The sequence below is a fragment of the Actinomyces sp. HMT 175 genome, from assembly GCF_016694895.1.
Taxonomy (GTDB): domain Bacteria; phylum Actinomycetota; class Actinomycetes; order Actinomycetales; family Actinomycetaceae; genus Actinomyces; species Actinomyces oris.
The window spans coordinates 1,437,466-1,495,136 of record NZ_CP068012.1 but is presented as its reverse complement, the minus strand read 5'-3'; the positions used below and the strand labels follow the sequence as shown (position 1 = coordinate 1,495,136).

The window sequence follows — 57,671 nt, the reverse complement described above, 5'->3', positions numbered from 1 at the left end:
TGGGATCGAGTAGTGTGCCCAGCGACCTCCTCGTCCCGGCACCATGCGGTGACGGGCCTGCCAGTCGTAGGCTGCTGACAGACTCGCTGTCGTCGGCAGCACCGCGCTGCGGGCCGTCGCGCCCGGTTGGCCGTCTCGATCAGCCATGTGCCGTTCCTTCGTCAAGGATCTGGCGCGCGTGGCGACCGGCCGCCGCTGCGGCGATGAAGGCGGCTGCATCCTCATCCAAACCTCGTCGCATGGTGGACAGCCTGACCCCGGTCTGCGCCTCCGCCTCCCGCAGCAGCTCCAGGAGTCCGTCAGCGGGGACCTCGACGAGTCGGTGCTGCCCGGCACCCGGCCGGGGCGCGCACAGGGTCTCGGCCTCCTGACGCACCTGTGCCCCCAGCGGCCCCTCCAGGTCGGGGACGACGACGTCGGCCCCCGCCAGCGCTACCCGCCCGTAGGCCGTCATCGAGTGGTGGGACACGCCCCGGTGGCGGGCGCGGGCATCGGCCTGGGAGACACGCAGGCAGGCCACCGGATGCCCGCCCAGCGCGGCGACGGCGTTGATGGCGTCCCCGCAGGCCACCCCGGAGAAGCCCCAGGGCGTCTCGGTGCCCAGGTTCCCGGGCCCCTGGATGACGATGGCGGCGTCGGCGCGCAGGACGTGACGGGCCGCCAGGAGCGCGTTGTGAACGCTGACTGCCTCAATGTCACCGCCCCAGGCCTGCCCGGCCGTGATGGTCCCGGTCAGCCACCCGGCCTGGCTCAGGGCGGCAACGACACGTGAGTAGGCCAGGGGCAGGGCCCCGCCGTCGGTCATGATGTAGGCGACTCGTGGCTGCTCCTGGCTGTCGGGGGAGCGCAGCCCGGCGAGCACCGCCGGCAGGCTCGAGTGCAGGTCGGCAACCACCACCGGCATCCCCTCCAGATGGAGGCTGCCGATCGGCTGGGACAGCAGGCCGTGGTGGGCCGTGCCCTGCTCGTCAACGCCGGTGACCATCACCTGGTCCGGCATGTAGCGGGCCTTGACGAGGTGCCCCTCGCGCGGAGGATCGGGGGGCAGGGCGTCCAGGCGAGAGCTGACCATGGCGTGCCCGCCCGTGCCCAGGGCGCGGTCGAGGGCTGAGACCTCCAGCCTCACCCGCTCGGCGGCGCCGGGCAGCCCGGTGAGGGCCTCGTAGGCGACCGCGCGGATCCGCTGGCCGGGCAGCAGGGCATTCGCACCATTCGGGGCTCCGACGATCTCCACGTCCAGCTCGGTGCAGGATCGCCCCGCGGGTCCCCATGCCGTCCTGGTCCCGGTCACTACGCCGTCGCGCCACATCATGGCGGCAGACTATCCGGGCGCGCGCGTCACCAGCCGCAGGCCACCGGTTTCTCCTAGGCTGGGGCACCGTGAGCCAGTCGACCCGTAGCACCGAGGAGCGCCTGGTGAGCCTTTTGCTCACCTTGCGCAACACCACCACCGGTCTCAGTGCCGAGGAGCTCGTGGCCAGTGTGCCGGGATACGGCTTGGCGGACCCCTCCACCAATCCGCTCTCGGCGCGCCGCAAGTTTGAGCGGGACAAGGACACGCTGCGCGAGCTCGGTATCGAGGTGACCACCACCGGGCGCCCCGAGGAGCCCCGGTACCGGGTCATCGAGGAAGACTACACTTTGCCCGCGCTGCACCTGAGCGCCGAGCAGGCCGCCTGCCTGGGCCTGGCTGCATCCGCCTGGCGCGACGGCGATCTTCCCGCCACGGCCCGGCGGGCCCTGACCAAGCTGCGTGCCGTCAGTGAGGGACCGACCGGAAGCAGCTCCGCCGGCCTGCCGGTCCTCACCGCGGACCTGTCCGGTGAGGAGATCCCCGAGGAGCTCCTCACCGCGGTCGACGAGCGCCGCCTGGTCACCTTCGACTATGTCTCGGCCCGCTCGGGCAGCACCCGGGCCCGCACTGTCGAGCCGCACCACCTGCGCCTGGCCGAGGGCGCCTGGTACCTCGACGCCGTCGAGCCAGCAGGCGCCCACCGCCCAGACGCCAGCAGGCAACCGGAGGAAGCGGAAGGAACCGCTGTCAGGCTGCTGACCTTCCGACTGGCTCGCATCGCCGGTTCAGTCACCGTCCATGGGAGCCCCGGAGCCTTCACCCGGCTTCCCGCCAAGTCGCCCAGCCGCCGGCGTGCACTGCTCGCCGCTCTGCCGGGGCGGGCTCTGGGACTGCGTCTGGCCGGGGCCCACCTCGATCCGGCTCAGGCCCTGCAGGCAGAACTGCCTGCTCTGCCCGCGCACCTGGAAGGCCGTGATCTCATCGCTGTCGAGTACGAGGATCCCTTCTCCTTCGCCGGGACCGTGGCCGCTCTTGGCGATGCAGTTGTCGTTCTCGTCCCTGACTCCTTGCGCCAGGCGGTCCTGTCCCACCTGCAAGGCGCGGCTGGGCTCACGGCACCGGAGGGGGAGTGACGATGGCTCGCGTATCCGCCTCCGACCAGCTCACGCGACTGCTGGCGCTGCCCGCCTGGGTTGCGGAGCACCCCGGCGTGACCGTCGCGGAGGCCGCCGAGCACTTCGGCGTTACCCGGGCCGCCATTGAGCGCGACGTCAACACGCTGTGGGTCTCCGGCTTGCCCGGCGGCATGCACGGGGACCTTGTGGACTTCGACGCCGCGGACTTCGAGGCCGGGCGCCTGCGCCTGTCCGAGCCGCTGGGGCTGGACCGCCCGGTTCGGCTCACCCGGCAGGAGGCGATCTCTCTGCTCATGGCGCTCAGGGTGCTCGCCGACCTCCTGGCCGACGACGAGGCCTCCGCACCCGTCATCGCCTCCACCCAGCAGGCGGTGACCGCCCTGCTCAGCTCTAGCGCCTCCTCCGAGGACTCCGACGCGCGCGCCGATCCGGGAACCGTCACCACCGGCCCAGGGCCCGCACACGCAGGACGTTCCAGCCGTACGTCCCGGATCCTGGCCGTTGTGCGCTCCGCCCTGCAGGACAGACGGCGCCTCCACCTGGTCTATGTCTCCGCCACCGACACCCCTTCGGAGCGAGACGTCGATCCCATCACCCTGGAAAGTGATGGATCACATATGACGCTGGTGGGTTGGTGCCTCAGTGCCCAGGCCGAGCGCAGCTTCCGCCTGGACCGGATCACCGCGGCAGAGGCGCTCGACACCCCGTCCGTGCGGCATCGCGCCTCACGCAGGACGAAGCAGGCCGCGGCCGATCACTATGCGGGCAACAAGCCTCGTGCCACGCTGGTTCTCCAACCGACGGGCCGTTGGCTCGCCGAGCAGGTCCCGTGCCTCTCCCAGGAGGAGACCGGGGACGGCAACCTTCAGGTGGTCGTTGAGGGACGCGATCGCTCCTGGCTCATCGGCCTGGTCCTCTCGGCGGGTCGCCATCTCGTGGCGGTGGAGCCCCCGGAGCTCGCCCAAGAGGCGGCAGCAGCAGCTAAACAGGCTCTGACCTCATACGACTGCTGAGCCTTGTCCCGTCCGCCTTGGGGAGAACCGTCAGGACCCTCGTTCTGAGGCTCCCGCCAGGGAGGCTACACTCAGCCCGTATCGATAGCCCCTACCACAAGGAGCAGCGCCGTGAACCTCTTTAAGCCGTCGCACATCATCTTCCTGCTCATCGTCGTCATCCTGCTGTTCGGCTACAAGAAGCTGCCTGACATCGCCCGCAGCGTGGGCCAGTCCATGAAGGTCTTCAAGAAGGAGGTCAAGGAGCTGCGCGACGACGACTCCAAGGACTCCCACGCTCAGATTCAGCAGCCGCAGGAGGGCACCTACTACACCGAGCCCACCCAGTCCGGCCAGACCGCTCAGAGCGCCGAGGGCTCATCCCAGAAGTGATGTCATCCGGCCAGAGCCGGTGACCTGCAGATGAAGGAGGCCGCGGTGCCCAAGCTCCCTCAGATCAAGCGATCGAGGCGCAAGGACAACCCCGAGGCGCGCATGTCCATCGGGGACCACCTGCGCGAGCTGCGCCAGCGTCTCTTCGTCTCCGCCGCGGGCGTCATGGTGATGACGGTCGTCGGTTACCTGGTCTACGAGCGGGCCTTCGCCCTCATTACCCGGCCCATCGAGCAGGCCAATGCCAAGGGCGCGCACCTCACTCTCAACTTCGACACGATCCTGGCCTCCTTCGATATGAAGCTCGAGGTGTCGATCTGGCTGGGAGTTCTGCTGTCCTCACCGTTGTGGATGTACGAGTTCTGGGCCTTCGTGGGACCGGGCATGACCCGCAAGGAGAAGGCATACACCTGGGCCTACGGCACGGCCGGCCTGTTCCTCTTCCTCGCCGGCGCCGGCCTGGGGATCTGGGTGATGCCGCACGCGGTCTCCATCCTCACCAGCTTCATCCCTGACGGCCCCACTGCCGGAGTGATCGGGGCGAATCTCTACCTGTCCTTCGTCATGAGGCTGGTCCTCGTCTTCGGGATCGCCTTCCTCCTGCCCGAGCTCCTCGTCGCCCTCAACATGCTCGGGCTCATGCAGGGAAAGACCATGCTCAAGGGCTGGCGCTGGGCCATCATGGGCATCGTCACCTTTATGGCCATTGCCAACCCGCTGCCGGATCCATGGTCGATGGTCTTCATGTCCGTTCCCATTGCCGGCCTGTACTTCCTGGCCTGCTTCATCTCCATCAGGCATGACAAACGGGTGGAGAAGAAGCGTGCTGAGCTCGATGCCGAGCTCGAGGCCGCCCTGGCCGAGTAGCCGGGTGCTTCACCCCGTCCCTGCCTGACTTGTCCCACCTTTTCCTTCGATGCGTATCGCTCTGCTGTCCAACCCCTCTTCGGGACGAGGACGTCATGCGGCCGCCGACGACGTCGCCCGCCGGATCCTGACCGGGGCCGGCCACGAGGTCCTTCACGTGCGTGGCAGCTCCTACGAGCAGGCGCGTGACGCAGGACGGGCCCTCCTGGGGGACGGGCCGCATCGGAATGTTGAGGCACTGGTGGTCGTCGGCGGGGACGGCATGGTCCACCTGGGGGTGGATATCGTCGCCACGACGGGTGTTCCCCTGGGCATCGTGGCCACCGGCACCGGTAACGACATCGCCCGGCACTTCGGTCTGCCCAGCCGGGACGCGGAGGCCTCCGCCCGCCTCATCAACCAGGCGCTGTCCGGGAAGGGCGCCATCACGGCGGTCGACGCGATCTACGCCTCCCGCCCCGATGGCACTCTGCTCGCCCCGCAGCGTCGCTGGTCCCTGGCCGTGGTCAGTGCCGGGGTGGACGCCGCCGTCAACGCCCGCGCCAACACCCTCTCCTGGCCGGCCGGCGAAGGACGTTACGTGCGCGCCTTCACCGCCGAGCTCGCGACGCTGGCGCCTTACGGTTACCGGGTCACCACCGACGAGGGCACCTGGGAGGGGCCGGCGCTCCTGCTGGCGGTGGCCAACACCCGTTACGTCGGCGGCGGCATGGACCTGGCGCCCCAGGCCGACCCCACCGATGGCCTGCTGGAGGTGCTGCGCCTGGATCCCGTGGGCCGCACCCACCTGCTCGTCCTCTTCCGCCGGCTCTTCCGCGGCACGCACCTGACCGACCCAGTCGTCCACGTCGAGCGCAGCCGCACCGTCACCATTGAGGCGCTCACTGAGCGAACCGGCCGTGATCGGGGCCTGCGCCCACCTCCTCACCCCTTCGCCGACGGCGAGCCGCTGGCCGAGCTGCCCCTGCGCCTTGAGGCCATCCCCGACGCCGTCCGGCTGCTCCTACCGGCTCACGACTGATCCGGCCCGTAAGGTGTTGCCATGAGCTCACCAGCCGAGCGCTATGCCGCATCTCGACGTCGACAGGCCGCCTCCAGCAGTGAGCTCGCCCGTTTTGCCCAGGGCTACGACTTCCCCCTCGATCCCTTCCAGGAGGAGGCCTGCGGCGCCGTCGAGCGGGGAGAGGGCGTGCTGGTCGCGGCTCCGACGGGCGCCGGCAAGACAGTGGTGGGGGAGTTCGCCGTGCACCTGGGCCTGGCCCGGAGGCTCAAGACCTTCTACACCGCCCCCATCAAGGCGCTGAGCAACCAGAAGTATCTGGACCTCGTGGCCCGGCACGGTCAGGAGCGGGTGGGGCTGCTGACCGGTGACACCTCCGTCAACCCTCACGCGGACGTGGTGGTCATGACCACCGAGGTGTTGCGCAACATGCTGTACTCGGGCTCGCGTGACCTGGACCGGCTGGGCTTCGTGGTCATGGACGAGGTCCACTACCTGGCTGACCGCTTCCGCGGGCCGGTGTGGGAGGAGGTCATCATCCATCTGCCCACCGAGGTCCAGGTGATCTCCCTGTCCGCCACGGTCTCCAACGCCGAGGAGTTCGGCGACTGGCTCGGCCAGGTACGCGGCAGGACCGCCGTCGTCGTCTCCGAGGAGCGCCCCGTCCCGCTGACTCAGCACATGATGGTCGGACGCCGGCTGCTGCCGTTGTACTCCCACCCCGCGGAGGTACCTGAGCAGTCCGACCAGCTCGACCAGTCCGAGCAGACTGAGCCAGAGCGGCAGGCGGAGCAGACGGGGCAGCCCCCGCTCAACCCCGAGCTGCTCAAGGCCGTCAAGCAGGCCCGGCGTGCCGCCGCCTCCGGCGGCGCTTCCAAGAACAGCTACCGTGGCCGCGGTGGCGGTTCGGCCCGAGGGCCGCAGCCCTGGAAGCGCTCCGCCCGAGGGGGCCGGGCGCCTCGCCGCGGCGAGGGGGGAGCCCGCACGGCCAGGTTGAAGCCGCCTTCGCGACTTCAGGTGGTCACGGCTCTGGAGGGGGCGCGCCTGCTGCCCGCGATTGTCTTCGTCTTCTCTCGGGCGGGCTGTGAGCAGGCCGTCCACCAGGTGGTCAGCGCCGGGGTGGACCTGACTACCGAGGCCGAGGCGGCCCGAATCCGGGAGGTCATCGAGCGGCGCACCGCTGACATCCCCTCCGGCGACCTGGGGGTCCTCGGTTTCCACTTCTGGGCCCACGCCTTGGAGCGCGGTGTCGCGGCCCATCACGCGGGGCTGCTGCCGGTGTTCAAGGAGACGGTGGAGGAGCTCTTCAGCGCGGGCCTGGTCAAGGTCGTCTACGCCACCGAGACCCTGGCACTGGGGATCAACATGCCCGCCCGCACCGTGGTCCTGGAGTCGCTGCGCAAGTGGAACGGCTCGGCCCACGTCACCCTCAGCCCGGGGGAGTACACCCAGCTGACGGGGCGGGCCGGGCGACGTGGCATCGACGTGGAGGGCCACGCCGTCGTGCTGGCAGCCGACGACGTCGAGCCGGCCACGGTCTCCTCGCTGGCCTCCCGGCGCACCTACCCGCTGGTCTCCGCCTTCCGCCCGACCTACAACATGGCCGTCAACCTGCTTGAGCGCATGCCGCGGATGCGGGTGCGTGAGGTGCTCGAGCAGTCCTTCGCCCAGTTCCAGGCCGACCGTGGCGTCGTGGAGCTGGCCGCTCAGGCTCGCCGCAAGCGCCGCAGCCTGGAGGGCCTGGAGAAGGACATGACGTGCCGTCTGGGCGACTTCCGCGAGTACGCCTCCCTGCGCCAGGCCATTGCCGACGCCGAGGCGGACCTGTCGCGGGACAAGTCCGCGGCGCGCCGCAGCGAGACGGGACGGACCATGAGCTCACTGGGACGCGGAGACGTCATCGTCTTCCGCAAGGGGCGACGCCGCCGCCACGGCATCGTCCTGGAGGTCGGTGCCGACCGGACCGGGACCCCCACCATCACGGTGCTGGGGGAGGATGCGCGAGTCGTCGCCCTGACCCCGGACACGGCACCGGACGGAGTGATCCGCGTGGGCGCGCTGCGGGTGGCGGACTCGGTGGACCCGCACCGGCCCCGGGACCGGGACCGGCTCGTTCAGCGTCTGGTCGACGCACTGCGTGCCGGGGACCTGGAAGGGAGCGGTAAGCGCACACGCACCCGCTCCGGCCGCGCCCAGGCCCGCCGCGACAGCGCGATCGAGAACCTTGAGCGCCTGCGCCACGAGATGCGCTCCCACCCCTGCCACGGTTGCCCCGACCGGGAGGAGCACGCCCGGGTGGGCCGCAAGTGGTCTAGGGCCCGGGCCGAGGCCGAGCGCCTCCAACGGCGCATTGAGACCCGCACCGGCACCATTGCCCGCCTCTTCGATGCCGTCTGCGAGGTGCTGCTCGACCTGGGCTACCTGCGCCCGGTGGACCGGGGCCACCCGGAGCGTGAGCTGCGGGTCACCGGTGCCGGCAAGGTGCTGGCCCGGATCTACGCCGAGCGGGACCTGCTCATCGCCGAGTGCCTGCGCACGGGAGTCTTCGAGGACCTCAGCGCCGCGGAGCTGGCCGGGGCACTGAGCGCCTGCGTCTACGAGCCGCGACTGAGCGCACAGTCGATCGGGCTGCCCGTGGCGCCCGGCTCCAGGCTCGGCCAGTGCCTGCGCGCACAGCTGGGGGTCTCACACCGAATCCACGACCTGGAGTCCCTGGCCCGCATCGAGGCCTCCTCGGGCGCGGAGCCGGCACTGGCAGGGGCCGTCCAGGCCTGGTGCGACGGCGCGCAGCTGGCGGACATCCTGGACGCCACGGAGCTGACGGCGGGGGACTTCGTGCGCTGGTGCAAGCAGCTGCTCGACGTCGTCGGGCAGATCGCGAGCCTCTCACCGCCACCGGATGCCACCCCCGAGCAGGCCAGGGCGGTCACCGACCTGTCGATGCGCGCCGCCGAGGCCTCCCTGGATCTCAATAGGGGAGTGGTGAGCTGGTCGGCCGTGTGACGCGGCGGCTAGTACTCTCGTTCCAGCCGATACTCCGGACGACAGGACTCATGCCCCTATGTCAGGCTTCTTCGCCCTTCTCGACGACATCGCCACGCTCGCCAAGCTGACGCTGTCCACCGTTGACGACACGGCCTCCATGGCCGTCAAGACCTCGGCGAAGGTCTCGGCGGCCGCCGTCGACGACGTCGCCACCACACCCCAGTACGTCACCGGCATCACCCCGGACCGGGAGCTGCCGATCATCAAGAAGATCACACTGGGCTCGCTGCGCAACAAGCTCCTCATCATCCTGCCGATCGGCCTGCTGCTGACGGCCGTGGCGCCGTGGCTCCTGCCGGTGGCGCTCGTCATCGGCGGCGCCTACCTGTGCTTCGAGGGTGGGGAGAAGATCCTGGAGCGCTTCGGCGGCGCTGCTCACGCCAAGGAGGAGACCGGCCCGGTCGACGAGGCCCAGATCATCCGTCAGGCCATCACCACGGACTTCGTCCTGTCCACCGAGATCATGCTGCTGGCCCTGGCCGAGGTGGAGGGGGAGTCCTCCATGCGGCGCATCATCGTGCTAGTCCTCATCGCCCTGCTCATCACCTTCGCCGTCTACGGCCTGGTGGCGGCTCTCATCAAGCTCGACGACGCCGGCGCGCACCTGGCCGGACAGGGCCGCACCGGCGCCATCCGCTCGATGGGCCGCGCGATCGTGAGGTCTGCGCCGCTCCTCTTCCACGGCATCGGAATCATCGGGACCGTGGCGATGCTGTGGGTCGGCGGTCATATCCTGGCGGCCAACCTCGCCAAGGTCGGTTTCCACCCGCTGCACCACGCCATCGAGTGGGCCGAGGAACTCACCCACAACCCGGTCCTGTCCTGGATCACCGGAACAGCCATGTCCTGCCTCATCGGAGCCGTCATCGGCACCGTGCTGGCCCTGGCCTGGCAGCCCGTGCATCACGCTCTGGCCCGCCGTCACAAAGGTTAACTATCAACATAGCCGTATGCTTCACCGCGTGACAGTGCCCTCTCGGATGCCCTCCCGGATGCTCTCTCGGTCCCCCGGCTGGCTTCGCCGATCAACCCCGGCGGTGGTGGCGCTGCTGGCGGGGCTGGCCACCTACACCGCCTTCCCCCCGATGAACCTGTGGTGGTCGGCCCTCATCGGGGTCGGGACCTTCATGCTCCTCATCCGCGGACGCCGCTTCTGGGCGGGCACCGGTCTGGGACTGCTCTACGGCTTCGGCCTGTTCACTCCTCTGCTGCACTTCACGATGGTGGGCATGGGCAACCCGATCGGCTGGATCGCGCTGACGCTCTTCGAGTCCCTCTACCTGGCCGCACTCGGCGGGGCCTGGTCCCTGGTGAGCCGCCTGCCACTGCTCCAGGGGACTGCCCGGCAAAGTCGGTTCACGCGGCATGTGCCGGCCGGAGCGGCCAGTGTGCTCTGCTTCGCCGTGCTGTGGTCCGGGATGGAGGAGCTGCGCTCGGTGTGGCCGCTGGGAGGTTTCCCCTTCGGGCGCCTGGCATTCGCCATGGCGGATGCCCCCGTCCTGCCGGCGGCGGCCTATCTTGGCAGCGCCGGGGTGGGGCTGCTGGTGGCACTGGCGGCCGCATGCCTCGCCCATGCAGCTCGCTCCATCTATGAGCGCCGCGCGATGCCGGTCCTCGTCTGCGCAGCAATTGCAGCGGCTGTGCTCATTGCGCCGCGGACGCTGCCACTGGAGACGCGCGCTGAAAACGGCACCGTCCGAGTCGGAGCCGTCCAGGGCAATGTGGCCACCGACTTCGAGGACGCCTTCAACCGGGCCCTGGAGGTGACCGGTAACCACGCCAAGGCGACCAAGCAGCTGGCCGCCGACGTGGGCCCCGGCAGCCTCGACATGGTCATCTGGCCGGAGAACTCCGCGGACCTGGACCCTCGCGACTACCCGGCCTCGGCGAGCATTGTCGATGAGGCCGCCCAGGCGGTCCAGGCGCCGGTGCTCGTGGGCGCGGTTCCTGTTGTCGGCGACATCCGCTACAACGACGTCCTCATCTGGAATCCCGGAGACGTCTCTGGCAAGACGGCTCATCCCTACTACCGCAAGCACCGGCCCGTGCCCTTCGCGGAGTACATCCCCTCCCGTTCTCTGGTACGGCGCCTGACCACCCAGGTCGACCGGGTCGGCATCGACATGCTGCCCGGCACCGGTCCCAGCACCCTGACGGTTCCGGCCGTTACCCAGGGCCGGGACGTCACCTTCGCCATGGGCATCTGCTTCGAGGTCGCCTACGACGACGCCCTGCGCACCGGCGTCGAACAGGGCGGGCAGGCGATCATCATCCCGACGAACAACGCCTCCTTCCTCGACTCCGGGGAGGCCGCCCAGCAGCTCGCCCAGGGCCGTGTCCAGGCGGTGGTCCATGGCCGCAGCGTCATCCAGGCCTCCACCGTCGGCTATACCGCGATCATCAACCCCCGCGGTGAGGTCGAGCAGGTCACCCGGCCCTACACCCAGGCGAGCCTCGTGGCCAATGTTCCGCTGCGCAGCTCGCAAACCGTCGCCGACCGGCTCGGTGCCGCCCCCGGCATCATCCTCCTCGCGAGTGCAGGGCTACTGGTGGGAGCCGGTATCCTGAGCCGGCTGCGCTCAGGGCGGAAGGCAGCGGCTGCCGCCGGGGATCGCCGGCGTCGTCGCTGATCTCAGATAATCTCAGGGCGCCGCCACTAGCCTCGGCGCCACACGACCCCAACCTTGGAGACAGAAGTGAAGGCACTCGTCGTCATCCCCACCTACAACGAGATCGAGTCCCTGCCCACGGCACTGGACCGGGTCCGCGAGCACGCTCCTGAGGCGGACATTCTCGTCGTCGACGACGGTTCTCCCGACGGCACCGGCGACTACGCCGATACCCGTGCCGACGAGGACTCCCACATCCATGTCCTGCACCGCTCGGAGAAGAACGGGCTGGGCCCGGCCTACCTCGCCGGGTTCTCCTGGGCACTGGCCGCCAGCTACGAGCTCATCGTGGAGATGGATGCCGACGGCTCCCACCGCGCCGAGGACCTGGCCCTGCTCATCCAGCGCGCCGAGATGGCCGACGAGCCGGACCTCGTCATCGGCTCGCGGTGGGTCTCCGGCGGCGCCACCGAGGGCTGGGACGCCAAGCGCGTGGCCCTGTCCAAGGCCGGGAACCTCTACATCAACGCCATGCTGGGGCTGCGCGTCAAGGACGCCACCGCGGGCTTCCGGGTCTTCCGTGCCTCGATCCTGCGCCGCATGGACCTCGGGAAGGTCGAGGCTCTCGGCTACGGGTTCCAGGTCAACATGACCAAGCTGGTTGACGAGATCGGCGGACGCATCGTGGAGATGCCGATCACCTTCCTGGAGCGGGAGGCCGGGCAGTCCAAGCTCTCGGGGGGCATCTTCACCGAGGAGCTGTCCCTGGTGACCCGCTGGGGTGTGGCCAAGCGCTCCGGCCAGCTGCTCGATGCGGCCAAGGTCGCCGGGAGCAGGCTGCGCGCCGCCCGCGACAAGCGCCGTCGGGCCGCTGCCGGGTACCAGCAGCAGCGCCCGACGAGCTCATCGCGACCGAAGCGCTCCTGACGGCTTTTTCAGCCGCTGACCCGCTCGCGGTAGACCTCGCCGCTGCGCAGCGCCTCGAGGCGCTCGTTGAGGAGAACTTCGAGCTCGTCGACCTTGCGGCGCTCCAGGAGCATGTCCCAGTGGGTGCGCGGGGTCTTCTTGGGCTCGTCGGGCTCGGGCTCGTCCTCGCCGCGCCGGGCGGCGAGCTGGCCGCACTCGGGGCACTCCCAGGTAGGAGGCACCTCGGCCTCGGTGGACATCGGGATCCTGGTGACGTGCGCCATCGGGCACTCGTAGCTGACGATCATCCGCTCGGCGAACTCGACGCCGTCCTCCGACTCCATCGACTTCGCGCCAATGGTCATGCCTCGCAGTGCGCGGTCTGCCATGCTTGTGGTCTCCTTGTGGCTCGTCTCTCGTCGTGTCCCGGTTCTGACGGAGCATGCGGCTACCGCGCAACCTCCAGGGCACCGGTGCGTCAACGCCGAAGGAAGGTGCAGTGTTCCCGTTGGGTTCCCACTGGGTTCCCCGTCATCGACGCGATCAGGGTAATGATGATACCGGTTGGCGTCTAACGCGGCGTCGTCGATCCGTTTCAGTTAGCGCCTGTGCGGACCAGCAGGGACCGGCATACTTGGCTTCATGGCTCAGCGCATCGGCATTCTCACGGCGGGCGGCGACGCCCCGGGACTCAACGCGGCGATCCGAGGTTTCGGAAAGGCGGCGATCCAGCAGCACGGCTGGGAGCTCATCGGCTTCCGGGACGGCATGCGCGGCCTGGCCGAGAACCGCTTCACTGAGCTCGACCCCGCCGCCCTGTCCGGGATCCTCACTACCGGCGGAACCATGCTGGGAACCAGCCGGGACAAGGTACATCGGATGATGGTGGACGGCGAGCCCCGGGACATGGTGCCCACCATCGTGGACAACTGCGAGAAGGACGGGATCGACGCCCTCGTCTGCCTCGGCGGGGGCGGGACCGCGAAGAACGCCAAACGCCTCATGGATGCGGGTCTCAACGTCATCCACCTGCCCAAGACCATCGACAACGACATCGTCCACACCGACTCCTCCTTCGGCTTCGCCACGGCTTTGGAGATCGCCACCCAGGCCGTGGACCGCCTGCACTCGACGGCGCACTCCCACCACCGCATCATCCTCACCGAGATCATGGGGCACCGAGCCGGCTGGCTGGCCCTGGGCGCCGGCATCGCAGGTGGGGCGGATGTCATTCTGCTGCCGGAGATTCCGTACTCGGTGGACGCGATCGCGGACAAGATTGAGCGGCGCCGCTCCCACGGGTCGTCCTTCTCCGTGGTGGCCGTGGCCGAGGGGGCGCTGTCAGTGACGGATCACGCCGAGCTGGAGCACGCCCGCGCCCTGGTCAAGGACGCATCAAGTCCCGAGCGCAAGGCGATGGCCAAGCGTGGCGTCAAACGCCTGGAGGCCTCCCACCGCGCCAACACCTTCACCCTGGCCGAGCAGCTGGAGAGCCTGACCGGGCTGGAGGCGCGCGTGTCCATCCTGGGATACGTCCAGCGCGGCGGCTCGCCCTGCGGAGCGGATCGTCTCCTGGGCACGCGCCTGGGCGTGGCCGGAGCCAACGCGATTGCGGAGGGCCACTTCGGAGTCATGGTCGCCGACCGCGGTCACGGCACGGAGCTGGTGCCGCTCAAGGAGGTGGCCGGACGTACCAAGTTCGTTCCGGCCAACCACGAGTGGATCCAGGCCGCTCGCGCCGTGGGGACCGCGCTGGGGGACTGACGGCCCCGCCCTGAGCGGCGAAGAGTCGGGCTTCAGCCGGCCAGGAGCGGCCCCGGAGTCCAGGCGATCTCTCCTGGGCTTACACCGGTGGGGGCGTCACCGGAGACGATGACGTCTGCGCGCCGCCAGGGACGGTCCTTGGCGAAGAAGAGGCGCTCGCCGGCCATCCACCAGTGCCAGAAACGCACCGACTCCTCGGCGTCGCCGTTGACTCCCTCAGCGATGTCCCGCTTGATGCCGCGGCGCTCGGCCACGTCGTCACCGGTCTGAACCCATACGTGCGCGTCAATGAGGCTGCGCACTGCGGCCAGACCCGCCCCGGTCCCCTCGACGAGGACCAGGGGAGAGCCGGCTGGGATCCGGATGGAGCCCTCACGGCCGTGCTCGCGCCACTTGTCCGGGACCAGGTCGAGGCTGCCGGCCCGACGCAGCTGAGTCAGGGTGTCGACGTACAGCTGGTCCCAGTCATAGAGCGGCTCGTTCCAGATGAGGTCGTCCAGGTGAAAGGCTTGCGCGCCGGGGACGGCTGCGGCCAGCGCCGTGGTGAGCGTGGTCTTGCCCGATCCGCCCCTCCCGTCGACGGCGATGATCGCCGGCCGTCCCTGGGGTGTGCCGACAAGGCTCAGCAGGTGCGCCACAAGGTCATCGGTGGTGCTGACCTGCCACTGGAGGACGGCGGGTTCCTCGGGCTGAAGCTCGATGGACTGGTCGGCATCGACCCGTCGGTGGCTGTCGCTGTCGGCGGGCTTGATCTGGTCACAGCACATGGTGGGTCCTTTCAGGCAACGGCTCATGAGGGTCAGGTCGAGGATCTGACCATGCTTCTCGCCGGCCTGCGGGACAGTGCCGACAGTGGTGAAACCATAGCGCTCGTGCAGGCGCACCGAGGTCGCGTGACCCGCCTCGATGAGAGCGATCATCGTGCGGTCCCCGGCCCGCCGTGAGGCCTCGATGAGGGCGGCGAGGAGCCTGGCACCAAGACCTTTGCCCTGCGCCGCAGGGCAAAGGTAGATCGAGTCCTCAACGGTGCGGGCGTAGCCCTCGTAGGAGTGCCAGGGACCGGCCACCGCGAAGCCGACGACGTCCTGCGGCCTACCGCTGACGTGAGCGACGAGAGCCGTTCCGCGCTGCACCATGGGGGCCAGCCAGGCCTCGGCCTCGGCGTGGTCCTGCTCGATACTGGTCCAGATGGCCAGAGACTCCCGCACGGCGGCGTTACGGATCCGGCGGATCGCGGGGGAGTCCGACATCGTCGCCGGACGGATTCGGTAGGTACGTGCCGCCTCCGCATTAGAACTCAGAAAACTACCAAAATCGCCATTCATGAACTGGGATTCTACCTCTCCGCCTCAGTAACGGCGGCCGTAAGTGGACTTGCACTGGCCTCCATAGGTCATCGCGTAGTCCCTGTCTCCACATCTCTTCCCAAAGGATTCAGCGTACGTTCCTGACGGAGACGCCAGGTAAAGTGCGTCACAAGCCTCCATATCTCCGTCATCACATTGACTGAAGTACATGTCGTTCGATACAGAAGCGTAGTGGTCCCTTCTCCATTCTAATCCCTGAAGTTGATCCGCAACATCAGCGACGACAAGCACTGGCACGGCAACAGCCACTGAACTAGTGATCGCCTCAGACAGATCATTCGCATCATCCGAATCAACACCAAGATCGCTAAGAGTCCTAGAAAGACCATCTAGTGCACCTTTCGAGGGCTTGAGACTGAAAATATTGACGATAGTTTTCGACGTCGAGACATGCCAGGTCCCTTCAACACTGTCAACCACAACACCAAGACGTTCCGGATTGGCAAGCTCGCGAGCGAAGTCGGCAGAGCCGGTGTTGTTCTGATCGGCAGAAGTAGTCACGTCAACTTCTCCGCCCTTAAACTCTAGCGTCACCTCATTGTTCTCATCGCCAGAGTCGAGAACAATTTTAGAATTGCCCGGTCGCACTACCGTCCTGCTATCACCGATATCAGATGATTCCAGCGACCAGTCAATACGTACTCGCCTCGATAAAGGCTCTGAGTAGCGACTGTCATCGTCTATGAGGGTTGGTCCATACACCATGGCAAGACGTCTTTCCGGAAGTGCGATGAGATTAGTCACCTCAGGCTTCAGGAGATCACTAGGACGGCGCGCGCTCAAGACCGCCTCAGTCAACTGCTCAACGGCCTGTTGAGCAGTCTTAGCCCCTTCCGCCTCATTGAAATTCGCCAAGTAGTCAGGAGCGTCTATCTCGGAGTTGAGCTTGACTCGGTTTCGATATGACCACTGGGCTAAGGTCATCAAAGGCGATGCATACCATCTTCCCGACTCCCGAACCACGACAATTTCAAGCGGGAAACTATCAGAAAGGCTTTTGGCGACATCCCCTTTAAATTTAGCGCCAGAGAAATCTAAGTCATCAAAGTAACGACCCTCATCACGACTCAGCGACGAACCTTTGAATTTTTGGTACCGAGTCCGCAACGTGGACGCAAGATTCTGTCCGACATCAACGTTCAGCTTCCAGGAAGAAATCTTAACGACAGCCAGATCGTCAGATTTATGATCCACATCATAGGTCATAGTCGAGGATGTGACGCTGATAGCATCCAGATACTGGTTGATTGCTTCAGCGGAAAACAGTGAGTCAGGTCCTGCCGATCGCCCTCCCACCTTACTCTTACTCTTACCGCTTCCAGCATTTTTGACAGCATCCGCAGACTCAGAGATAGTGTCAACCTCACCAGGTGAGAGCATCTTAAACACAGTGGTAATGTCTTTACTTGGAATCGCACGAGATATAGAGTCGATGACTGCCTCGGGAGACGACGCACCTCGCTGATAGAAATGTGCATAGATTGCGTAGGTGCCACCTCCCACTGCGATGACAGCAACGATGACCACTGTGATAATTCTGCGTATTTTCGATTTCGTCACTCTCTGGGACGGCAATTCTGGCTCGGACGTGACATCTGTCGATTTCTGCGAAGCAGGCGAAATGGCCACCGGGGCAGGGTCAGAGGTAGAACTCGAGAGGTTCGAAGGATCAGGCATGGCTTCTCCACCTACACATAAGAATGTCGGAACTTCCGACCTGTCCAGTGTATGTAAGAAGCCATCATCGCGACACAACTGAGCCTGTATTATTTCTTATACAGTTCGGGGGCAGCAGACTGCGGTGGAGGAAGAAATACAGTCGTCAGTATCCAGAGCAGAGCCGCAGCCCTAAGGGAAGGACCATTTTGGAATCAATCCACCCCAGTCGTCGTACGCCGATAATGCACATTATGTCATTCTTGCAGGAGCGACACTCTCCCGCGACACGCGGTAGGAACTGGGCGGCGTCCTGCCTGGTCGCCACCCCTAAGGCGAGCGCTACCCCGAACCCTCGACCTTGCGAACCTCTCGCGGCATGTAGCCTTCACGGAGTGCGCCAGCTGGCCCGCTGCCGACTATCCCTCAGGGAGCCCCATGTTCCTCGCGCTGCGCGAGATCCGCCACGAACCCGTGCGCTTCACGCTCATCATCTCTGTCATCACCCTGGTGGCCTACCTCACATTTTTCTTGGCCTCCTTGGCTGTGGGCCTCGCCCACCGTTACCGCGCCGGCATCGACGGCTGGAACACCGCCAGCGTCGCCGTCACGGACACCTCCAACGAGAACCTCTCCGCCTCCCGTCTGAGCGACAAGCAGCTGGAAGCGGCCACGGCCCTGGCCAAGGACAACGGAACCACAGCCTCCGCCCTGATGAGCACGGCCGCTGTTGCCCAGGCACCAGACGTCAAGGACGAGGACGGTGAGGCGCTGCGTGAGGACGTCTTCGCCTTCGGAATCGATCTGGACGGACAGCTCAGTCCGCCTGTGGCCGACGGGCGGACGATCTCCACCCCCGATAGCGAAGTCCTCGTCGACGACTCGCTGAAGGCCAAGGGACTCGCGGTTGGTGACACGATTCGACTGCTGGGCTCTGACCACGACTGGACCGTTGTCGGATTCACCCATGACACCACCTTCCAGGCGGCTCCCGTGGTGACCATGGACAGCCGGGCGTTGCGCCAGCACGGCCCCACCAGCCTGTCCCCAGCCGTCTCCGCCGTCGTCTTCACCTCAGACCTGACCACCGACAGCAAGGCCACACAGTCCGCCAAGGACGCAGGACTGACGATCCTCACCACCGAGGAGCTCGTTCGCACGCTCCCCGGCTACTCAGCCCAGGTCCTCACCTTCAGCCTCATGATCGGCTCACTCATCATCATCGCCTCCACAGTGCTGGGCATCTTCATCTACGTGCTGACGCTGCAGAAGAGACCGGTCCTGGGCATCCTCAAAGCCCGCGGCGTCCCCACCGGCTACCTCATCCGCTCCGGATGCGCCCAGACCCTCGTGCTGTCGGTTACCGGCATCGGCATCGGCCTGCTTCTGACGATGGCGACGTCCCTGGTCCTCCCCCGCGCCGTGCCCTTCAGAATCTCCGCCGTCCTGGACCTGCTCATCGTCACGGCATTCATCGCCATCTCCGTCATCGGAGGCTTCATCTCCGTCCGGGTCATCTCCCGCATCGATCCCGTGGAGGCCATCTCATGACCGCATCACCAGCAGCAAGTGGAGCGGCAACCCCGGTCATGTCCCTGGAGACGGTGACCCGCGACTACCGTCAGGGCGATGAGACCGTTCACGCCCTGCGCAGCACGGACCTCACGCTGCGCGCTGGCGAGCTGGTGGGGATCCTGGGCCCCTCAGGCTCCGGGAAGTCCACGCTCCTGAGCATCATGGGCGGCCTGCGCACTCCCTCGAGTGGCACCGTGACGATCTCCGGTCAGCCCTTCTCCAGCCTGCCGGAGAAGCAGCGGGCCAGGCTCCGACTTCGGCGCATCGGCCTCGTCCTCCAGGCCTCGGGGCTGGTTCCCTTCCTCAGGCTCAACGACCAGTTCAGCCTGCACGACCGAGCGGCACGAACGCAGGGCGACACCGACCGACGGGACCATCTGCTGGACTCACTCGGCATCACGAAGCGCGCCCACGCCTACCCCTCGGAGCTCTCCGGGGGCGAGCGTCAGCGCGCCGCCATCGCGGTGGCGCTCTACCACGACCCGGACATCATCCTGGCCGATGAGCCCACCGCCTCCCTGGACACCCGACGGGCTCAGGACGTCGCTCATCTGCTTGCGGACCAGACCCACGAGCTGGGCAAGGCCACGGTGATGGTCACTCATGACGAGCGGCTGCTTCCCGTATGCGATCGGGTCCTGGCGATGCACGACGGTGTCCTGACCGAACAGGACGCACCCAAGGACAGCGAGGGCCAGAGCGGTTCACGCGATGACCGCTGAGCAGCGCTGGCTCCTCCCGGCATGGAGAACTACAGTCGGTAGCCGTGTCCACGATTCCGCACTCCGACCACTTCCCCACTGCTGTCTTCCTCGGTGACTCCATCACCACCGGTTGGCGAGCCCTGAGCCATCCTCGTAATCGCTGGACCTCGCTCGTGTGTGAGCATCAGCGGTGGCGGGAAGTGAACCTGGCGGCGGACGGCCTGGGCTTCTTCGCACGACGTGGGGGCCACCTGCCCGGCGGGCAACGCTCACCGTCGTGCCGTGACACCACCTGGCTGGAAGCGGTCCTGCGTTGCGAGCCCGACATCGTCACGATCAGCCTGGGCCTGAACGATGCCGCCTTCCTCCCCTCTCAGCGTGAGCTGGTCGAGCAGGCGATCGACCATGACCTCAGCTTCATCTCCACACGCCTGCGGGGCGCGCCGGTCATCATCGCCCCCTACTTCCCCTCCCTGGAGGTCGGTCCGCGTTTCCAGGCCATCCGCCGTCTCGTGCACGAGAAGGCCACGTCCCTGGGTCTGACCTCCACCGATGCCTTGAGCACGGCCATCGACGGTGACGAGGACCGCCTGGCCATCGACCAGATCCACCCCGACGACGCCGGACACGCCCGGATGGCTCGCGCCATGATCTCCTTCTACGCCGAAATCCTGCCCGGCTCGTAACACTTCCACTCACGTTTACGCAGGTCAGTTGGGTAATGACCCCCTCGAGGCATATGCTTGGCAGCAGATCGCACTCACCGTGACCGACTGAAGGAGCTCGAGGACCCACTCGTGGAGTCACACCGCGAACCCACACTGGCCGATGTCGCCCAGGCTGCAGGCGTCTCGCTGACGACAGTCTCCCGCGTACTCAACAACCGCGGCTACCTCTCCCAAGAGACACGGGAGCGGGTGGCTGAGGCGATCGCTCAGCTCAACTACCGCCCCAATCAGATCGCCCGAGCATTGCACGGCAAGTCGACGCATTCAATCGGGCTGATCGTCCCCACCGTCGCCCTGCCCTTCTTCGGCGAGCTGACCGAGCATGTCGAGGACTTCCTCGCAGAGCGCGGCTACCGGACCTTCGTCTGCAACTCGATGGGCAAGGCGGATCGGGAGCGCGAGTACCTCGACCTGCTCGTCTCCCACCGGGTCGATGGCATCATCTCCAGCGCCCACAATGACGGTCTTGCCGACTACAGCTCGATTCACCTGCCCTTGGTCAGTGTGGATCGGGACCTCTCCCCCATCGTCCCCAATGTCCGCTGCGACAACGAGGCCGGCGGTCGGCTCGCCGCCGAGCACCTGCTCAAACGGGGGGCGCGTCGTCCGGCCCTGCTGACGTCTCGCACTGGAATCCACAACCTGAGGGAGAAGGGGTACCGCCAGGTGCTCCAGCAGGCGGGGATCGAGCCGGTGGTCTTGACCGTCGACTTCAACACCCCCAACAGTGAGCGCCCCCGTCTCATCCGCGAACGGCTCGACCTCGTGGTCGACGACATTGACGCGGTCTTCGCGACCGACGATCTGGCTGCCGCGCAGGTGATGGAGTGGGCTGCCGAGCGCGACCTGCGGATTCCGGACGACTTCAAGGTGATCGGCTTCGACGGGACGGTCGCCATGCGGCATGCCCTGCCGGCGCTGACCACGATCCAGCAACCCATCACCAAACTGGCACGGGCAGCAGTCGACCTGCTCCTGAAGCGGATCGACTCGGCCACCGCTGTCTCCGCGCAGAGCACGCACTCGGGTGGTCCCGGGGTGGAGGACCTGCAGGCCCCCTCCCCCATGCCGGTGAAGCTGCTGCCCGGCCGTACCGCCTAGTGATCCGTTGACGATGCTCGTGGGCCCCGACCATCCAGGTCGGGGCCCACGAGCATCCGAATCACGGACGATCCTTGACTGGATCAGGCTTTGGCCTGAGCGGCGTCGGCCTGAACATCCGTTGTGTCGGCACCGGGGTCATCGGCCTTGCGCACGACGTCGAAGAGCGCATCACCTCGGTGAATCGTTCCAGCACCGTGCTCCTCGATCCCCTCGTAGCCCTGGGCGTTGGAAACGACGATCGGGGTGACGGTCTGGTAGCCGGCGGCTCCGACGGCGGCCCAGTCGACGTCCACCAGCGGCATGCCCCGCAGAACCTTGTCGCCGGCCTTGACCTTGGGGCTGAAGTGCTTGCCCTCGAGCTGGACGGTGTCCATGCCAACGTGAATGAGCAGCTCGACTCCACTGGCGGATCGTAGGCCGTAGGCGTGACCGGTCGGGAAGGCCACGAGGACCTCGCCGTCGACCGGGGAGACGACCGGCCCCTCGGCGGGTGCAATGGCCATGCCCGGACCGAGCATGCCTGAGGCGAAGGTCTGGTCCTCCACCTCGGACAGCGGGATCGCACGTCCCTGGATCGGAGCGGTGACGGTGAAGTCCTCAGTGGCCTCAGCGGGCAGCTCGACGGTCTCGGCGTGCTCGGCCATGGCCTCGGCCTCCAGGGCGGCCTCATCGGCGTCGACGTCATCGCCGGCCAGGGAGGCCTTACCGCGGGTTGAGGCGTAGGCGTAGGCGGCGGCGAAGGCAATGATGATGGTGAACACCTCCACGGCGAGGTACTTGGGGATGTCCGTTGTCCGCATCGACACGAAGCCCACCATTCCCGCAGCCCCCAGGGAGTGCGTGCGCAGGTCGAGCAGGGACACCAGGATGCCTCCGATACCGGCTGCCCCCATTCCGATGAAGAAGGGCCAGCGCAGTCGGAGATTGACACCGAAGATGGCGGGCTCGGTGATACCGAAGAGCGCGGAAACACCACCGGCTCCTGCGAGCCCCTTCATCTTGGCGTCGCGGGTCTTGAGGAACACGGCCAGAGCCACGGCACCCTGAGCGACATTGGCCATGGAGGCGATCGGGAAGATGAAGGACCCACCGGTACTGGCCTTGTCAGCGATGAGCGGCAGCTCCACCGCCGGGAAGGACTGGTGAAGACCGGTGACCACGATCGGAGAGTAGACGATGCCGAAGAGGAAACCACCCACGGGACCCGCCGTGTTGTACAGCCAGTCCAGTCCGTCCGTGATCCAGATCGACAGCTCGCGGGTGAGCGGTCCGACGACGATGAAGGTGAGGAACCCGGTCACCAGCATGGTGAACAGCGGCGTCAGCAGGAAGTCAGCGGTCCCGGACAACCGCTTGTGAAGCCACTTCTCCACCACGGACAGGATCCAAGCCACGCACAGCACCGGGATGACCATGGCCTGGTAGCCGATCTTGGCTACTTCCAGTCCGAACAGGGACCAGGTCGACGACTCCCCGGTGTACTCCCAGAACTTCGCCGCCGCCTCCGGGTCGGACATGCTGTAGGCGGACAACAACGATGTTGAGACCATGGCCGCGCCCATAGCAGCGCCGAGATAGACGTTGCCGCCGAAGCGCTTGGTCGCCGAGTAGCCCACGAGCACCGGCAGGAAGGCGAAGGCCGACGCCGAGATCATGTTGATGAGGGCCGCGTAGTCCTTGAGCCAGCCCCAGCGCTCCGTCAGCGCCTGGTCACCGAAGAGGCCCTGGGCGGTCAGGACGTTGTTGAGGGCCATCATGAGACCGCCGGCGATGAGGGCGGGAAGAATCGGAACGAAGATGTCCGCGATGGTCTTGATGAAGCGGGATAGCGGGTTGCCGCCCTTGGCGGCCTGCTCCTTGGCCTCGTCCTTGGAGACCTCCTTGACCCCTCCGGTTCGGATCATCTCGGAGAAGACGAGGTCGACGTCTCCGGGTCCGACAATGATCTGGAACATGCCGCCCGCGATGAAGGTGCCCTTGAGGTCGGGATCCTTGTCGAGAGCCTTCTGGTCGACCTTGTCCATGTCATTGAGGACAAGACGCAGACGCGTTGCGCAGTGCGCTGCTGCGTTGATGTTGTCGGCGCCACCGACGTACGTCAGGACGTCCTTCGCCACGCGGGCGTGATCCATTGCCACCCGGAGGTTTCCTTTCTCGTGATGGGGCCGCAGCACCTGGGAGGGCGGGGAAACCCAACGGTCGGGATCATCGCTGACTCCCTGCAGCCACACCTATGTCAATCGATCGTCACATTACAGTGAGTTAGAGCACCCTGCAACCGGAGAGAAGGGTCCGGATCTATTCCCCGCCTTCGCCCTGCTCAGGACCCCTTTGCTCCCATAGTGACGCGAGGCCGGGAAGGTCTCAGGACGATGCGAAAGTCCTCGTGCTGCCGGCCGTCAACGCGAGGTCCTCCGCGACCATCAGCCGTACTCCCGTGCTGCTGACCTCGACGAAGCTGCGCAGCGTGAGGACCAGCTCCCCGTCACCGACGAATACCTCGGTCAGCGATCGGTCGTGAATGACCTCCAGCACTGGCGCGCACCCTTCAGGAAGCGTCACGCTGCGCACCGATCCGTGCTGGGTGTAGCGGGAGGTGGAGCGGTCCACCCGCAGCACCTGCCCATCCAGGGTGATGTCCACATGCGAGTCATCCGATCCGATCCGCAGTCCCCACGGCCCTGTGGTCTGCTCGGCGTCTGCCTCCAGGCGCAGCTGCCAGCTGCGGTGCCCGCTGAGGTCATCGACCTCGTGGAGGCCCGCCTTCAGGCACTCACCCACGAGGGCCGGTTGCCCGGCGTCATACGGCAGTGAGACGGCGGGGCGCTGGATGAGTCGGCCCGCCTTGAGACTCAGCATCCGAGGCATGGTCAGGGCGTGGACCCACTGCCCGGTCTCGATGGAGGGCTGATCGTCCTCGGAGGCGTTGCCCGCCCACCCGGTCAGCAGGACCGGCCCCGGCTCGGAGGGACGACGGGCGAAGACCTGAGGGGCGTAGAACTCGAAGCCCCGGTCAACCTCGTGGAAGACCCCGCCGGTGTCTCGCAGCTCCGTACCCACGAGGTGCCCCACCGTGTAGACGCAGGGGAAGATGTTCTCAAAGCCCTCCCGGCCGGGGGTGATGCCCTGCGGGCACCAGACGAGGACGTCCCAGTCCTCGCCGGTGTCCTCGTCCTTCAGCCTCACCAGACCGGGGCACTCCCACATGTACCCGAAGGCATCGAAGGCGCCTCCCGCTCCGGGGAAGCTCAGTTCCCCCTCCAACTCCCAGGAGACCAGGTCCCGGGAGCGGTACAGGACTGCGGCGCCGGTCTCATCGGCGCGCTGGACCCCGATGAGCATTCGGTACTCCCCCGGCCGGTCAGGATCCCGGAAGACCTGCGGGTCACGGTAGTGGGTCGTGTAGCCCTCGGCGTGGGCGGGAATGAGCGGATTTCCGGGCCACTTGGCGAAGTCGGTCAGGTCGCCGCTAGTCACCAGGCACTGGCTGGCGGTGCGCTCGTCGGTCACCGGGTCCTTGAGGTTCCCGGTGTAGAACAGCTGGAACGGAGCCCGAGCAGGGGCGGCATCGACCTCATGGCCCTCCAGCACGATCGCGTTACCGGAGTAGGCACCGCTGCGGTCGTAGGAGGAGTCCGGGATGATGGCGGGCGCGTGGTGGCGCCAGTGCAGCAGGTCCGTCGAGGAGGAGTGTCCCCAGTAGACCAGCTTGCGGTGGGGGTGGAAGGGACTGAGCTGGTAGAAGGCGTGGTATGTGTCGCCGTCGATGAGCAGTCCGTTGGGATCGTTGAGTCGGCCCACCGGCGGGACGACGTGGAAGCAGGGATAGTCCGGGTCATCGGCCGCTGCAGATGCGGCGATTGCATCCTGGGCCAGGCGTTTGAGGTCCTCAGTCACGAAGGGATGTTAGCAGGACCACTGTCGTGCGCCGAGGTGGTTCTCAGTGGAAGTACGGGACGATGAGCCACAGACCGAATAACGCGATCACGGCGGCAATAGCGATGAAGACGCCCGCCAGGACCTGAGCCAGACGCACTCCTTCGACCTCGCCGGCCTCGTGCTTGGCGTGCACGGTGGCCAGCATGCGGGCCGCCAACGAGCAGATGGTGAGGATGAAGGCGGTGCCCAGCACCGTCACGGACGCCACCAGCCCCAGTGATCCCCAGTCGATCGCCATACCGGTCATGCCATGGATCCTGTCGTCATCCGATGCGTACTGTCCTGGTCGGTCACGCCATTGACGATCTCGGAACGCACCTCGTCCAGCGTCCGCGGCTCACGTCCCAGCTCCGGATTCTGCTTGACGACGACGACCTCGGAGGCGTCATTGACGTTGGAGAAATCCACCCGGTTGTGGCTCGCCTGCCGAATGATGGCCAGGGCTCCCAGGATGAGCAGGCAGATGACCGCGATCGTGCCCGGCACACCGCCCTTGACCGCGACATAGGACGTGGCGGCCCCCACCAGGCCTGAGCACGGAAGCGTCACCAGCCAGGCGATCCCCATCTTGCCTGCGGTCCTCCAGGATACCTTGGTTCCCCGACCAATCCCGGAGCCCAGGATCGACCCGGTGCAGATGTGGGTGGTGGACAGCGCAAACCCCAGATGGGAGGAGGCCAGGATCGCCACCGTCGAGGCGGTCTCGGAGGCGAAGCCCTGCGGAGCCTCGACATGCACCAGCCCACGCCCCATGGTGCGCATGATGCGCCACCCGCCCGAGTAGGTGCCCAGGCCGATGGCGAGGCCCGCTGCCGCAATGACCCACCAGTGGGGCCCGGTACCGGCCTCCTGGTAGCCGCCGGCCACCAGCACCAGCGTGATGACCCCCATGGTCTTCTGACCATCAGACGTGCCATGAGACAGCGCCACCAGCGATGCGGTGACCCGCTGGCTGTTGCGGAAGAGCCTCTCGGAGTACGGGTTGGTCGGGTGCGCGATGCGGTAGGCCAAAGCTGTGGCCAGGGCTGCTGCCACTCCGGCCACCACCGGTGCGATGACGGCGGGCAGGATGATCTTGGAGATCACAGTGCCCCAGTGGACTCCTTGGACCCCGGCTGCCACCACGACCGCTCCGATGAGTCCTCCGAACAGCGCGTGGGACGACGACGACGGCAACCCGAACAACCAGGTCGCCAGGTTCCACAGGATGGCGCCGGCCAGACCAGCGAAGATCATGGCCGGCGCCGACTCGATCACCGTGTCGTCGAACATCCCGTGCGAGATCGTCTTGGAGACCTCGGTCGACAGGCAGGCGCCGATGACGTTGAGCACGGCGGCGACCAGAACCGCTCTTCTGGGTGTGAAGGCGCCTGTCGCCACCGACGTCGCCATCGCATTGGACGAGTCGTGGAAACCGTTCGTGAAGTCGAAGACGAGGGCCGTCACGACGACAACGATCACGAGGAAGAGAATGGTGCTCATACCGTTCCCGATGGGAGATCTGGCTGACCCTCTCGGCCGCCCTGGCAGGGGGCAGCGGAGGTCCGGGTCGCGTGAGCGCAACCCACCAGTATTGTTACCCGCCGACCCCCCTGCTGCCTAACCAATCGCATACGAGGCTCGCACTGGTTCCCCTGGTCTCATAAGCGCGTCATGGCCACTCCCCAGCAACACGGTCTTTCGTCCCACCTCAGGGGCAAAACCGCTGAGCCAATTGTCACGTTCCACAAGTACCTCGCAACATGGCGGCTTACCCCGGAAGGAAGGGCCCGTCACGATAGGGTCACTGCATGGCAGCGGACACGACGAAGAGCCTGGACAGCATCGGCAACGGCACCCTCCCCGACCAGGGGATCGACCACGAGTCAGCAACAGACATCGATCTGGGAATCGACCTGGGGACGACACGTACCGTCGTGGCGCGTGCTGACCGGGGGAACTATCCCGTTATCAGCTTCACCGACGAGCACGGCGACGAGCACGACTTCGTCCCCTCGCTGACAGCGCTGCACGAGGGGACGCTCGTCCACGGTTTCGCCGCCAGGCAGGCAGCCCACCAGGGCGCTCCGTTGCTGCGCAGCCTCAAGCGGGTCCTGGCCTCCCCCACGTTGACCGCCTCGACGCCGGTACGGCTGGGAGACAGTACCTTCTCCGTTTTGGAGGTTCTCACCAGCTACCTCCGTCACCTGAAGTCCGAGCTCGCTGATCGGGGCATCGACATCACCCGCGCCCGCGTGGTGGTCGCCGTGCCCGCCCACGCCTACGGGGCGCAGCGTCTTCTGACTCTTGAGGCCTTCCAGCAGGCCGGTTTCCGTGTCGCCGCCATGCTCAACGAGCCCAGTGCAGCCGGATTCGAGTACACCCACCGCAAGGCGACCACCGTCTCCTCCAAGCGCACCCGGGTTCTGGTCTACGACCTGGGCGGTGGCACCTTCGACACCTCACTGGTCGACGTCGTCGGCACGTCTCACGAGGTACTGGCCTCTCACGGGCTGGGAGACCTGGGCGGGGACGACGTCGACCTGCTCATGGCCACGATGGCCCTCAGCCGGGCGGGCATCACCGAGGAGGACCTCTCCCCCACTGAGCTCGACGACTTGTTGGACCAGTGCCGCGATGCCAAGGAGCACCTCACCCCTCAGAGCCGTCGGGTGCTCATCATCCTCAGAGGCCAGGACGTCGTCCTGCCGGTGTCCGACCTGTACACGGCCTGCACACCGCTCATTGAGCGGTCCTTGGCCACGATGGCCCCTCTGGTTGGCAGGATGGACGACGGGAGCCCGGACCTGACCGACATCGCCGGCGTCTACCTGGTCGGCGGTGCCTCCGGTCTTCCCCTGGTGCCCAGGCTCCTTAGGGAGCGCTTCGGTCGTCGGGTTCACCGCTCCCCCTACCCCGGGGCCTCCACGGCCATCGGCCTGGCAATCGCGGCGGACCGCACCAGTGACTACGACCTGACCGACCGGCTCTCACGGGGTTTCGGTGTCTTCCGCGAGGCCGACGGCGGCCACCGTCTCACCTTCGACGCGATCCTGAGCCCAGAGTCGGTCCAGGCCTCGCCCGGGGGCCGGGAGGGCACGGTGCTGACCCGCGAGTACGACGCGGCGCACAACATCGGCTGGTACCGCTTTGTGGAGTGCGCCGGTGTCGACGAGGGCGGTGAGCCACGCGGCGAGATCGCCCCCTATCAGGACATCGTCTTCCCCTTCGAGTCCTCACTGCGGGACGTCGATGACGAGGAGCTGAGGACCTACTCAGTGGAGCGGCGCGATCACGGTCCGCGGATTCAGGAGCACTACCGCGTCGATGAGGCCGGCCTGGTTCGCGTCACCATTACCGACCTCTCCGACGGATACAGCCGCCGTTACGTTCTGGGCAGGCGCACCCTGTAGGCACCGGCCGGCCCCGCAGCGGGTCAGGCGCACGCGGCGTCGGAGGCCCGGGTGAGAGCCCGGGTCTCCTCGTCACTGATCTCGAGCGTCAGCGCCTCCACGATCGGTCGCAGCTGACTCAGGTTGCGCGCCGAGGCCAAGGGAGCGGTGACACCGGGACGGTCACGCAGCCAGGCCAGAGCCACGGCTGCCGGCTCCACCCCGCGATCCGCCGCCACCCTGGCGACGGCCTCAACGACGTCATAGCACTCGGACCGCTGGTAGTCGGCTACCATCCCTGCCCTCTCACCACTGATCGGCTCATCCCGACGGTACTTCCCCGTGAGGAAACCGGCGGCCAGGGCGAAGTAGGGCATGAGCCCCATACCGAGCTCGGCCGCCACCTGCCCCCTGGCGCCAGGGCCTTCGACGTCGTCTCGGTGGAGAAGGTTGTAGTGGGGCTGAAGGACAACGGGCCGTGCATACCCGTGAGCGTCAGCGATGGCGAACCACTGACGGATGCGCTCAGGCGTGTAGTTGGACAGCCCCACGTGCCGGATCCTGCCGACGAGTCGGGCCTCTTCGAAGGCGCCAACGGTCTCCTCCAACGGAGTCGACTCATCATCGAAGTGGGCGTAGTAAATATCAATGACGTCGGTACGCAGCCGCGACAGCGACTCCTCCAGCGCCCGGCGGATATTATCCGCGCTCAGACCCGGACGGTCGGGCTTCGTGGATACCTTCGTGGCCAGAACCACGCGCTCACGAACAGGACGCAAGGCGAGCCAGGCACCGATCACGGTCTCCGACTCCCCTCCTGAGTTCCCCGGAGCCCAGTAGGAGTATCCATCAGCAGTGTCGATGAGGTTCCCGCCACCGTCCAGGTAGGCGTCCAGCACCTCGAAGGAGGTCGTCTCATCGGCCGTCCAGCCGAAGACGTTGCCTCCCAGCCCAATGGGGCTGATTCTCAGGTCGGCCAGGGTACGGGTGGGCGCTCCAGTCATCTTGCTTCCTGGTGCGAGAGCGCCGCCGGAAGCTGCACCGCAGCGACACTCGCCTTGTCATGAATCGGATCGACTCGGCCAGAATACGTTGAAGGCTGGAACCGTCACCACGGTTCCAGCCTCAGCGAACAGGCGTTCTGATGATGTGCGCCTCGCAGTGCTCAGATGGCCTGCTGCCGCTTGGCGGCGCGACGCTTGGCCAGCTCGTCCTCAACCAGAGGAGTACCGAGGGCCTGAGCGTGATCGACGGGGAGGTCCGCCAGCGCTCCCTCGACCTCGTGCCACACCCGCCCCACGGCGATGCCGAAGACGCCCTGGCCGCCGGCGACCAGGTCGACGACCTCGTCGGCCGAGGTGCACTCGTAGACCGAGGCGCCGTCGCTCATGAGGGTGATGGAGGCCAGATCCTCGACACCGCGGGAGTGCAGGGCACTGACCGCCGTACGGATCTGCTGGAGCGAGACCCCGGTGTCCAGAAGGCGCTTGACGACCTTGAGAACCAGGATGTCGCGGAAGGAGTAGAGCCGCTGGGAGCCCGATCCCTTGGCGCTTCGAATCGATGGCTCAACCAGCCCGGTACGTGCCCAGTAGTCGAGCTGGCGATACGTGATGCCGGCGGCTCGGCAGGCCACCGGCCCGCGGTAGCCCGAGTCGGCATCAAGTTGGGGAAGCGGGTCACCGAACAGCATGCCCTGAGTACGCTGAGGCCTTGCTATCGCGCTGGCTTCATTCATGCTCACGACCTGCTCCTGTCGCCGGAAGAACACGCACCTGAAACTGGTGCGGCGGCCCGCCTCGTGCGGCCACGGCTCCACGATAGGGCCACTTGAGGCGATGCTCAACGAAGGGCACGCCCCATCTCAGTGTGCCGTCAGGCATGAATCTCTAGCTGAGGTCGACAGTCCTGGCCCACACACCGACCATTCCCTGCGATACAGCCGATTCTCCGACAGGGCAGCAGCATCTAAAAGTGATGCAGATTACAACTCTAGTCACATCAGTCACATCAGTCCCGCGTGTCGCCGTCGGCCAGGTCATCGGTCTGCGACAGCACTCGCTGCCACTGCTCGAGGCGCTCCGCACCGTGGTCGTCGCTGAGGTCCACAGCCCTCAGGCGCGTTAGCGAGCTGCTGGCGTGCACCGGGAACCGGTGGTATCCACTCAGGAGCAGCCCCTCTCCCGGAGTGCAGGCAACAGTCGTCACCCCGCTGGCGCGGGCGGGAGTCTCAACGACGAGCCTGGCGACGATACGCGCGTCATCGTCAACGTCGAGCTCAGTGCGCCCGATGCGACCGCCCAGCGCCTCGACGACATCATCAAGGAGCCTGGGCCATGAGGGCGAGCGGTGCGAGCCGTGGGCCTGCAGCACCAGCCCCTCGTGCGCCGTCACCGGAATGGCCAGCATCGTCGGTCCGCCGTCCTCCACGAGGACTGCGACCAAGCCGTCATCAGGATCGGTGGATCTGACACCCACCAACTGCATCAAGGGCACGTTCCAACCCTACGGGAGGTAGTCACCCCTGTCCCGGGAACGCGCAACCGATGCACGCTGACCTTCGTCGACACACACCACCGGCCGGATGAACGCCTACCGGGCGTGCGTGCACGCACCCACCCTCAGCCCAGCGCGTCAACGGCGCGACGCAGCAGAATCGTGTGCAGATCCGCGACGAGCTCGGCCAGCTCCCGAGCCGTCTCCTCACCGGCGCTGCGCGAGCGTGACCGACGCGGAGCCACTGCCTGGTCGATCGTGTCCGCTTCCCGCTCAGCTGAGGCGCGTACCGCGCGCAGGTTGCGCAGGGGCACTCCCTTGCGGGTGATCTCCATGGCCAGACGCACGGTCCTGAGATTCTGCTGACTGTAGCGTCCACGAACATCGGGACTGATGAGTCCGACCGCGACGAGCTCCTCGATCTGGGACTCACTGGCACCGGAGTGAGCCAGGAGCGCCTCCAGATCCATGGGGCCGTCGTCGACGATCCGGCCATCCCGGGCGACCACCCGGGCGACGGGCTGCGGGGCGGGGGCCTCGACGTCGGCGTCCAGCCGTGCCAGACGCTCACGAATGACGTGCAACGGAAGGTACTCGTCGCGCTGCACCGCCAAGGCGTAGCGCAGCCGCTCCAGGTCCGCCTGCGAGTAGCGACGGTACCCGTTGCCGACACGGTGAGGGCTGATGAGCCCCTCACCCTCGAGATAGCGAACCTTGGAGATCGACAGGGCAGGGAACTCCACCTTGAGGAGATCCACCACCTGCCCGATCTTCATCACAGGCTCTCGAGAGATGCCGCGGGGCCAGGTTTCGCCTGCCGGGCGCTCAGAGGCCTCAAGCAAGGAGGAGGGGGCGTCTCGCTTCTTGCTTCGTGCGGTTGCAGCGCTCACCGAGACGCGGCTCCGCCCTGGGGGCCGGGGTGGTAGGTCATCCGGTACTTGCCGATCTGGACTTCGTCGCCGGAGCGGAGCGCCACTTGCTCCACACGCGTGCGGTTGACATACGTTCCATTGAGCGAACCGGAGTCACGGACGCCGTACCCGCCATCGGGCAGCGACGAGAAGACCGCGTGCTTCCTGGAGACGGTGACGTCATCGAGGAAGATGTCGGCACGAGGATGGCGCCCCACGGTGGTCTCCTCGGCGTCCAGGAGGAACCGCGCGCCGGTGGTCGGCCCGTGGTGGACGAGGAGAAGCGCCGTTCCCGACGGTAGGGCAGCGATCGCGGCGGCGTCCTGCTGGCTCAGCCCCACCACCGGGGAGTCGACTGCGTTGGCGACGTCGACGACCCCGAAGGTCTGTGTGGAGGAGGGATCCTGCTCGATCGGACTGCTCGACATTATTCCTGCCCCTCGGTTCGTTGCGGCGCCCGGTGCGCCGCCTCAGGGACCACCATACCGTTCGTTGTACCGCCGTCGAGTCAACACCACGATACAACCCTCCATGATTGGCCAGCAGCCTACCCGCTGCGCGCCCGCGACGATGCCCGCGAGGTGACTGGGAGCACTGATTGAAGGTCTCAAATCGGTCACGGTCCCGCATTGATGATGCTCAGGCTAGGACAAAGGTCTCGCGGCATGGCGATGGCTCGAGCCCTTCAGAGATCCGCCGAGCCTGTGCGTCGAGCGGTCAGAGCGCGTCGCAGGTCGTCCAGGCTCTTGAGGATGAGCCGGCGCAGGGCCGACGGCGCCTCGGGGTGCGTCGCGAGCCAGTCCTCGACTGCTTGGGCATCCGCCTCGTCCCCGCAGGCGGGGAAGAGCCCGACGACCAGCCGGGTGGCGATCTCCTGACCGCGCTCGGCCCACAGCCCTTGGATCTCCCGGAGGTAGCGGGGGGTGAAGGACGCGGTCAGCTCGCGGTGGGCGTCGATGGCGAAGCCGGCCACCAGGGCGTCGATGTGGTCGTTGCTCACCGAGGTGTCGCTGAGGAGCCTTTCGAAGACCTCGGCCTTGAGGTCCTGGTGGGGCATCGAGGTGGAGGCCTGCAGGTGATGGGTGATGCCGCTGGCCGTCGGGTCCGCCTTTCGCTGTGCCTCGAGCTCGTTGGCACTGACGGCGTCCAGCCGCGCCAGGGCGGTCAGGGCCCGCCACCGCATGTCGGCGTCCAGCTCCAGTCCGGGCAGGGCTCCGTCCAGGATCTCTCGTGCACGAGCGGCCACCTGGGCACTGCCCGCCTCACCGAGCAGCCGCGCCTGTCCTGCTGCCTCCAGCCAGGCGCGGGCGCGCACGATCTGGGCGTCGGATCCCGGCGCGGCAGCACGGAGCCTGCCCCACCCGCCGGGCAGGACGGCCGGCTCCCCCTCCGTGGAGGGCCCGGTCGAGTCATCGGCCACGAGGCGCTCCAGGAGCACGCGACGCGTGTGCTGGTCGGCGTACCTGCAGGCGACCCGCAGCGCCTGGTTCAGCAAGACGGTCAGGGTGCTCGGCTCGGTGTCATCGTCGGCGTGCGCCAGAACGGCCTGGACGAACAGTGCCGCATCGATGACCGCGTCGCGGACGAGGTTGTGCAGCATCGACCAGGCCAAGGACCTCGCCATGGCGTCACGCAGGGAGCCGAGCGAGGCGGTCAGGCATGACAGCGAGGTGTCGTCGGGCCGCACGACGGCGTAGGTGAGGTCCTCGTCGTTGACGATGACGAGATCGGGAGCGGGCAGCCCCACGGCCTCGACGACGTCGAGGCTCGCGGCCTCCAGGACCACCGGCAGGCGGTGGGTGCGTACCAGCGCTCCGTCCCCGTCGAAGGAGTACAGGCCGACGACGAGCGTGTGCGGACGCAGCACGCTCTGCCCGCTCACCGGGTCGATCCCCTCCTGTTGCAGGGTCAGGGAGGCGATGCGTCCCTCATGAACGACCAGCTCGTCGGTGATGACTGAGGGGCCTGCGGTGTGGAGCCAGGCACGAGCCCAGTTCTGCATGTCACGGCCCGAGACCTGGGAGAGCACGTGCAGGAAATCGTCCAGGGAGGCGTTGCCGTAGGCTCTGCGCTCGAAGAGGAGACCCGCGGCCTTGAAGAAGGCCTCCTGGCCGACGTGGGCGACGAGCTGCTTGAGGACGGCGGCCCCCTTGGCGTAGGTGATGCCGTCGAAGGCCTGCCGGGCGGCCTCGACGTCGTCGACCCGGGCGACGATGGGGTGGGTAGTGGCCGGCCGGGAGTCCTCCAGGTAGGCCCAGGCCTTACGGGTGGAGGCGAAGCTCACCCAGGCCTCGGTGTAGCCGGCCGCCTCGGCCTCGGCCCAGGTGCCCTGGTGATCGGCGAAGGACTCCTTGAGCCAGGTGTCCTCCCACCAGGTGGGGGTCACGAGGTCGCCGAACCACATGTGACACATCTCGTGGAGGATCGTGTTGGCGCGTCCGGCCCTCTGGGAGCGGGTGACCGGCCCCCTGAAGAGGTAGAGCTCCTCGTTGAAGGTGACGCAGCCAGGGTTCTCCATGGCGCCGAGGTTGTACTCCGGGACGAGCACGCTGTCGTAGGAGTCCCAAGGGAAGCCGTAGGCGTAGGCCCGGTCATAGAGGTCCAGGCCGGCCCGGGTCAGGTCGAGGAGCTCAGCGGCATCGAGGTGCTCGGCGAGGCTGGCTCGGCAGGACCACGACAGCGGGATCGTCAGGCCCGGCCGGCTCGGGGACGTCCATTGCCCGGTCACTCGGTGCCAGGGGCCGGCCGCCAGTGCGGTGAGGTAGCTGGGCAGGGGCCTGGAGGCGGCGAAGGATGTCGTCTCACAGCCGCAGTCCGTGCCGGTCGCGGCCTGGGGGCTCGATCCGCCTGCTTGCGGGCAGGTGTTGGACATGACCGTCCAGCCGCGGGGGTGCATGACCTCCAGCGAGAAGCGGGTCTTGATATCCGGCTGCTCCATGACCGGCCAGGCCCGGCGCGCGTCGGAGGGCTCGAAGTGGGTGTAGAGGTAGGTGGCGCCGTCGACCGGGTCGTGGAAGCGGTGCAGCCCCTGACCCGAGTTCGAGTAGAGGCCGCGCGCCGTGATCTCCACCGTGTGCTCGCCCGGGTCGAGGACGGGCAGCTCGATACGGGCCCCGTCCCAGGTCACCGGGGCGGGTTGCCCGTCGATGCTGAGGGAGTCGACCGTCTGCCCCACGAAGTCCACCCAGAGTCCTTCAACGCGTTGCCTGATGTCCAGGCCCATCAGGCAACGCACGCTGAAGGCGGCCTCGTGGCGGTCGATGGCCCCGGTGACATCGACCGCCACGTGGGCAGAGGGCACCTGACACACGGAGGATCGCCAGGCGGCCTCCTCGTGACGCAGGTTCGTGGGGCTGTCGGAGCGGGCGGGCGCGGTGGTCGTCATGCGGCAAAATCTAGCGGCATGCGGTCGCGGCCGAGACCTCTGCGAGCCTGGTACAAGGTGGGTACCAGGCCTCGCCAAACCTCAGTCCCACTTCTCCTCGGTGCGCTCGGGCGTGGCCCACAGGGTGTGGTAGACGCCCTCGACGTCATCGGTGCGGTGGTAGGTGTGCGAGCCGAAGAAGTCTCGCTGCCCCTGGATGAGGGCGGCCGGTAGGCGCCGGGAGCGCAGCTGGTCGACGTAGGCCAGGGAGGAGGCGAAGGCCGGGGCGGGGACACCGGTGGTGGCGGAGGTGGCCACGACCTGGCGCCAGGCGGGCAGAACCTTCGCCAGGGAGGAGGCGAAGACCGGCGCCGTGAGCAGACTGGCCAGAGAGGGGTTCTCGGCGTAAGCACGGGTGATGTCGTCCAGGAAGCGGGCGCGGATGATGCAGCCGCCTCGCCAGATGCGGGCCATGGCACCCAGGTCGATGTTCCAGTCGAACTGCTTGGAGGCGGTGGCGATCTCATCGAAGCCCTGGGCGTAGGCGGCGATCTTGGATCCGTAGAGGGCCTGCTTGACGGCATCGACGAAGCCGCGTCGCTCCTCGGGGTCGGTCAGGGCCGTCTGCGTGGTTCCTGCAGCGATGTCAGCGGCCTGGACCGCGGCCCGCGCCGCGCTGGAGGAGGAGACCGCGCGTGCGAAGGTGGCCTCGGCGATGGCGGGCACGGCCACTCCCAGCTCGAGGGCCGTCTGGGTGGTCCACACGCCGGTGCCCTTCTGGCCGGCCGCGTCGACGACGACGTCGACGAAGGCCTCGCCGGTGGCCGCATCGGTGTGGGACAGGACCTCGGTGGTGATGTCGATGAGGTAGGAGTCGAGCTCGGAGTCCTTCCAGGAGCGGAAGACCTCGGCGATCTCGGGGACCGTGAACCCGCCGACGTGGCGCAACAGGTCGTAGGCCTCGGCGATGAGCTGCATATCGGCGTACTCGATGCCGTTGTGGACCATCTTGACGAAGTGGCCGGCACCGTCGGGACCGACGTGGGTGCAGCACGGCGTGCCGTCCACGTGGGCAGAGATGGACTCCAGCATCGGCCCCAGGCGGTCGTAGGACTCGGCCGTGCCACCGGGCATGATCGAGGGGCCGTTGAGCGCCCCCTCCTCGCCGCCGGAGACCCCCATGCCCACGAAGTGCAGCCCACGCTCACGCAGGGAGACCTCGCGGCGCCGGGTGTCGGTGTAGAGCGTGTTGCCGGCGTCGACGATGATGTCGCCGGGCTCCATGAGGGCGGCCAGCTCCTCGATGACCGCCTCGGTGGCCGCTCCGGCCTGGACCATGATGATGGCCACACGCGGCGTGCGCAGCGAGGCCACGAAATCCTTCAGGTCGGCTGCGGGCACGAAGTCGCCCTCGGAGCCGTAACGTTCGATGAGCCTCTCGGTACGGGCCAGCGTGCGGTTGAAGACGGCGACCGCGTGACCGTGACGAGCCAGGTTGCGGGCCAGGTTCGCCCCCATCACCCCCAGCCCGAAGACACCGAGGTCGGCTGTGGCCGGTGCGGGGATGAAGCTGCTCATGGACGTCCTTTCCTGTGCCGCAGCCCCCTCATGACGGCGCTGCGATTCCAAGCCTTGGTGGCGGAGGATAATGGTTGCGCTCTGCGATAACGGCAACGGCGTGTCAACATTCCGGTTCACGACGCTGATGAGTGCCACCCGCACCTGTCAACCTCTGTGACCCTACCGCGTCCTGTCCTCGCGCACGAGGACCGTCCGTGGTTCAGACGTGTCGGCAACGGCGTGTGACGGCTCACGACAGGCCTGTCCCTGCCGGGTGAGCCTCCTGAGGTGGCGCTACAGTGACGGGTGCGGCCAGCACGGTTCCTCCGGGCGGTGCAGCGGCCCCGGCCGGGCCTCCGCTCAGGGTGCCGCAGTGCTCCGACGACCAATCGGTGCCACCTGGTCCGCCGTTCGTCGAATCTCAGAAAGGCTGACGTGTCCAGCTCCGACTCTGCGACTCCGTTCCCGTCGTCGAGACCCGTGCGGGCGGTCAACCCGCTCCTCGACGCCCGTGACCTTCGTCTTCCGCGTATCGCGGACCCCTGCGTCCTGGTGATGTTCGGCATCACCGGCGATCTGGCTCGCCACAAGCTCCTGCCCGCGATCTACGACCTGGCCAACCGGGGCCTGCTCTCCCCCAGCTTCTCCCTGGTGGGGGTCGGCCGGCGCTCCTGGTCCGACGACGACCTGCGCGCCTACGTGGAGAAATCGGCTCGGGAGGGCGCCCGTACCCCGTGGCGTCCCGCCATCTGGGAGCAGCTGGCAGCGGGGATGCGCTTCGTGGAGTTCGCCTCCTTCGAGGACGACGCCGCCTATGACCGGCTCACGGCCGTGGTGGATGACCTGGACGCCACCCGGGGCACGCGCGGCAACCGCGCCTTCTACCTGTCGATCCCCCCGGGGTGGTTCCCCGCCGTCACCGAGCGCATCGCCCGCTCCGGGCTCGTGGAGGAGTCGGCTGACGCCTGGCGCCGCGTCGTCATCGAGAAGCCCTTCGGGCACGACCGCGCCAGCGCCCGAGAGCTCGATGACCTCGTGGGACGCATCGTGCGTCCCGACGACGTCTTCCGGGTCGACCACTACCTGGGCAAGGAGACGGTGCAGAACATCCTGGCGCTGCGGTTCGCCAACACGATGTTCGAACCGCTGTGGAACCAGCGCTACGTCGACCACGTCCAGATCACGATGGCCGAGGACATCGGTATCGGAACCCGGGCCGGCTACTACGACACCATCGGCTCGGCGCGCGACGTCATCCAGAACCACCTGCTCCAGCTCCTGGCACTGACCGCGATGGAGGAGCCCACCAGCATGGAGGCTGCCGCGGTGCGCCTGGAGAAGGAGAAGGTGCTCAACTGCGTGCGTCTGGAGCGCGACGGGGTGCTGGACCTGGACCTCACCACTGCCCGGGGCCGTTACGACGCCGGTTTCCAGGGAGGGCTGCCGGTGCGGGGCTATCTGGAGGAGGACGGCGTCGCCGCCGACTCCCGCACCGAGACCTTCGCCGCCCTGCGCCTGGAGATCGCCAACCGTCGCTGGGCCGGCGTACCGTTCTATCTGCGCGCCGGTAAGCGCCTGACCCGCCGGGTCACCGAGGTCGCCGTCGTCTTCAAGCAGCCGCCGTTCCTGCCCTTTGAGTCGGCGGCCACCACGGCCGTGGGTGCCAACACCATCGTGCTGCGCATCCAGCCCGATGAGGGCATCACGCTGCGGCTGGCCTCCAAGGTGCCCGGAACCCAGATGGAGCTGCGCGACGTCTCCATGGACTTCGGCTACGGAGCCACCTTCAACGAGGAGTCCCCGGAGGCCTACGAGCGCCTCATCCTCGATGCGCTCCTGGGTGACGCCCCTCTCTTCCCCCACCAGCGCGAGGTCGACCTGTCCTGGCGCATTCTCGATCCCGTCATCGAGCACTGGAGCGCCGGTGGGAGTCCCGAGGGCTATCGCCCCGGCTCCTGGGGGCCGGCCAGTGCCCACGAACTCCTTGCCCGCGACGGCCGCACCTGGAGGCGCTCATGATTACCACACTGACCGCGACGACCACCTCGCGGATCGTCTCCCGGCTGGTGGAGCACGAGGGGACCTCCGGCTCCTCCCGGGTGCTGACTCTCGTGATCTCCACCGACGAGAAGGGCCTGGAGGACGCGCTGTGCGCCGCGCACGGCGCCAGCCGGGATCACCCCAGCCGCATCATCGCCGTCGTCAAACCGCCTGAGGAGGACGCTGTCGGTCGCGTGACTCCACGCAGCCGTGACGGACACGTCCCAGCCCAGGCCGGAGGGCACCTGGATGCCGAGATCCGCGTCGGTCACGACGCCGGTGCCGGCGAGACGCTGGTCCTGCGGCCCTGGGACGAAGCGGCTCTGCACACCGACACGCTGGTGGTGCCCTTCCTCCTGCCCGACGCCCCGGTGGTCGTGTGGTGGCCGACGACCGTCCCCGAGATCCCCTCGCAGGATCCCTTGGGACGCCTTGGCTCCACACGCATCACCAACACTCCCGCGCAGGACTTCCCGGCCAGGGCGCTGCGAGAGCTGGCACCGGTGAGCGTGCGCGGAGACATCGATCTGGCCTGGACCCGCATCACCCTGTGGCGCGCCATGGTGGCCTCCACCCTGGACCCGCTGCTGCGCGCGGGCAGCCTGCGAGAGCTCGTGGTGGCCGGCGAGCCGAGGAACTCCTCGCTCTCCCTCATGATCGCGTGGTTGCGGCTGCGGCTGGACATACCGGTCACGAGAGTCGATGAGGAGGACTTCAAGGGCATCTCCTCCATTACCGCCAGAACCGACGACGGCGAGATCATCATCGCCCGCCATGACCTGGAGCGGGTCACGATCACGCGCCCCGGCTCCCCCGAGCCCCAGGTGGTCACGATGGCGCGGCGCGAGCCGGTCAGCACCCTCAACGAGGAGCTGCGCCGGCTCACCCCCGACCTCGTCTACCAGGAGGTCCTGGCCACGCTGCTCGAGGAGCCCGTCAATGACTGACACCGGCACTCCCCGCACCCAGGCCATCGCTGAGATCCAGGAGGCGGCTTCGGCCGCAGCCACGCCAGAGGTCATCGTGCTTCCCACACTGAGCGACGCCGCACACAGGGCCTGCCAGGACACCGTGCGGATCCTGGCCGCTGCGGTGACGGACCGGGGAGTCGCCCACCTGGCACTGACAGGCGGTTCCGGGGGGATGGCGCTGTCTGAGGCCCTCGCGCCGCTCATCGCCGCCCAGCCCGAAGCGGTGCGTCGCGCCATCCACCTGTGGTTCGGTGACGAGCGCTTCGTGCCCGCCGGGGACCCGGAACGCAACGATCTGCTGGCCACTCCCCTCATCGCCGCAGGCATCAGGGAGTCTCAGACCCACCGGCTGGCCGCTCCGAACGAGGTCGGTGGCCTGGATGAGGCGACCGCCCGCATGGTCCACGAGCTTAATTCGGCGGGTCTGACCCACGGCGGCTTCGACGTCGTCCACGTGGGGCTGGGACCTGATGCGCACGTCTGCTCCCTCTTCCCCGGGCACCCGGCCGCGCTCGCGGTGGGAGTGCCCGCCGTGGCCGTACGCAACTCGCCCAAGCCACCTCCCGAGCGCTACTCCCTGACCTTCGATGCCTTGCAGCATGCCGGCCGGATCATGGTGGTGGCCGGCGGAGAGGGCAAGGCCGAGGCGGTCCGCCTGGGGCTGGGCGCTCCCGATGTGCTCAAGGCACCGGCCTCGTGCTGCCGGGGAAAGCAGACCACCTGGTACCTGGATGAGCAGGCCAACGCCCTGATGACTGATTGAGTCTGATCCGGTCGCCCTGCCGGCGCAGTGCGGGCCGACGAGCCCAAGACTTCATGTCGGCGGGTAGGGCTACCGTAGCCTCATGAACGCTTCCGGCCGGCTCCTGGCGCGCCTCACGGTGCTCGGTGCGCTCAGTGCATCGGGGATGACGGCGGCTCTTCCCGTCCATGCCGATGATGCCTCGCCGGAGCCCTCGCAGAGGTCAGCGGCCACCGAGCTCGCCGCCCTCCATGAGGCGCCCTGGGACCGGAGAGGAGACTTCATCCTGTCCCTGAAGGCATCTCTTGAGGTGCTTTCGGAGCTGCCCGAGGACGCTCCGGCCGCCCATTCCTGGGCCGAGGGAGGTTCCCGAACCGGCTGGTTCGGTGAGGCATGGACCGACGTCGACGGTGACGGTTGTGACACTCGTAACGAGATCCTGGCCCGGGACCTGGAGGATGCCGACTTCTCGCGCGCCGACGGCCTTCAGTCCCGGGAGGAGGGACGTGGCCGGGGTGCGGGCGTGTGCCCGGACGCCACCGTCTGGGCGGGCGTCCTTCAGGATCCCTACACAGGCAGAAGGGTCACCTTCACACGCGGTCAGGAGACCTCGGCGGCTGTCCAGATCGACCATGTGGTGCCGCTGAACTACCTCTACGCCCACGGAGCCTGGCAGTGGGATGAGCGCACCCGACTGTTGGTGGCCAACGACCCGCTGAATCTCGTCGCCGTTGAAGGCGAGGCCAATCAGGCCAAGGGCGCCTGCGGGCCGGCGAGCTGTCCCGTTGGTTCCACCGAGACCGGCAGCTGGCGGCCCACCGGACCGGGTGGCTGGTGGCCGGCCAACTCCTCCTACCGCTGCACCTACGCACGTCGCTTCGTCTCAGTGGCCGCCGCCTACCGGCTCGGCCTGCCTCAGGCCGACAAGGCGGCGCTGAGCACCACCTTGAACAGCTGTCTCGCCGGTGGGGACGGGACCGCATCCCTCCCGGAACGCGCCGCGCGTAGCGCGAAAGAGGTCGGCTCCATGGTGTGGCACAGTCCCCGATACGCCGCACTGGCAGCACTCGGCGCCCTGGTTCTGGGCTGGGGACTCATCCTTCGAGGCAGACGCCGAGTGCGCGCAGCCTCACGGCGTCGGCGCCGTTCCATGTCCCGCCACTGAGCCGTCTGCTTAGGATGCCGCCATGGCAGCTCACCCCCGTTCCGCCTCCAGCGGCAACAACGCTCCAAGTGCACCGACGTCGGCTCGTATCGACGTCTGGCTGTGGAGCGTGCGGCAGATCAAGTCCCGTTCGGCGGCGACGAGCGCCTGCAAGGCGGGGCATGTGCGCATCAACGGAGAGACCGCCAAGCCCGCCCAGCACGTCTCGGTGGGGGACGAGGTCCGCTACCGGGTCGATGGCTTCGACCGGCTACTGACCGTCACTCGAATCCTCACCAAGCGGGTGGGTGCCCCCATCGCCCGCACCGCGTACATCGACTCCTCTCCCCCTCGCCCGTCACCCCTGGACGCGCCGGCAGCTATCATCCGAGATCGCGGGGCAGGACGGCCCACGAAGAAGGAGCGTCGTCAGCTCGACGCCCTCATGGGAGGCGGACGCCATCAGGATGACCGCGTCTGACGCGCCGGGGTGAGCGGCCTCACCGCCAGCAGATTTCGGAACGAGCCGCCCCATGGGTTAAGGTTCTGCTCGTTGCAAGCGGCCCGAAGCCGCGAGTCAACGGGCTGTGGCGCAGTTTGGTAGCGCACTTGACTGGGGGTCAAGGGGTCGTGGGTTCAAATCCCGCCAGCCCGACCAGGACAAAGGTCCGCACTCTTTCAAAGGAGTGCGGACCTTTTTGTTGACAGCACTTCGGCAGCAGACGTTCACATTCTTCCGATGCCACCCTTATCAACACAAGCCACATTTGCATCCCACATAACAACCATTAGGCTAATTTAAGCCGATGAGCCCGATAGCAATTTACCAACCTTTAATCACGATCCAGTCAACGTTGCAATGACGGCGATCACCCAGCCTGCCCGCCGCCTGTGGCCAGTTTTCATTGGTACCTCAAGACGAAAGAACTACCCCTTGTAGCCGGTCACATGATTCAGCCGCGCGACGAATTCGGTCAGAAAAGTCACAACCGAATAACATGCATGGCCGACGCGACTGTGGTTGAGTGAACACCGACATCAAGGGTGTCTCACAGCATCCTGCGCGTCGGCTCACCGTCGATTGTGCAAATCAGACTGTGTTCTCATATTCCCGATCAGAGAGAACGACACATGAACATCAAGCGCGTCATCGCCGCAGCTGCGCTCACCGTCGTGCCGCTGACCGCCTCCTCGGCCGCACTGGCCGCTCCGGCCGCCCCTCAGGGCGCACCTGCAGCCGCCGCCGCGGTTCCCGCCCAGGTGACCTCGGAGGGGGCCCAGTACGCCGACACCGTCCTGAACAAGGTCAACGAGCTGCGCAGCAGCCTGGGCCTTCAGCCCGTGACCCGGTACCAGGAGCTCGACGCCGTCGCACAGGACTGGTCCGAGCAGCAGGCGGCCGCCAACAACATGAGCCACCGCCCCGACTTCACGTCGGCCTACCCGAAGGGCTGGACCACCGGCTCTGAGAACGTGGCCTGGCGTACCGCGGGTGGCGACACCGGCGCGCTGATCTTCGACCAGTGGCTCAACTCCCCCGGCCACTACAAGAACATGACCGACCCGAACGTCAACTCCATCGGCATCGGTTTCGCCCAGACCTCGGACGGCAGGTGGTACGCCACCCAGAACTTCGCCGCCTACAACGTCAGCAACTCGACGCTGACCCCGTCGACCACGACGACCACCAACACCACCACCACGACGACGAAGAGCAACACCCCGCCGAAGACGAACGACAACCCGCCGGCGGACACCCCGGCCACGGAGCCGACCCCGGAGACCACGTCGTCGACGCCGTCCACCGAGACGACGGCTCCGGCTCCGGTTGTTCCTCCCACGACGGAGTCCACCCCTGCTGCTCCGACGGCCTCCGCTCCGGCCACCACGGTGAGCACTGAGACCGTCACGGCCGCCGGCTCCCCGGCCAAGCCGTCCGCGACTCCCGCCGTTGCGGCTCCTCGCACCACCCCGACGAAGCCCGCCCTGGCCACCACCGGTCCGAGCATCGCCGTCGCCGTCGTCGCTGCCGGCCTGCTGGGCACCGGCGCCGTCCTCGTCATGCGTCGCCGCCAGGCCAGCTGACAGAGCTGAAGGCTCTCAGAGCGCGAGCCGTTCCTCTGACGGGCGCCTGTTGGTCCACTGATCGGTGTGGGCCAGCAGGCGCCCGTCTTGTGCGCGCCTCACGCCGTGCTGACATGGACGCGTCATCCTTGAGAGGATGACGCCGTGAAGCACCTTCCCCTGGAACCCGAGCTCCTCGCAGCGTTGCCCTCGCAGATCGATCTCCGTCTTGTCGTCACCGACATGGACGGAACTCTCCTTGATGGTCAGGGGCGTGTTCCCGCCGGGCTGCTGGAGGCAGTCGAAGACATGCGAGCCGCCGGCATCGTCTTCGCTCCTGCCTCGGGCAGGCAACTGGCGAACCTGCGTGCGGTCCTGGGCTCCGCCGTCGAGGACTCACCACTGATCGCAGAGAACGGTTCCTTCGTCGTTCACGGTGGTGAGGAGATCCACTCCGACACCATCAGCGCCCAGGACGCCGAGGCCGCCATCACCACCACCCGCCACCTGGTCGACTCCGGGTACGACGTCGGCGCGGTTGTGGCCTGCAAGCACTGCGCCTACATCGAGCGCTCGGATGCGGCCTTCCTGGAACAGACCGGGTTGTACTACGAGGCGCTGGAGATCGTCGAGGACCTGACCGCCATCGCCCTGGATGAGGTGCTCAAGGTCGCGGTCTTCGACTTCGACGACGTTGAGAACGGCAGTTCTCAGGCGCTGACCGCTGCGGTTCCGCACGTGCAGACCGTCGTCTCCGGGTTGCACTGGACGGACATGATGTCGGCACAGGTTTCCAAGGGGCGGGCCCTGGCGGCGCTTCAGGCCAGGCTCGGAGTCCTCCCGGAGCAGACTGCTGCCTTCGGGGACTACCTCAACGACCTGGATCTCTACGACCACGCGGACCTGGGCTTCGCCATGCGCAATGCCCACCCCGGCATCCATGCCGCAGCGGCGTACACGGCGCCCGCCAACACCGAGGACGGTGTCCTGCGTACAGTCGAGGAGCTGCTCAGGCGCTCTCAAAGACAAGGCTGAGATACGCGGGACGGCCCCGAACCGGTCAGTCCGAGGCCGTCCGATGGGTTGGTTGCCCGCCGGGTTACTGACCCAACCAGGCCTTCATGCCGCCGCTGACGTTGAGCAGCTCGCCGGTGTAGCCGGCAGCGGTCAGAGCCGTGACCGCCTTGGCGGAGCGCACTCCGCCGGCACAGATGACCGCAGTGGGGCTGGACGCATCGAGCTCTCCCATCCGGTCGGCCACCTCGCCCAGTGGGATGTTGACTGAACCGGGGATCGCCGTGCGCGCCACCTCATCGGGCTCGCGCACGTCAAGGACCACCAGATCCTCCTCCGCCTCGAGCCGACGTCGCAGCTCATCGACGCTGATTTCCTTCACGATGTCCTCCTCAACGGGATATGAGTCGCTGACACGACAGAGTATTCGGCTGGTCTGGCCAGGCTAGCGGCGCAGGCTGCGGTAGCGGGTGATGAGGCCCCGGGTGGAGGCGTCCTGCCCTGCGAGGGCCTCCTCGTCGCCCTGGACGGCGGGGGCGATCTCGAGGGCCAGCTTCTTGCCCAGCTCCACCCCCCACTGGTCGAAGGAGTCGATACCCCACACGATGCCCTGGGTGAAGGTGATGTGCTCGTAGAGGGCGATGAGCTCTCCGACGACCGAGGGCGTCAGCGCCGGGGCGAGGATCGAGGTGGTCGGCTTGTTGCCGGCGAAGACGCGGGCCGGGACGATCTCCTCGGCGGTGCCCTCGGCACGCACCTCATCGGCGGTCTTGCCGAAGGCGAGCGCCGCAGTCTGGGCCAGGTAGTTGGACAGGAACAGCTCATGGACGTCCACTCCCCCGTCCTTGGTGGGGTGCGCGGGATTGGCCACGGCGATGAAGTCCGCGGGGATGAGCTGGGTGCCCTGGTGGATGAGCTGGTAGAAGGCGTGCTGGCCGTTGGTGCCCGGCTCACCCCAGAAGACCTCGCCGGTCTCGGTGGTCACGGGGCTGCCGTCCCAGCGCACGGACTTGCCGTTGGACTCCATGGTGAGCTGCTGGAGGTAGGCGGGGAAACGGTGCAGGTACTGGGCGTAGGGCAGGATGGCGTGGGAGCCGGCCTTGAAGAAGTTGACGTACCAGACGTTGAGCAGGCCCATAAGCATGGGGACGTTCTCGGCCGGAGCCTTGGTGGCGAAGTGCTCGTCAACGGTGTGGAAGCCGGAGAGGAAGTCGGCGAAGTTCTCCGGGCCGATGGCCACGGCCAGGACCGTCCCGACGGCGGAGTCCACCGAGTAGCGTCCACCCACCCAGTTCCAGAAGCCGAAGGCATTGGCCGGGTCGATGCCGAACTCGGCGACCTTGTCCAGGGCGGTGGAGACGGCCACGAAGTGCTTGGCGATGGCGCCGTCGGTCTCAATGCCCTTGGCCTGGAGGGCGGCCAGGAACCAGTCGCGGGCCATGCGGGCGTTGGTGAGGGTCTCCAGGGTGGTGAAGGTTTTGGAGGCGATGATGAACAGGGTCGTCTCCGGGTCGAGGTCCGCGACCTTCTCGGCGCAGTCGGTGGGATCGATGTTGGAGATGAAGCGGCACTGAAGGCCCTTCTGCACGTAGGGCTTGAGAGCCTCGTAGACCATGACGGGACCGAGGTCGGAGCCGCCGATGCCGATATTGACCACCGTCTTGATGGGCTTGCCGGTGATACCGGTCCACTCCCCCGAGCGCACGCGGCGGGCGAAGGCGTAGATCTTCTCCAGGACCTCGTGGACGTCGGCAACGACGTCCTGGCCGTCCACGCTCAGGGAGTCGGTGGCCGGGCGACGCAGGGCCGTGTGGAGGACGGCACGGTCCTCGGTGATGTTGATGTGCTCGCCGGCGTACATGGCGTCACGGCGGCCCGGGACGTCGACCTGCTCGGCGAGCTCGGCCAGGGCGTCGCGGACGTCGTCGGTCAGCAGGTTCTTGGACAGGTCGACGTAGAGGTCCCCCAACTCGTAGGAGAAGCGCTCGGCGCGCTCGGGATCGTCGGCGAACCAGGCGCGCAGGTCCGGGGTCATGGAGTCGTGGAGCTCGGTGAGGCGCTTCCAGGCGGGCGTGGTGGTGGGGTCAACCGGATTCAGCATGGCTACAGTCTATGGGTGTTGCGGCCACGCGCCACTGTCCGGTGCCAAACGTTCTCACGCTCGCGGCGTCCTGCTGGTTCTTGACGCGCCGGCGCGGGATCCTCAAGGCTGCCCCGTACGATGAGGCGATGGGACCTTCTTCAGCCGGCCTCCAGAGAACAGGCGGGTGGCTGCACCTGGCACTCACCTGCGTCGGGACGGTTGTCGTGGTTGCGTCACTGGCAGTGGGCATCATCGCAACAACCGGCTGGCAGAACACCTACAAGCTACCCGCGTGTGTCCCAGCCTCGGACTGCCTCGGTCAGACCCGCGAGGCTGTGGCCGAGAACCCGGCCATCCTGTTGCTGGGAGTCATGACCCTCCTACTGGCTGCGGCCGACGTATGGGCACTCGTCCAGATGCGGCGGCACCGCACGACGTTCTGGGTGCAATTCTCCGGCGCATTGCTGGCACTGACGACGATACTGTCTCTCAACACCCTGACGGCATGGTGGAGCTTCCGTTCCCTGGTCTATTGATCGGGCGGCACTTGCCCGAGGTTTGAACCCGTTACCGGTCACTGAGAGCCTGACGATCGCTGATGGTCTGCTGTCGGTACTGGCTCGGTGAGAGCCCCAGAACGCGTCGGAAGTCGGCGGTCAGGTGGGCGTGGTCCGCGTAGTCGAGTTCGGCGGCCACCTGCGCAACGGTGACGGACGAATCCTCCCGAAGCCGCTGTGCTGCCTCTTGGAGCCGGTAGCGTCGGATCACTGCGAGTGGGGGCAGGCCGATGTACTTCTCACAGAGGCGTTGGAGACTGCGGACAGAAAGATCGAGGCGTCGCGCCAGCTGATCGACGCGCAGGACGCTTCTGTCGGAGGCGACGACGTCCTCCATCTTGTTGGCGATGAGCGCCATCGCTTGTGGCGGCCCGGCATGTTGCGCCACCCAGTCTGCCAGCGCACTGGCGGCACGTTGTCCACCCCTCATCGTGTTGGTATCCGCCATGGCGTCAGCAACCGCAGCGCCCAGGTCAGGGTCCTCGAGCGGCCGATGGGAGTTCCGGATCAGGGACGGGGAGCACAGCGCACCCGCTGCCGCAGGCCTGAGAAGGGCTCCGACGGCCCATCCTCGGCCTTCCAGTTCACGATAGGAGATGCTCGTCGTCGGGCCGTGCAGAGCCATGCCATCGGGCTCGACAACGAGGTTGCAGGCGGGGAACGGGAGCACCTCCTGGCGGTCCCGTTGTCCTGCGGGCAAGTCCCAGCGTGGGATCCAGATCCAGCGGACCCGATCGGCCAGTGCCTCGGGGACAGGCTGGCGGTGAAAGGTCGGAAGCCTGGAGGGATAGAGGATCCCCCGTCGATCAGCGGTCGTCTCGGGCACGGCTCCTCCCCTTTCCGGAGCTGTCGCAGATCTTCAAGCGAAGGCACCTCCATCGTTCCTACAGTCGTTGGCATGAGTACACGCAACCTATCCGGGGCCACTGGTCACTACACGACTGATGGGACTCCGCACGGCTTCACCAGCATCACACCGTTTCTGGCGGTTGACGGCGCCGACCGAGCGCTCAGGTTCTACCGTGACGTCTTCGGTGCGCGCATCGTGGACAGTGTGGAGATCGAGGGTGCGGTCGTCCACGCAGAGCTCGACTTCGGTCACGGCAGGATCCAGATCGGTGAGCCCTCAGCCTTGTCCGGTCTGGTTGCGACTCCGTCGGATGAGCCGGTCTGCTACTCGATCCGCCTGTACTGCCCGGATGTCGACGCCGCCGTTGAGCGGGCTACTGCCGCCGGTGCGACCTTGCTGGAACCGCCCGACACCTTCGTGTCCGGGGACAGGTTCGCCTCCATCCGCGATCCCTTCGGCGTGCGGTGGTCGGTCATGACCCGGGTCGAGGACTTGTCCGAGGAGGAGAGTTCCGCACGTGTTGCCGCGTGGGCCAAGAAGCAGGCCGTTTCCGACAGCTGAGCCCTTCCGGGGCTCAGCGCCGCTGGCGCTTCTCGCGCACGCGCACCCCGATCTGGATGGGGGTGCCGGTGAAGCCGAACTCCTCACGCAGGCGCCGCTCGATGAAGCGCCGGTAGCCGGCGTCGAGGAAACCGGTGGTGAAGATGACGATCCGGGGCGGGGCCACCTGGACCTGAGTGGCGAAGAGGATGCGGGGCTGCTTGCCGCCTCGCACCGGGTGCGGGGTGGCGGACTGCAGCTGCCCCAGGAAGCCGTTGAGCCGGCCTGTGGGCACGCGCGTGGTCCAACCCTCCAGTGCGGCGTCGAGAGCGCGCACGAGCCGGTTGGTGTGCCAGCCGGTCCGGGCTGCCAGGTTGATGTGGGGGGCCCAGGAGACGTGGGCCAGGTCGTGCTCGACCTCCCACAGGAGCATCTTCTGGCGCTCCTCGTCCACCAGGTCCCACTTGTTGTTGACCAGGACCAGGGCTCGGCCGGCATCAACGGCCTGCTGGACCACGCGCACGTCCTGCTCGCTGATCGGCTCGGAGGCGTCCAGCAGGACGACGGCGACCTCGGCCTTGTCGATGGCGCCCTGCGTGCGCAGCACCGCGTAGTAGTCGGCGCCCCGTGACTGCTTGACCCGCCGGCGGATCCCCGCGGTGTCGACGAAGACCCATAGGCGCCCGTCGAGCTCGATGATCTCGTCGACCGGGTCACGGGTGGTGCCGGCGGTCTCGTTGACGACGACGCGCTCCTGGCCCGCGATGGAGTTCAGCAGAGAGGACTTGCCGACGTTGGGTCGCCCCACGAGGGCGATGCGGTGCAGGTCCCCCTCCGGCGCTGCGGTGGCCACGGCGGAGACCTCCGGGAGGACCTCCATGACGGCGTCGAGGACCTCGCCGCTGCCCCGGCCGTGAAGGGCCGAGACCGGGAAGGGCTCGCCCAGCCCCAGGTTCCACAGGGTGGCGGCGTCCCCCTCCTGGGCCGGGGAGTCGACCTTGTTGGCGGCCAGCACCACCGGCTTGCCGCTGCGGCGCAGCATCCGCACCACGCGGGCGTCGGTCTCGGTGATGCCGACCTGGGCGTCGACGACCAGCAGGACGGCGTCGGCCATCTCCACGGCGATCTCGGCCTGGGTGGCCACGGCGGCGTCGAGGCCGGCCACGTCCACCTCCCAGCCGCCGGTGTCGACGATGGTGAAGCGGCGCCCTGCCCACTCCGCCGGGTAGGAGACCCGGTCGCGGGTGACACCGGGGGTGTCCTGGACGACGGCCTCGCGGCGGCCCAGGACCCGGTTGACGAGTGTCGACTTGCCCACGTTGGGCCGGCCGACGACGGCCAGGACCGGCAGCCCGGGCTCGATGCTGTCACCGGTGGGCAGGCCGCCGTCGGCCTCCAGGAGGGCGAGGTCCTCCTCATCGAGCTCGTAGTCGGCCAGGCCCGCCCGCATGGCCTGGGCCCGCAGGTCCTCCTCGGCGTCCCGCTGGGCGGCGGCGTCGGCGGCCTCCTCCACCAGGTCCAGGACCCGTTCGACGGACTGCTCCAGGGTCAGCTCGGAGGTGTCCACCAGGGTGACGCCCTCGGGTGCGGTGAGGAACTGGGAGACCGTGGCGTCGTCGCGGTCGCGGCGCACCACCTGGTCGCGCAGGGCGTCGGCGTCGACCTGCTTGCCGGCGGCCTCCAGGTCCCCGGCGCGGCGGGCCAGGCGGGCCTCCTCCGATGCGGTCACCAGCAGGCGGGCGTCGGCGTCGGGCGCGATGACGGTGGTGATGTCACGTCCCTCGGCCACGATGCCGGCGCCCTCGGAGAAGGACCCGGCCTGCCCGGTCGCCTCGAAGCGGATGATCTCGCGCTGGCGGCGCGCCAGCTCGGCGCGCACCTCGAGGTTGGTGGCGACCTTCGAGACGACAGTGGCGATGTGCGGGTCGCGGATCGCGGTCGATACGTCTGTGCCGTCCACGGTGAAGGTCGGGTGCTCGGGATCCAGCCCCATGTGCAGGGGCATCGCAGCGACGGCCTCGGCGACGGCGGCCCCGTCCTCCAGGTCGATGCCCTCGTGCTCGCACCACCAGGCGGCGGCCCGGTACATGGCACCGGTGTCCAGGTAGGCCAGTCCCAGCTCGGCGGCGACGCGCCGCGAGACGGTGGACTTGCCCGATCCGCTTGGTCCGTCGATCGCTACGACGATTCCCATGGTGCCCTCCATCAGGGTCCGATTGACGGTCATGAACTGGGCCAAGCGTCCCACACTCCGGCGCGGTACTGCGGATCAGGTCCCCATGAGCACTGACACAGGCGGACCTCGGTGACGGATTGAACCGGCTTCAGCCCGCGACGACGCGCCAGCCCTGGGCGTCCAGCGCCTCCTCCAGCCGTTGGGCGGCCGCCGGAAGGACGGAGATGAGGGCGATGCCCGCGCTCTGCCCGGCCGAGTGCTCCAAGGAGAAGTCCTCGATGTTGACGCCGGCGGCTCCGATGTCGGAGAAGAGCCTGCCCAGCTCACCGGCGGCGTCGGGTACCAGGACCTGGACCTCGGTATAGCGGCGCGGCGCGCCACCGTGCTTGCCGGGGATGCGTGCCCGACCGAGGTTTCCCCGAGTCATGACGTCGGTGACCGCGCCGACGGCCCCGAAAGCAACCACACGTGCCGCTCCCGGGGGCGTGTGCTCCGCACTGTCCGGATCGCAGACTGCCGCCTCGATCCCCGTCACCAGTGCAGCCAGGTCATCACTGATCCGGCGCAGCAGCTCAACCACGGGCCCGGCGTTGCCCACGATGATGGCCGACCACAGCCTGGGGTCCGAGGCCGCGATCCGGGTGACGTCGCGAAGACCCTGCCCCGACAGGGCCAGGGCCCCCTCCCCCAGCTCCTCCAACCGGGCGGCCACGAGTGAGGCGACGAGCTGGGGCATGTGGGAGACAGCCGCGACGGCGGCGTCGTGCTCCGCCGCCCCCATGCGCACCGGGGTGGCGCCCACATCGACCGCCAGGTTCCTGATGACCAGCTCCGCCTGCGGATCGGAGTCCTGGCCGACCACCACCCAGGGGCGGCCGGCGAAGAGGTCGCAGTCCGCGGCGCCGGCGCCGGAGCGCTCCCGGCCGGCCATCGGGTGAGAGCCGACGTACCTGCGCGCCTGCGCTCCCGCCCGGGACCGGACCTCAGTGACGACGCGTTCCTTGACGGAGGCGACGTCAGTGACGACGGCACTGGGGTGAGCGCTCAGCTGCGCGACGACGACCTCGGCGGTGACGTCGGGGGGCGTGGCCACGACGACGATCTGCGGCTCAGGGCTGTCCTCGTCATGAAGCGATCCTGCTCCCATGTCTCGGGCCAGGGCCAGGGAGGTGGGCGAGGTGTCGGAGAGCAGGACCTCGACACCTGCCGCCCGCAGCGCCAGGGCGAGTGAGGTTCCCAGCAGCCCCGTGCCGACGATGAGCACCGGGCCGCGCGTGGACACTGACGCCCGCGGCTCGGAGGCGCTCACAGCCCGACCTCCTGCTGCAGTGCGGCGATCTCCTCGCCGCTGAGGGGGCGGGTCTGGCCGGGGCGCAGGTTGCCCAGCCGCAGCGGTCCGAGCCGGGTGCGCGCCAGACGCGTCACAGGGTGGCCGACGGCGTCCAGCATACGCCGCACGATGCGGTTCTTGCCGGAGTGGAGGGTGATCTCAACGATGGAACCGCGCGGCCCGGAATCCTTGACGGTCACTCGGTCCGCCTTGGCCTCACCGTCCTCCAGCTCGATGCCGCGCCGCAGCTTACGCGGGACCCAGGGCTCAACCTGTCCCTCAACGATGGCGACATAAGTCTTCGCGATCTCAAAACTGGGGTGCATGAGCCGGTGGGAGAGCTCGCCGTCGTTGGACAGCAGGAGCAGCCCCTCGGTCTCAGTGTCGAGGCGCCCGACATGCACCAGGCGCAGCGAGTCGGGCAGCTCGGGGTGCTCAGCCAGGTAGTCGCGTCCATACTGGGCCACGGTGGGGCGGCCCTCAGGGTCCTCCATGGTGGTGACGACCCCTGCCGGCTTGTGGAGCATGAGGGTGATGAGCTCGGGGTTGGTGAGGATTCGGCTGCCGTCAACGCGGATCTCCTGGGTCAGCGGGTCCACCCTGACGCCTGCCTCGGTGACGGAGATACCGTCGACGCTGACGCGGCCGTCGGCGATGAGCTGCTCGCAGGCGCGGCGCGAGGCAACCCCTGCGTGGGCCAGGACCTTCTGCAGCCGTTGTCCGGAGGCGACGTGCGGGTCGTCCTGGCCGCCCTTGGTGGCACGCTCACGCATCTGGAGCAGACGAGCCTCCTCGTCCTCGTCGATGGCCTCGGCGTCGAAGGCGGCCAGGTCGCCGGCGTCGGCCTGCTCATCCAGCTCCTCGAGGTCATCCTCGTCGTAGAACTCCTGGGCCCCGAAGTCGCTGTGGGGCACGGACTCGGTTCGGGTGTGGCGGTTCCTCGGGGTCATGGGGTCCTCCTACCGGCCATCTCATCGGCCTGTTCGACGATCTCCCCCAGCGCCTCGACGCGGGGGAGGTAGGGAGCCAGGGGCGGCAGCTCGTCCAGGGAGTCGATTCCCAGGTACTCCAGGAAGTCTCCCGTGGTCCGGTACAGAATCGCACCGGAGGTCTCGGCACCGGCCTCCTCGATGAGGCCGCGGGCGTGCAGGGTGCGCATGACGCCGTCGACATTGACCCCGCGGATCTGCGCGACGCGCCCCCGGGTGACCGGCTGCCGGTAGGCGACGACGGCCAGGGTCTCCAGCGCTGCCTGGCTCAGGCGTGCGGTGGCGCCGCCAATGATGAACTGCTCGACGAGATCGGCGTGCTCGGGCACAGAGGCGAAGCGCCACCCGCCTGCTGCCCGTCGCAGGAGGAATCCGTGAGCACGGCTGCCGGGCGCCTCTCCGCGGTACTCGGCTGCCAGACCCTCGAGCAGCTCCTCGCAGACGCTCTCCTCCATGCCGAGAGCCTCGGCGATCGCAGAGGTGGTCACCGGCTCGTCGGCGACGATGAGGATGGCCTCAGCGGCACTGCGCAACTCAGACCCCGCGGCCTCGCTCATGCGAATTCCTCCTCGAGCTCAGTGAGATTCTCAGAGGTCATCATGCCGGTCAGGTCGTCCTGACCGCCGCACCAGGTCACGGTGATCTCGCCCATGGCCTCCGTCTGGTCCAGCTCGGCGCTGCCCTGCCGGTGGAGTATGAGCAGCGCCAGGAAGCGGGTCACCACGACGGCAGTGCGCTCGGCGTCCTCAATGAGTTGGGCGAAGGTCAGGGTTCCGTAACTGCGCAGCCTGCTGGCTATGAGGCTCAGCTGCTCACCGACCGGCACCCGCTCGTGCAGGTGGACGGTCTGGACGCCCGGATCGGTGGGCCGGGTGAAGGCGCCCACCGCCAGCCGGGTCAGCTCCTCGGGGGTGATGGTGGCCACGAGCTTGGGCAGCAGCGCCGCCAGATGTGGTTCCAGGGCGACGATGCGCGGGTAGCTGCGTGCGGAGGTCTCCGCCCGGTGGCGGAAGGCAGCTGCGGCCTCCTTGAAGGCCCGGTACTGCAGGAGCCGGGCGAAGAGCAGGTCGCGGGCCTCGAGCAGCTCGAGGTCGGGCTCCTCCTCGTTCTCGTCACGGGGCAGAAGGCGGTGGGCCTTGAGCGCCAGGAGGGTGGAGGCCACGACGATGAACTCCGATGCGCGCCCCAGGTCCCAGTCCGAGCGCATGTGGGCGATGAAGTCGTCGGTCACCTCAGCCAGCGCCAGCTCGGTGACGTCGAGCCGCTTGCGGGCGATGAGACTCAGTAGCAGGTCGAAGGGGCCTTCGAACTGGGGCAGTGTGACGCTGAATCCGGGCAGCCTGGGCGGCCCCTGCTCCTCCGGCTCAGGCGACATCGCCGCGGGCGATGACCTCGCGGGCCAGCCGGCGGTAGGCGTCCGCACCGGGGTGGGAGGGCGCATAGCTGGTGATCGGCTCGTTGGCCACGGAGGCGTCCGGGAACTTGATCGTGCGCCGGATGCGCGTGTCGAAGAGCTGCTCACCGAAGGCCTGCTCCAGGCGCTCAAGCACCTCCCGGGAGTGCAGGGTGCGGGAGTCCACCATGGTGGCCAGGATGCCGTCGATCTCCAGGGTGGCGTTGAGGCGGTCCTTGACCCGCTCGACGGTCTCCACCAGGAGCGCCACCCCACGCAGGGCGAAGAACTCGGTCTCCAGCGGGATGATGACGCCGTGGGAGGCGGTCAGGGCGTTGATGGTCAGCAGTCCGAGCGAGGGCTGGCAGTCCACGAGGATCACGTCGTACTCGTCGAGCACCGGACGCAGCACCCGCTTGAGGGCCTGCTCGCGGGCGACCTCGTTGACGAGCTGGACCTCGGCGGCGGACAGGTCGATGTTGGCCGGGACGATGTCCAGCCCCTCCACCGTGGTCTCGTGGATGACCGTGCGGATGTCCGGACGGCTGGCGACGAGCAGGTCGTAGATGGTGGAGTCGAGCTCGTGAGCGTTGATGCCCAGGCCGGCCGAGGCCGCTCCCTGGGGATCGAAGTCGACGATGAGGACCTTGCGCCCCAGCTCGGCCAGGGCCGCACCGAGGTTGATCGTCGTCGTGGTCTTGCCGACGCCGCCCTTCTGGTTGCACATGGAGATGACCCGAGCGGGTCCGTGCGACTCCAGCGGCGCGGGAACGGGGAAGTCCTTCTCCTCGCTCTCGTCGGTGCCGGGGTTGTCGATCAGGCCTGGCTGGATGGAGTCATTCACGTCATCCAGCCTAGTCGAAAGCCGACCGACATCGCCCAGTTCAGATAGGACACGCCAGAGATCAAGGCCGACGGGACCCCGCTTTCAGGCGCGGCCCGGTGCGCACTCAGGCTTCCCCCACCAAAGCCTGGGGGACGGCCCTCACCTGCGGACTCATCGATCAGGCCAGAGCCCGCGGGTGACTGGTGGCGTAGACCTCCCGCAGGTGGTCGACGGTGACCTTCGTGTAGATCTGGGTGGTGGTGACCGAGGCGTGTCCGAGCATCTCCTGGACGACACGCACGTCCGCCCCTCCCGCCAGCAGATGCGTGGCGAAGGAGTGGCGCAGGGTGTGGGGGGAGATGCGCCGCTCGTCGGCGCCGTCCGTCCCGATGAGACCGGCCCGTTCAGCGGCCTGTTGGAGGACCGCCCAGGCGCTCTGCCGACTCAGGGGCCTGCCCAGGGTGTTGAGGAAGACCTGTGGCACTCCCCTGCCCTTCTCGGCCAGGACCGGCCGCCCTCGCACCAGGTAGGCGTCCAGCGCCTCCCAGGCGTAGGCCCCCATGGGGACCACGCGTTCCTTGCGTCCCTTGCCGAACAGCCTCAGCAGCCTCGAGTCGGTGTCAAGGTCGTCGACGACGAGCCCCACCGCCTCGGAGATGCGGGCGCCGGTGGCGTAGAGGACCTCCAGCAGCGCTCGGTCGCGCAGGCTCACCGGGGAGTCGTCAACGCCCGCTGCCTCCAGGAGACGGCGGACCTCATCGACCCCTAAGGCCTTGGGCAGGCGCCTTCCGGGCTGGGGCGGGCGCACGGTGGCCGAGGGATCCTCTGAGGTGGTGCCCTCGGCCAGGAGGAACTTGTGCCAGCCGCGCACGGCCGTGACGGTTCTGGATGCCGAGGACGACGCCAGCGGACGGGCGCCGTCGGATCCGGTGCGCAGGACCTCGAGGAAGCCGGCCACGTCGTTGCGGCTGACGTCCTGCGGTGCTGAGATGCCGGCGCTCCTCAGGTAGCGCAGGTAGCGGCCGAGGTCGCGCTCGTAGGCGCTCAGGGTGTGAGGGCTCAGCCCGCGCTCGACACGCAGGTGGGCGAGGTAGCCGCGCAGCCCTCGGTCCAGATCGTCTCCACGCGGATCGGGGGTGGTATCGACGGTCGGATCCGTCGTGTGCGCAGTGCTCGTCGGAGTCCGCCGAGGCTCAGCCGAGCTTGGCGACCAGGCCGAGCCCGACGATCGTGATCGTCCAGATGATGGCCACCGCCACTGTGATGCGGTCGAGGTTGCGCTCGGCCACGCCGGAGGACCCTGCGGAGGAGGAGATACCGCCGCCGAACATGTCCGACAGACCGCCGCCCTTGCCCTTGTGCAGGAGGATCGACATGATGAGGAAGAAGCTCGAGAGGACGAGCAGCACCTGAAGGACGATACGCACTACGTTCACGTCACGTTCCCTTCGTTGTTGGTTCCGTCTTGCTGCGGGGGCCTCACGCTCCGGCATGGGTCCGGCGCGACTCCCGACAGGGTCCGCGCCCCCACCTGTCCGCGTGGCAGTCTACCCGCAACGCACAGGGTCCCGGACACCTCGGGGTGTGAGGTGTCCGGGACCCTGTCAGCGAGCGGTGAGACGCTGCGGAGAAGTGATCGCTCAGCTCCTCCGCCGCGGCTCGGCTCGCTCAGGCGTAGAAGCCGGCCATGGCGGCGAAGGAGTCCGCCTTGAGGGAGGCTCCGCCGACGAGTGCGCCGTCGACGTCGGGCTGGGCCATGAGCTCCTTGATGTTGCCGGGCTTGGCGGAGCCGCCGTAGAGGATGCGGGTGGCGTCAGCGGTGGCGTCGCCGTAGTCGGCACGCAGGGCCTCGCGGATCGCTCCGCACACCTCCTGGGCGTCCTCGGCGGTGGCGGTCTCGCCGGTGCCGATGGCCCAGATGGGCTCGTAGGCGATGACGATCTTGGCGACGTCCTCGCCGCTCCATCCTTCCAGGGCGGCGCGGATCTGCCCCAGGACGAAGTCGACGTGGGTGCCGGCCTTGCGGATCTCCAGGGCCTCACCGCAGCACAGGATGGGGGTCATGCCGGCGTCGAGCACCTTGCGGGCCTTGGCGCCCACGAGGGCGTCGGACTCGCCGTGGTACTCGCGGCGCTCGGAGTGGCCCATGACGACGTAGCTGACACCGAGCT

Annotated in this window: 52 protein-coding genes and 1 tRNA gene (2 of these 53 only partly in view); 25 read left to right on the top strand and 28 right to left on the bottom strand. The window is 67.7% G+C overall.

What is annotated here, in order from left to right:
• Positions 1–147: the 5' end (the start) of a sensor histidine kinase gene (locus JJJ14_RS06430; protein ID WP_201445011.1), read on the bottom strand. Its footprint begins 1,242 nt before the window's first position; 147 of the gene's 1,389 nt are visible here — the first part of the coding sequence; the start codon lies at positions 145–147; its stop codon lies beyond the left edge, outside the window.
• Positions 140–1,312, bottom strand: a complete 1,173-nt coding sequence (locus JJJ14_RS06425; RefSeq protein WP_201445010.1) for a DUF3866 family protein — start codon at positions 1,310–1,312, stop codon at positions 140–142. Before JJJ14_RS06425 ends, JJJ14_RS06430 begins: the two co-directional genes overlap by 8 nt.
• Positions 1,313–1,380: 68 nt before the next feature.
• Here JJJ14_RS06425 and JJJ14_RS06420 point away from each other — a divergent pair, with 68 nt between their 5' ends.
• The 9 genes from JJJ14_RS06420 (at position 1,381) to JJJ14_RS06380 (ending at position 12,263) form a co-directional block, all read left to right on the top strand.
• The gene (locus JJJ14_RS06420) at positions 1,381–2,427 is read left to right on the top strand and encodes a helix-turn-helix transcriptional regulator (RefSeq protein ID WP_201445009.1); all 1,047 of its coding nucleotides are present in this window, start codon (positions 1,381–1,383) and stop codon (positions 2,425–2,427) included.
• Between the two features lie 2 nt (positions 2,428–2,429).
• A complete protein-coding gene (locus JJJ14_RS06415) occupies positions 2,430–3,443 on the top strand; it encodes a helix-turn-helix transcriptional regulator (RefSeq protein WP_201445008.1) in 1,014 nt (337 codons plus the stop codon).
• A gap of 111 nt (positions 3,444–3,554) precedes the next feature.
• The gene (gene tatA, locus JJJ14_RS06410) at positions 3,555–3,815 is read left to right on the top strand and encodes a Sec-independent protein translocase subunit TatA (protein WP_201445007.1); all 261 of its coding nucleotides are present in this window, start codon (positions 3,555–3,557) and stop codon (positions 3,813–3,815) included.
• 45 nt (positions 3,816–3,860) lie between these two features.
• Positions 3,861–4,682: a twin-arginine translocase subunit TatC gene (tatC, locus tag JJJ14_RS06405; protein WP_075404428.1), complete on the top strand. Its 822-nt coding sequence runs from the start codon at positions 3,861–3,863 to the stop codon at positions 4,680–4,682.
• A gap of 49 nt (positions 4,683–4,731) precedes the next feature.
• Positions 4,732–5,703 (top strand): diacylglycerol/lipid kinase family protein, encoded by a 972-nt coding sequence (locus tag JJJ14_RS06400; protein ID WP_201445006.1) that lies wholly within the window; start codon positions 4,732–4,734, stop codon positions 5,701–5,703.
• A 21-nt stretch (positions 5,704–5,724) separates the two neighbouring features.
• Complete coding sequence (locus tag JJJ14_RS06395) at positions 5,725–8,685, top strand: DEAD/DEAH box helicase (RefSeq protein ID WP_201445005.1); 2,961 nt, start codon at positions 5,725–5,727, stop codon at positions 8,683–8,685.
• 58 nt (positions 8,686–8,743) lie between these two features.
• Positions 8,744–9,661, top strand: coding sequence for a DUF808 domain-containing protein (locus JJJ14_RS06390; protein WP_201445004.1), 918 nt, complete (start codon positions 8,744–8,746; stop codon positions 9,659–9,661).
• Between the two features lie 58 nt (positions 9,662–9,719).
• Positions 9,720–11,357, top strand: a complete 1,638-nt coding sequence (gene lnt, locus JJJ14_RS06385) for an apolipoprotein N-acyltransferase (protein WP_201445098.1) — start codon at positions 9,720–9,722, stop codon at positions 11,355–11,357.
• Between the two features lie 66 nt (positions 11,358–11,423).
• Entirely contained in the window at positions 11,424–12,263 is an 840-nt protein-coding gene (locus JJJ14_RS06380) for a polyprenol monophosphomannose synthase (protein ID WP_201445003.1), read from the top strand.
• A gap of 8 nt (positions 12,264–12,271) precedes the next feature.
• Here the strand turns inward: JJJ14_RS06380 and JJJ14_RS06375 are convergent, their stop codons facing one another.
• A complete protein-coding gene (locus tag JJJ14_RS06375; protein ID WP_010615210.1) occupies positions 12,272–12,631 on the bottom strand; it encodes an RNA polymerase-binding protein RbpA in 360 nt (119 codons plus the stop codon).
• A gap of 253 nt (positions 12,632–12,884) precedes the next feature.
• Here JJJ14_RS06375 and JJJ14_RS06370 point away from each other — a divergent pair, with 253 nt between their 5' ends.
• Positions 12,885–14,006 (top strand): 6-phosphofructokinase, encoded by a 1,122-nt coding sequence (locus tag JJJ14_RS06370; RefSeq protein WP_201445002.1) that lies wholly within the window; start codon positions 12,885–12,887, stop codon positions 14,004–14,006.
• 32 nt (positions 14,007–14,038) lie between these two features.
• Here JJJ14_RS06370 and JJJ14_RS06365 read toward each other — a convergent pair whose 3' ends face one another.
• Positions 14,039–15,331, bottom strand: a complete 1,293-nt coding sequence (locus tag JJJ14_RS06365; RefSeq protein WP_201445001.1) for a GNAT family N-acetyltransferase — start codon at positions 15,329–15,331, stop codon at positions 14,039–14,041.
• Positions 15,332–15,355: 24 nt separating this feature from the next.
• On the bottom strand, positions 15,356–16,900 hold the full coding sequence (locus JJJ14_RS06360) for a hypothetical protein (RefSeq protein WP_201445000.1): 1,545 nt from the start codon (positions 16,898–16,900) through the stop codon (positions 15,356–15,358).
• A gap of 567 nt (positions 16,901–17,467) precedes the next feature.
• Between JJJ14_RS06360 and JJJ14_RS06355 the strand changes: the two genes are divergently transcribed.
• From JJJ14_RS06355 to JJJ14_RS06340, 4 genes are all read left to right on the top strand, one after another.
• Complete coding sequence (locus JJJ14_RS06355) at positions 17,468–18,580, top strand: ABC transporter permease (protein WP_201444999.1); 1,113 nt, start codon at positions 17,468–17,470, stop codon at positions 18,578–18,580.
• The gene (locus JJJ14_RS06350; RefSeq protein WP_236592929.1) at positions 18,577–19,326 is read left to right on the top strand and encodes an ABC transporter ATP-binding protein; all 750 of its coding nucleotides are present in this window, start codon (positions 18,577–18,579) and stop codon (positions 19,324–19,326) included. Before JJJ14_RS06355 ends, JJJ14_RS06350 begins: the two co-directional genes overlap by 4 nt.
• Positions 19,327–19,370: 44 nt before the next feature.
• On the top strand, positions 19,371–19,994 hold the full coding sequence (locus JJJ14_RS06345; RefSeq protein WP_004564910.1) for an SGNH/GDSL hydrolase family protein: 624 nt from the start codon (positions 19,371–19,373) through the stop codon (positions 19,992–19,994).
• A 111-nt stretch (positions 19,995–20,105) separates the two neighbouring features.
• On the top strand, positions 20,106–21,137 hold the full coding sequence (locus JJJ14_RS06340) for a LacI family DNA-binding transcriptional regulator (protein WP_201444998.1): 1,032 nt from the start codon (positions 20,106–20,108) through the stop codon (positions 21,135–21,137).
• 83 nt (positions 21,138–21,220) lie between these two features.
• On the opposite strand, the gene JJJ14_RS06335 is transcribed toward JJJ14_RS06340, so the two are convergent.
• From JJJ14_RS06335 to JJJ14_RS06320, 4 genes are all read right to left on the bottom strand, one after another.
• Entirely contained in the window at positions 21,221–23,272 is a 2,052-nt protein-coding gene (locus JJJ14_RS06335) for a sucrose-specific PTS transporter subunit IIBC (protein ID WP_185989579.1), read from the bottom strand.
• Positions 23,273–23,504: 232 nt separating this feature from the next.
• Positions 23,505–25,037: a glycoside hydrolase family 32 protein gene (locus JJJ14_RS06330; RefSeq protein ID WP_101558192.1), complete on the bottom strand. Its 1,533-nt coding sequence runs from the start codon at positions 25,035–25,037 to the stop codon at positions 23,505–23,507.
• 43 nt (positions 25,038–25,080) lie between these two features.
• Positions 25,081–25,326 carry a hypothetical protein gene (locus tag JJJ14_RS06325; protein ID WP_004564914.1) on the bottom strand — a complete coding sequence of 82 codons (246 nt, stop codon included), beginning with the start codon at positions 25,324–25,326 and terminating at the stop codon, positions 25,081–25,083.
• Positions 25,323–26,561, bottom strand: a complete 1,239-nt coding sequence (locus tag JJJ14_RS06320; RefSeq protein WP_201444997.1) for an inorganic phosphate transporter — start codon at positions 26,559–26,561, stop codon at positions 25,323–25,325. Before JJJ14_RS06320 ends, JJJ14_RS06325 begins: the two co-directional genes overlap by 4 nt.
• 308 nt (positions 26,562–26,869) lie before the next feature.
• Here JJJ14_RS06320 and JJJ14_RS06315 point away from each other — a divergent pair, with 308 nt between their 5' ends.
• Positions 26,870–28,471, top strand: a complete 1,602-nt coding sequence (locus JJJ14_RS06315) for an Hsp70 family protein (protein ID WP_201444996.1) — start codon at positions 26,870–26,872, stop codon at positions 28,469–28,471.
• Between the two features lie 23 nt (positions 28,472–28,494).
• Here JJJ14_RS06315 and JJJ14_RS06310 read toward each other — a convergent pair whose 3' ends face one another.
• The 7 genes from JJJ14_RS06310 to gndA form a co-directional block, all read right to left on the bottom strand.
• Positions 28,495–29,454, bottom strand: coding sequence for an aldo/keto reductase (locus JJJ14_RS06310; protein ID WP_201444995.1), 960 nt, complete (start codon positions 29,452–29,454; stop codon positions 28,495–28,497).
• 161 nt (positions 29,455–29,615) lie between these two features.
• Complete coding sequence (locus tag JJJ14_RS06305; protein ID WP_009397704.1) at positions 29,616–30,143, bottom strand: MerR family transcriptional regulator; 528 nt, start codon at positions 30,141–30,143, stop codon at positions 29,616–29,618.
• 317 nt (positions 30,144–30,460) lie between these two features.
• Positions 30,461–30,937: a DUF151 domain-containing protein gene (locus JJJ14_RS06300; protein WP_075379553.1), complete on the bottom strand. Its 477-nt coding sequence runs from the start codon at positions 30,935–30,937 to the stop codon at positions 30,461–30,463.
• 134 nt (positions 30,938–31,071) lie between these two features.
• Entirely contained in the window at positions 31,072–31,836 is a 765-nt protein-coding gene (gene ftsR, locus JJJ14_RS06295) for a transcriptional regulator FtsR (RefSeq protein ID WP_004564920.1), read from the bottom strand.
• Positions 31,833–32,285 carry an FHA domain-containing protein gene (locus JJJ14_RS06290; RefSeq protein WP_004564921.1) on the bottom strand — a complete coding sequence of 151 codons (453 nt, stop codon included), beginning with the start codon at positions 32,283–32,285 and terminating at the stop codon, positions 31,833–31,835. The genes ftsR and JJJ14_RS06290 overlap by 4 nt, the downstream gene beginning before the upstream one ends.
• Before the next feature lie 257 nt (positions 32,286–32,542).
• Positions 32,543–35,242, bottom strand: coding sequence for an aminopeptidase N (gene pepN, locus JJJ14_RS06285; protein ID WP_201444994.1), 2,700 nt, complete (start codon positions 35,240–35,242; stop codon positions 32,543–32,545).
• 81 nt (positions 35,243–35,323) lie between these two features.
• On the bottom strand, positions 35,324–36,799 hold the full coding sequence (gndA, locus tag JJJ14_RS06280) for an NADP-dependent phosphogluconate dehydrogenase (RefSeq protein WP_004564923.1): 1,476 nt from the start codon (positions 36,797–36,799) through the stop codon (positions 35,324–35,326).
• A 417-nt stretch (positions 36,800–37,216) separates the two neighbouring features.
• On the opposite strand from gndA, the gene zwf reads away from it, so the two are divergent.
• The 8 genes from zwf to JJJ14_RS06240 all read left to right on the top strand — a co-directional run bounded on the left by zwf (position 37,217) and on the right by JJJ14_RS06240 (position 44,777).
• Positions 37,217–38,800 carry a glucose-6-phosphate dehydrogenase gene (gene zwf / locus JJJ14_RS06275; RefSeq protein ID WP_201444993.1) on the top strand — a complete coding sequence of 528 codons (1,584 nt, stop codon included), beginning with the start codon at positions 37,217–37,219 and terminating at the stop codon, positions 38,798–38,800.
• A complete protein-coding gene (locus JJJ14_RS06270) occupies positions 38,797–39,768 on the top strand; it encodes a glucose-6-phosphate dehydrogenase assembly protein OpcA (protein ID WP_201444992.1) in 972 nt (323 codons plus the stop codon). Before zwf ends, JJJ14_RS06270 begins: the two co-directional genes overlap by 4 nt.
• On the top strand, positions 39,761–40,555 hold the full coding sequence (gene pgl, locus JJJ14_RS06265) for a 6-phosphogluconolactonase (RefSeq protein WP_201444991.1): 795 nt from the start codon (positions 39,761–39,763) through the stop codon (positions 40,553–40,555). The genes JJJ14_RS06270 and pgl overlap by 8 nt, the downstream gene beginning before the upstream one ends.
• Before the next feature lie 82 nt (positions 40,556–40,637).
• Positions 40,638–41,699, top strand: coding sequence for an HNH endonuclease family protein (locus JJJ14_RS06260; RefSeq protein ID WP_201444990.1), 1,062 nt, complete (start codon positions 40,638–40,640; stop codon positions 41,697–41,699).
• 22 nt (positions 41,700–41,721) lie between these two features.
• Entirely contained in the window at positions 41,722–42,159 is a 438-nt protein-coding gene (locus JJJ14_RS06255; RefSeq protein ID WP_075379252.1) for an RNA-binding S4 domain-containing protein, read from the top strand.
• 100 nt (positions 42,160–42,259) lie between these two features.
• Positions 42,260–42,336 (top strand) — tRNA-Pro (locus JJJ14_RS06250).
• A 473-nt stretch (positions 42,337–42,809) separates the two neighbouring features.
• On the top strand, positions 42,810–43,763 hold the full coding sequence (locus JJJ14_RS06245) for a CAP domain-containing protein (protein WP_201444989.1): 954 nt from the start codon (positions 42,810–42,812) through the stop codon (positions 43,761–43,763).
• 144 nt (positions 43,764–43,907) lie between these two features.
• Positions 43,908–44,777 (top strand): HAD family hydrolase, encoded by an 870-nt coding sequence (locus tag JJJ14_RS06240; protein WP_201444988.1) that lies wholly within the window; start codon positions 43,908–43,910, stop codon positions 44,775–44,777.
• A gap of 64 nt (positions 44,778–44,841) precedes the next feature.
• On the opposite strand, the gene JJJ14_RS06235 is transcribed toward JJJ14_RS06240, so the two are convergent.
• Positions 44,842–45,138, bottom strand: coding sequence for a rhodanese-like domain-containing protein (locus JJJ14_RS06235; protein ID WP_236592928.1), 297 nt, complete (start codon positions 45,136–45,138; stop codon positions 44,842–44,844).
• A 63-nt stretch (positions 45,139–45,201) separates the two neighbouring features.
• Positions 45,202–46,857, bottom strand: coding sequence for a glucose-6-phosphate isomerase (gene pgi, locus JJJ14_RS06230; RefSeq protein ID WP_201444987.1), 1,656 nt, complete (start codon positions 46,855–46,857; stop codon positions 45,202–45,204).
• 128 nt (positions 46,858–46,985) lie between these two features.
• On the opposite strand from pgi, the gene JJJ14_RS06225 reads away from it, so the two are divergent.
• A complete protein-coding gene (locus JJJ14_RS06225; protein WP_101558206.1) occupies positions 46,986–47,375 on the top strand; it encodes a hypothetical protein in 390 nt (129 codons plus the stop codon).
• A gap of 31 nt (positions 47,376–47,406) precedes the next feature.
• Here the strand turns inward: JJJ14_RS06225 and JJJ14_RS06220 are convergent, their stop codons facing one another.
• On the bottom strand, positions 47,407–48,222 hold the full coding sequence (locus JJJ14_RS06220; protein ID WP_009406049.1) for an AraC family transcriptional regulator: 816 nt from the start codon (positions 48,220–48,222) through the stop codon (positions 47,407–47,409).
• A gap of 72 nt (positions 48,223–48,294) precedes the next feature.
• On the opposite strand from JJJ14_RS06220, the gene JJJ14_RS06215 reads away from it, so the two are divergent.
• Positions 48,295–48,807, top strand: coding sequence for a VOC family protein (locus JJJ14_RS06215; RefSeq protein ID WP_065362666.1), 513 nt, complete (start codon positions 48,295–48,297; stop codon positions 48,805–48,807).
• Positions 48,808–48,820: 13 nt separating this feature from the next.
• On the opposite strand, the gene der is transcribed toward JJJ14_RS06215, so the two are convergent.
• From der to tpiA, 9 genes are all read right to left on the bottom strand, one after another.
• Positions 48,821–50,980, bottom strand: coding sequence for a bifunctional cytidylate kinase/GTPase Der (gene der / locus JJJ14_RS06210; RefSeq protein ID WP_201444986.1), 2,160 nt, complete (start codon positions 50,978–50,980; stop codon positions 48,821–48,823).
• Between the two features lie 130 nt (positions 50,981–51,110).
• Entirely contained in the window at positions 51,111–52,271 is a 1,161-nt protein-coding gene (locus tag JJJ14_RS06205; protein ID WP_201444985.1) for a prephenate dehydrogenase, read from the bottom strand.
• Entirely contained in the window at positions 52,268–53,242 is a 975-nt protein-coding gene (locus JJJ14_RS06200) for a pseudouridine synthase (protein WP_075374103.1), read from the bottom strand. Before JJJ14_RS06200 ends, JJJ14_RS06205 begins: the two co-directional genes overlap by 4 nt.
• Complete coding sequence (scpB, locus tag JJJ14_RS06195; protein WP_201444984.1) at positions 53,239–53,838, bottom strand: SMC-Scp complex subunit ScpB; 600 nt, start codon at positions 53,836–53,838, stop codon at positions 53,239–53,241. The genes JJJ14_RS06200 and scpB overlap by 4 nt, the downstream gene beginning before the upstream one ends.
• A complete protein-coding gene (locus JJJ14_RS06190) occupies positions 53,835–54,656 on the bottom strand; it encodes a segregation and condensation protein A (protein ID WP_201444983.1) in 822 nt (273 codons plus the stop codon). Before JJJ14_RS06190 ends, scpB begins: the two co-directional genes overlap by 4 nt.
• Entirely contained in the window at positions 54,646–55,518 is an 873-nt protein-coding gene (locus tag JJJ14_RS06185) for a ParA family protein (RefSeq protein ID WP_009406376.1), read from the bottom strand. Before JJJ14_RS06185 ends, JJJ14_RS06190 begins: the two co-directional genes overlap by 11 nt.
• A gap of 160 nt (positions 55,519–55,678) precedes the next feature.
• Positions 55,679–56,602: a site-specific tyrosine recombinase XerD gene (xerD, locus tag JJJ14_RS06180; RefSeq protein ID WP_043537648.1), complete on the bottom strand. Its 924-nt coding sequence runs from the start codon at positions 56,600–56,602 to the stop codon at positions 55,679–55,681.
• Between the two features lie 91 nt (positions 56,603–56,693).
• Positions 56,694–56,936, bottom strand: a complete 243-nt coding sequence (gene secG / locus JJJ14_RS06175) for a preprotein translocase subunit SecG (protein WP_009406441.1) — start codon at positions 56,934–56,936, stop codon at positions 56,694–56,696.
• A gap of 232 nt (positions 56,937–57,168) precedes the next feature.
• On the bottom strand, positions 57,169–57,671 hold the 3' portion of the coding sequence (gene tpiA, locus JJJ14_RS06170) for a triose-phosphate isomerase (RefSeq protein ID WP_004564942.1). It continues 277 nt past the right edge of the window; the window shows 503 of its 780 coding nt (coding positions 278–780); the start codon falls outside the window, past its right edge; the stop codon is at positions 57,169–57,171.

Coding starts and splice junctions, on each gene's coding strand:
- JJJ14_RS06350 (WP_236592929.1), top strand. CDS start 18,577: ATGACCGCATCACCAGCAGCAAGTGGAGCGGCAACCCCGGTCATGTCC.
- der (WP_201444986.1), bottom strand. CDS start 50,980: ATGGGAATCGTCGTAGCGATCGACGGACCAAGCGGATCGGGCAAGTCC.
- JJJ14_RS06400 (WP_201445006.1), top strand. CDS start 4,732: ATGCGTATCGCTCTGCTGTCCAACCCCTCTTCGGGACGAGGACGTCAT.
- JJJ14_RS06290 (WP_004564921.1), bottom strand. CDS start 32,285: ATGTCGAGCAGTCCGATCGAGCAGGATCCCTCCTCCACACAGACCTTC.
- JJJ14_RS06390 (WP_201445004.1), top strand. CDS start 8,744: ATGTCAGGCTTCTTCGCCCTTCTCGACGACATCGCCACGCTCGCCAAG.
- lnt (WP_201445098.1), top strand. CDS start 9,720: ATGCTCTCTCGGTCCCCCGGCTGGCTTCGCCGATCAACCCCGGCGGTG.
- JJJ14_RS06270 (WP_201444992.1), top strand. CDS start 38,797: ATGATTACCACACTGACCGCGACGACCACCTCGCGGATCGTCTCCCGG.
- JJJ14_RS06255 (WP_075379252.1), top strand. CDS start 41,722: ATGGCAGCTCACCCCCGTTCCGCCTCCAGCGGCAACAACGCTCCAAGT.
- JJJ14_RS06370 (WP_201445002.1), top strand. CDS start 12,885: ATGGCTCAGCGCATCGGCATTCTCACGGCGGGCGGCGACGCCCCGGGA.
- JJJ14_RS06365 (WP_201445001.1), bottom strand. CDS start 15,331: ATGAATGGCGATTTTGGTAGTTTTCTGAGTTCTAATGCGGAGGCGGCA.
- JJJ14_RS06260 (WP_201444990.1), top strand. CDS start 40,638: ATGAACGCTTCCGGCCGGCTCCTGGCGCGCCTCACGGTGCTCGGTGCG.
- JJJ14_RS06415 (WP_201445008.1), top strand. CDS start 2,430: ATGGCTCGCGTATCCGCCTCCGACCAGCTCACGCGACTGCTGGCGCTG.
- gndA (WP_004564923.1), bottom strand. CDS start 36,799: ATGAGCAGCTTCATCCCCGCACCGGCCACAGCCGACCTCGGTGTCTTC.
- JJJ14_RS06215 (WP_065362666.1), top strand. CDS start 48,295: ATGAGTACACGCAACCTATCCGGGGCCACTGGTCACTACACGACTGAT.
- JJJ14_RS06245 (WP_201444989.1), top strand. CDS start 42,810: ATGAACATCAAGCGCGTCATCGCCGCAGCTGCGCTCACCGTCGTGCCG.
- JJJ14_RS06300 (WP_075379553.1), bottom strand. CDS start 30,937: ATGCAGTTGGTGGGTGTCAGATCCACCGATCCTGATGACGGCTTGGTC.
- JJJ14_RS06310 (WP_201444995.1), bottom strand. CDS start 29,454: ATGACTGGAGCGCCCACCCGTACCCTGGCCGACCTGAGAATCAGCCCC.
- JJJ14_RS06225 (WP_101558206.1), top strand. CDS start 46,986: ATGGGACCTTCTTCAGCCGGCCTCCAGAGAACAGGCGGGTGGCTGCAC.
- JJJ14_RS06425 (WP_201445010.1), bottom strand. CDS start 1,312: ATGATGTGGCGCGACGGCGTAGTGACCGGGACCAGGACGGCATGGGGA.
- JJJ14_RS06320 (WP_201444997.1), bottom strand. CDS start 26,561: ATGAGCACCATTCTCTTCCTCGTGATCGTTGTCGTCGTGACGGCCCTC.
- pepN (WP_201444994.1), bottom strand. CDS start 35,242: ATGACGACCACCGCGCCCGCCCGCTCCGACAGCCCCACGAACCTGCGT.
- scpB (WP_201444984.1), bottom strand. CDS start 53,838: ATGAGCGAGGCCGCGGGGTCTGAGTTGCGCAGTGCCGCTGAGGCCATC.
- JJJ14_RS06335 (WP_185989579.1), bottom strand. CDS start 23,272: ATGGATCACGCCCGCGTGGCGAAGGACGTCCTGACGTACGTCGGTGGC.
- JJJ14_RS06200 (WP_075374103.1), bottom strand. CDS start 53,242: ATGACCCCGAGGAACCGCCACACCCGAACCGAGTCCGTGCCCCACAGC.
- JJJ14_RS06355 (WP_201444999.1), top strand. CDS start 17,468: ATGTTCCTCGCGCTGCGCGAGATCCGCCACGAACCCGTGCGCTTCACG.
- pgl (WP_201444991.1), top strand. CDS start 39,761: ATGACTGACACCGGCACTCCCCGCACCCAGGCCATCGCTGAGATCCAG.
- JJJ14_RS06190 (WP_201444983.1), bottom strand. CDS start 54,656: ATGTCGCCTGAGCCGGAGGAGCAGGGGCCGCCCAGGCTGCCCGGATTC.
- JJJ14_RS06305 (WP_009397704.1), bottom strand. CDS start 30,143: ATGCTGTTCGGTGACCCGCTTCCCCAACTTGATGCCGACTCGGGCTAC.
- JJJ14_RS06395 (WP_201445005.1), top strand. CDS start 5,725: ATGAGCTCACCAGCCGAGCGCTATGCCGCATCTCGACGTCGACAGGCC.
- pgi (WP_201444987.1), bottom strand. CDS start 46,857: ATGCTGAATCCGGTTGACCCCACCACCACGCCCGCCTGGAAGCGCCTC.
- JJJ14_RS06325 (WP_004564914.1), bottom strand. CDS start 25,326: ATGACCGGTATGGCGATCGACTGGGGATCACTGGGGCTGGTGGCGTCC.
- JJJ14_RS06315 (WP_201444996.1), top strand. CDS start 26,870: ATGGCAGCGGACACGACGAAGAGCCTGGACAGCATCGGCAACGGCACC.
- JJJ14_RS06375 (WP_010615210.1), bottom strand. CDS start 12,631: ATGGCAGACCGCGCACTGCGAGGCATGACCATTGGCGCGAAGTCGATG.